Below are 54160 nucleotides of genomic sequence, written 5' to 3' on the forward strand. Positions count from 1 at the left end.
GGAAACTCGTCCTCTGAACAAAGGACTCCGGATCCGTCCGGTATGTGACACCCCGATCAGTGAGGTCGATCACGCTGACGGATGCGCCGGTGCGGCTCCGCATCGGAGGCCCCCGGCGCCGCCGCACTCCTGCCATCGCTGCCGCGCGAGAGTGCCGGCTGCGGCTTCTTGTCCGCCCGGACGGTTGCCCCCGGGTGACCGTCCGGCTCTTCGACCACACTGACCACGGTCTGGATCCCGCTACGGGTCGCCGCTCAGCCGCGTGTGTCGAGCGGGACGTGCAGCGAGAGGTGTGAGGACAGGGCGCGGAGGAAGTCCGGGGCGTCGAAGACCGCGCCCGCGGAGGCGACGCCGGTGGTCCTGGTCCGGCCGGTGAGGATGCGGTCGACGGCCTCCACCGCGAGCGGCGCGCTGATGGCGTAGATGTCCTGGCCCGCGGCGACCGCGCGGCGTTCCTTGTCGCCGGAGCGGACGAGGACGTCCACGACGAAGGTCTGCGCGGAGCGGCCGCGCTCGTCGACGGCCGCCGGTGCCGAGGCGTCAGGAGCGGACAGGTCCGCGGCCGCCTTGGCGGTCATGTAGGTGCGCACCTCCGGGACGGCCAGGTGGCTGGGAATGGTGACGACGTCGGCCATGGTGAACTCTCCGATGACGCTCTGGGGGCCGAGCGGAGCCGGGAAGGGCCACTCCAGGGTCGGCAGAGCGTCATCGTGGTATTCCAGCCGTCCGCCGGTGTAGCGGACACGGCGGCCGCTCCGTCGCTGCCCCGAGACCACGCCCGAAGCGAGCGTCCCGGTGGTGGGGTGCCAGCTGCTCAGGCCGTAGGCGATGTGCGCCTCGTCCGCCGCCGTCCAGTCGCCCATCGCCGTGGTGACCAGCAGGTCGCCGAGGCCGCCGTAGAAGGCCATCGCCGGGACCACCACGGTGCCCGCGGCGCGGGCGCGCTCCGCGAAGTGCGCGAACGTGTCAACGTTCGCCTCGATCTCGGCCGCCACGTCGACATACGGGATGCCGGCGCGCAGCGCCGCCTCGACCAACGGGGCGGCGGTCGTGGCGAAGGGTCCGGCACAGTTGATCACGGCGGCCGCGCCGTTCAGCGCGCGGTCGAGCGAGGCCGGATCGTCGACCGACGCCTGGCGTGCCTCGAGCCCCGGGTGGGCCTCCACCAGCGCCAGCAGCTTGTCCTGGTCGCGACCGAGGAGCAGCGGGACGTAACCGCGCTCGCGCAACTCCGCTACCACGAACCTCCCGGTGTGCCCGTAGGCGCCGAACACCGCCACGTTACGACCCGATCCCATGCCTGCTCCCGTGTGCTCGAAATGATTCAGTGCGGAAATCCTGTCCTCATTGGCGCACCGGTACCAGTGTCCGGAACGACATGACCCGTACAATTCCCGACATGAGTTCTGTCCCACGCTCCGTCGCGGTCGCCGCTACCGACGGGATGCTGCACTTCGAGCTGGCCCTGGCCTACGAGGTCTTCGGCTCCGCCCCGGACGCCCTGCCAGGCCCCTGGTACGACGTCAGCGTGTGCGGCACGCACGCCGTCCGGGCCGGCCGGTTCCTGGTAGAGCCGGACTGCGGGCTCGCCCGGCTGGCGCACGCCGACACCGTGATCGTCCCCGCCTTGGCGGACGTCGACGAGGACCCGCCGGCCGACCTGGTCGAGGCGGTGCGCGCGGCCCACGAGTCAGGCGCGCGGGTGGTCTCCCTGTGCACGGGCGCGTTCGTGCTCGCCGCCGCCGGCCTGCTGGACGGGCTGCGCGCGACCACGCACTGGGCCCACACCGAGGACCTGGCCGCGCGCTATCCCCGGGTGGAGGTCGACCCGGACGTGCTCTACGTCGACAACGGCAGCGTGCTCACGTCTGCCGGCAAGGCCGCGGCGATGGATCTGTGCCTGCATCTGGTCCGCCGCGACCACGGCTCGGCGGTCGCCAACGTGGTCGCCCGCCGCCTGGTCGTGCCGCCTCACCGGGCCGGTGGCCAGGCCCAGTTCGTCACCACGCCGGTGCCCGCCCAGGACGGCCATCCCCTGGCCGAGCTGCTCACCTGGGTGATGCGGCGGCTGGACCAGCCGCTCACCGTGGAGGACCTGGCCCGCCACGCGAACATGAGCTCGCGCCACCTGGCCCGCCACTTCCGCTCGGTGGCCGGCACCACCCCGCTGCAGTGGCTGCTGGCGCAGCGCATCCGCCGCGCCCAGGAGCTGCTGGAGACCACGGACGACAGCATCGACACCATCGCCTCGGCCGCGGGCATGGGCACGGCGACGACATTGCGACGCCACTTCCACCGCACGATCGGCGTGCCGCCGGACGCCTACCGCCGGACGTTCCGCGCGTGAGGCCGCGGTCCTCACCTTGACGGCTCTCGACCGTCTCAGCGGCCGAAGGGCCACCGGCGTTCACGGGCGGGGCCGGCTTGGGCACGGCCGCGCAGCCGCAGCGCCGCGACGAGGACGTCACCCGCCTCTCGGCGGCGTGAAAGGGGTGAACGACAAGTCTGGCCGACCGCCACTCAGGTGGTCCGAGCCTGCACGGACTTCGCGAGCCTCCGCCTTCTGAGGCCCTCGAAGTCCGAGCGTTTTTGTTCAAGCCCACAGAGCAGCGGCCGATCGAGACTGTGCTCATGTCTCAACCAACCTTCACCCCAGCCCTGGGCCGCCTGGGCCGCACACGCCTGTACGACCCGGTGCTCGTCCTGACGCGCGAGCGGCTGTGGCGCAGCCTGGTCGCCATGCACGTGGCACCGCGGCCCGACGACACGATCGTGGACGTCGGCTGCGGCACCGGCTCACAGGCGGTGCTGCTCCACCGCCTCGAACCGCAGGCACGGATCATCGGTGTCGACCCCGACCCGGAAACGCTGGCGCTGGCGCGGCGTAAGAGCGACGCCGACGCGACGGCCCCGCAATGGCGGCTCGGCATGGGCGACGCGCTGATCGAGCTCCTGGGTCCGGGCTCGGCCGACACGGTGGTGTCGAGCCTCGTCCTCCACCAGTGCCCGCTTCCGATGAAGCGTTCGATCCTCACCTCTATGCACGCCGTACTGCGGCCAGGCGGCAAGCTCGTGATCGCTGACTACGGCCTGCAGCGAACCACGCTGATGCGCCTGGCGTTCTGCACTGTGCAACTGGCCGACGGACTGCAGGACACTCAGCCCAACGCGGAGGGTGTTCTGCCCAGGCTGATGACCGCGGCAGGGTTCGGCGACGTACGCGAGGCAGAGGTCATCCCAACGATGACCGGCTCGATCTCCATCTACGTCGCTTCGCGGGGCTGACGAGCGTCCGGGTGATCGACTTCGTTCGGCTTTCCGGCTGCGGTCGTGCTCGCAGCCGGCACGACGCACGTGGGTAGCGGTCGATTCGCGCCCCCTGACGTTCCGCCTCAGCCGTTGAGCAGCCGCCACGCGGCGAGGGCGATCCTGGCCCGTGTCAGTCCGGTGGGCTCGGTCAGGTCGATGCCCAGGGTCTTCTCGAACTGGTCGAGCCGGCGGGCCACGCTGCTGTGGTGCAGGTGGAGAAGGTCGGCGGCCTGTCGCAGGGAGCCGGTGGCGCAGTAGGCGTCGAGGGTCTCCAGATCGTCCGGGTTTCCGGCCATGCGGGCGATCGCGGCCACGTCGGCGTTGTCCCGCACGGCGTCCTGGGGGATCTCGGCCAGGAGCGCCAGCGCGCCCAGGTCGTCGTGGTGGACGACCGGCCGGCGCGGGGTGGTGAAGCGGAGGGCGGTGCGGGCCTGCCGCCAGGATCGGTCAGGGCTTCCGGCGGCGCCGACGCCCGCGCGGACACCCGCTGGAAACCGGGCCAGGTCCACGGTGGTGGCCAGGATGACGCCAACGTCGGCGAGCGGCGCCGCCTTCACCTGCCGGGCCGGGCAGACCAGGCCGCCGATCTGGTCGAGCGGGAGCCGCGACCGTACGGCGAGGACACGGACCGGCAGGTCGGCGGCGAATCCCAGGAGCCGTAGCGCCCTGGCTCTGGCCGCCTCGTCACTGTCGGCGCTGATCACCAGTTCGACCAGGGCGGGATCGGCCATCGTGGTACGAGCAGGGCCGTAACGCTCGACGACCGCCGCGGCGGCGATGGCGAGCCGCTCCAGCAGCACCTCGTCGAGCGGACTCGGCGGGCAGGGCCGTTCCAGCCACACCGTGCCGATCTTCTCCTCATCGAGTGTGATCGGCGCCGTGGTGGACGCGGGTGACGGTGGGGCGGACGCCTCCCGGCCGTCAGGCGCCATGCGGATCACCCGCCCCGTGCCGGACAGCCGGATCCCGGCCACGCACTCGGCCAGACCCGCCGAGGCGCGGGCGAGCGCCGGCAGATCCACCCGTCGGCGCATCAGCGTGTCGTAGAACGCGACGACGCGAATCGCGCCCTCGATGTGCGGATCCAGGTGCGACAGCCGTTCTGCCAGTGCCTCCATGGCAGGAGGATAGGGCCCCGATGGCGTGCGGATGAGCGCCGATCGGTGCGCGCCGCGGGCGGGATGCGCGACGGATGGCGGATGATCTCGAGGGTGACGCCCCTCCGCCACTCGGCGGGATGCCCAGACCTTGGTTTTGAATCGATCGCTTCAAAATGTGCTAACGTCCTGCACGGCGGGGCAGATCGCCACCGCCCATTTTTGAAGCGCATGCTCCAAAAATCGGGGGCGTGCTCGGATGTCAAGCTGGGAGGTAACCCCATGCCGCTCGCGGTGTACATACTGGGGCTGGGCATCTTCACCCAAGGAACCTCGGAGTTCATGCTCTCCGGGTTGCTCCCGGGAATGGCCGCGGACCTGGGGGTCTCCATCCCCCAAGCCGGCCTGCTCATCTCGGCCTTCGCGATCGGCATGGTCGTGGGGGCGCCCCTGCTCGCCGTCGCCACCCTGCGCCTGCCGCACCGCACGGCGCTCGTCTGGCTGCAGGCGGTCTTCGTGGCGGCGCACGTCGCGGGCGCACTCGCCCCCGGCTACACCATGCTCTTCGCGACCCGCGTCATCAGCGCGCTGGCGTACGCGGGGTTCTGGGGCGTGGCCGTGGCCGCCGCCGTCGCGCTTGTGCCGGACAAGGCCAAGAGCCGAGCGGTCGCGGTCGTCGCGGGCGGTCTCACCCTGGCGACGATCGTGGGCGTCCCCGCGGGCACCGTCCTGAGCCAGCACGCCAGTTGGCGCGCCGCGTTCTGGGCGGTGGCCGCCGCGACGGTGGTCAGCCTGGTGTGCACGCTCGTCGCCGTCGCGGCCGACCGGGGAGCCGAGGGCGGCGCTGCGCCCCGCTCGGTCAGGACCGAACTGCGCGGCATGGCGCGACCGGAGCTCTGGCTCTCGTACGCCATCACGGCCTTCACCTTCGGCGCGGTCATCGTGACCTTCAGCTATCTGGCGCCGCTGCTGACCGAGGTGAGCGGGGTGTCCGAGGCCTGGGTGCCCGCACTGCTCGCCCTGTTCGGCGTCGGGGGCCTGATCGGCCTCGTCATCGGCGGGCGTACCGCGCACGCCCACCCCCTGCCCACCCTCGCCTGGGGACTCGGCGCCCTCGCGGGGGTCTCCGTGCTGCTCGCCCTGGCCGCGCACACCACGGCCGCCGTGATCGCCCTGGTCTTCCTGCTCGGCATCGCCGGGTACGTCACCAACCCCGCCCTTCAGTCACGGGTGTTCACGCTCGCGCCCGAAGCCCCCACCCTCGTCGGCGCCACCAACACCGCGGCCTTCAACGTCGGCAACACCCTGGCCCCCTTCCTCGGCGGCCTCGCCATCGACGCGGGGCTCGGCTACGCCTCCGTGGCCTGGGTCGGGGCAGGACTCTCCGCCGCCGGATTCGCGGGCGTCCTGTGGGCGGTAAGGCTGCGGCGGACACACTCCGCGCCTACCGCGCCCCCGACTTCCCGCCCGCGCGCCGCGGTATGACGCCCCCTCCACGACCCGGCCTCCCCCTTCGCACTTCACACGAAGCCTGAAGAAGCACCGAGAAAGAGGACTCCCCCATGTCCCAGCCGGCCACCCCCGCTCCCACCCGCGTCACCGCCGACTCCGACTGGTACGCCCCGACCCGCATCTCGCTCGGCATACGCATCGGCGACCTGGTCTTCACCTCGGGCCAGGCGCCGGTCGACGAGAACGGTGAGACCGTCGCGCCCGGGGACTTCGCGGCACAGGCCCGCCAAGCCATGGCTCATGTCGGCACCGTCCTCAGGCACGCCGGATCCGGCCTCGACCGCCTGGTCAAGGTCACCGTCTTCGTCACGGACATCGCGCACCAGGCCCTCTACGCGGCGGTGCGTGAGGAGTCGTACGCCGCCCCCTTCCCTGCCGAGTCCTTCGTCCAGGTAGCCGCGCTCGCCGACCCCGCATGGCTGATCGAGATCGAGGCGATCGGCGCCGTGGGCTGAACCCGAAGCCGCGACCGAGTTTTGTACGAACGTTCCAAAACCGTTAGATTGGGCTCATGGCCAGGCCACGGCAGTTCGACGAGGACCGCGTCATCGGCGCGGCCATGGACACCTTCTGGCGCCAGGGGTACGAGGGGACCTCCACCCGCGACCTGTGCGAGAGCACCGGCCTCGGGCCGTCCAGCCTCTACAACACCTTCGGCGGCAAGCGACAGATCTATCTACGTGCCCTGGAGCGCTACTACGAGACCGCCACCGCAGAACAACTGGAGCTCCTGTCCGGGCCGGGGTCCTCCGTGGACCGGCTGCGCGCCCTGATGGCGCACGCCATCGACGCCGACGTGGCCGCGGAAGGCAACGACCTCCGCGGGTGCTTCGCGATCAACGCGGCAATCGAGGTGGCGACGCTGGACCCGGACGTCACGAAGGTGGTGCGGCGCACCTTCGACCGCGTCGAGGACGCGATCTGCACGGTCGTGGCCGCGGGCCAGGCCGCGGGCGAGATCCGCACGGACAACGACCCGCGCACCCTCGCCCGCCAGGTGCAGAGCTCTTATTACGGCTTGCAGGTGCTGGGCCGGGTGCACAGGGAGCGGAACGTCCTTCTCGCCACGGCGCACAGCACTCTGGAGTCGCTCCGGTCCCGCTAGGGGCTTTCTTGCGAACCATCGTGCAGCCACTGATGAATCGCGGCGACGTCCAGGCCCGCACGGTAGACGACGGCGCCTTTGACGCCCCCCGGGTGTCAAAGCGGCGGAGGGCAGTGCGCCGGCCTGCACACCGGACGTCGTGATGATCCGAGAGGGCGGTTCGCGAGTTGCTGCCCCCTTTCGTCGAAACCCGGGCCGGTTCACCTGCGGCACCGCTCCTCCGTGCGACACGACGTGATCACGCAGGGGGCGGGGCCACCGGGTAGCGGATGATGGTCTTCATGGCCTCCGGGGCCACGCGGCGCGGGTCGGAGAGGTAGATCTCGTGGTGGGCTCCGGCCGGGGCGACGCCGTGGGTGTGGGCGAAGGCCATCAACCTTCCCACGGTCTCGGGTTCGGTGGCGTACGGACCGACGTGCAGGATCTGGACGCTGCGGCCCTCGTCGAGGAGGTCGAGGCGAACCGAGTCGACCGGGAGGTCCGGCTTCTTCTTGCGGGTGACGGCCAGGGCCTCGGCGACGACAGCGGATGTCGCCTCAGCAGGCTGGAGGAGCATCATCGTCCAGGTCCACGACGAGCGGGGCTCACCGGGGAGGGTGTACCAGAGGCCTTCCAGGGGGGCGACGCTGTAGGCCGTGGTGGGCTTGAGGAGGGCGCGGACGGCGTACGCGACGCCGTAGAGGGCCGCTACGGCGTCGGTGTACGCGTCACCCGCCGGTTCGCCCCGGCCGTCGATCATGAGGTACGGAAGCGGGGCCAGGTCCAGGAAGGCCGGGTTGGACTTGGCGGCATAAAGGTCTTTATGAAGTTTCTTCATCAATGCTCCTCCGTGGATGTGCCACCCACTGTGGGGTCTGCCCCTGGGGGAGAGTCCAGCGACCGCGCGGTCGCCTCGCTTACAGCCGGCACGAGGCGTCGTCGGCGAAGAGGGCGAAGCCTGACACCCCGTGCTCCTCGATCCACCGGCCGGCGAATCCGCCGATCCAGCGGCCGTCTCGGTCACGGGTGGCCCGAAACTTGGTGATGCGGCAGGAAGGTTGAAGACGGTGCGGGTCTCGCGCGGGTCGCGTCCGAAGATCAGCACCTTCACGAAAGGGGCTTCCGCCACGACGATTGAGAGTCATAGACAGACCATCCGGAGGAGGGCGTGGTGTCGCATCGCTGGCGCGGCTGGTGCTTACTCCGCCCCGGTCTCCTGCTGTACGGCGGAACCATCGGTACGAACCAGCTGCACGCCCACCATGCGGTCCACCTGATCGTCTCCCCCGAGCCCTTCACCATGGCCGACGCCCATGGCCGGCGGCTGACCACCCGGATCGCGGTCATTCCCCCCGACACCGGCCACACCATCCTGACGGGAGCTCGCGGGGCCCTGCTGGCTCAGCTCGAACCCGGCAGCTCGCCAGGCCGTTCCCTTCTCGCCAATTCGGGTGCGGGGGTCAACTCCTCGACCTGGGGTCCGCCCTTCCCCCTCCTCCCCCACGCCGGCGTGAGCCCGGGACACCGCGAGGTGGCGGCGCCGCTCACGTTCACGCGACCCCTGGACGGCCATGAACACTCCGCCGAGGCCGCGGCCGCCCTGAAGATCGTCGAAGACTGGACGGGCCACCGTGCCGCCGGAGCAATCTCGATGCACCCGGCGGTGGAGATGGCGCTCGCCGTGGTCCCCACTCTCCTGGTCAGGGGGCCGGTGCGTCTCGGCGAGGTCGCAGCGGCGGTGCACCTGTCTCCAAGCCGGCTGGCGCATCTGTTCAGCGCGCACGTCGGGATTCCGCTGCGGCCCTATGTGCGCTGGCAGCGCATTCAGCATGCGATCAGGCTGGTCGCCGCAGGAGAGACGTTGACGAGCGCAGCCCACAGCGCGGGATTCACCGACGGGTCGCACTTCACCCGAGTCTTCAGGCACAACTTCGGGACCGCGCCCTCCACGCTGGCCGCCGCCATCGACTGGCTGCCTGAAACGACACGTTCGTACAAGCCCTGACCTCATCGGCACCGCATCCTTGGTTCGAACTCCGAGGAAAGGACCGCGATGCTCAATCTGTCGATCATTCTGGAAGACAGCGCCCGCCATGCTCCAGACCGCACGGCGGTGGTCTTCGGCGACCTGCGCCTGCCGTACTCCATGGTGAACTCCGTCGCGAACCAGGTGGCCAACCTCCTGGTGGCCCGAGGGATCGGCAAGGGCGACAAGGTCGCGCTGCTCTGCCCGAACCTGCCCTACTTCCCCTTCGTCTACTTCGGCATCCTCAAGGCCGGAGCGACCGTGGTCCCGCTCAACGTGCTGCTGCAGCCGCGCGAGATCGCCTACCACCTGGCCGACAGCGACGCCAGGGCGTTGTTCTGTTTCGAGGGCTCCCCCGAGGTGCCCATGGGCGCGCGCGGGCGGGAGGCCTTCGACGCCGTCGAGGGCTGCGAGCTCTTCCTCGTCCTGCCCGCCACGCCGCTGGCCACCGAGTCGGCGCACGGCGAGTCGTTCTGGGCGGCGCTGGACGGCATGTCCGGGGAGTTCGAGACGGTGCAGACCGGGCCGGACGACACCGCGGTCATCCTGTACACCTCGGGGACCACCGGTCAGCCCAAGGGCGCCGAGCTGACCCACATGAACATACTGACCAACACCATGGTCAGCGACGAGATGTTCCCCGCCGACCCCGACGGGGATGTCTCACTCGCCGTGCTGCCGCTCTTCCACTCCTTCGGCCAGATCCCGGTCATGTGCGTGAGCGTGCGTCGCCGCGCCACCCTCGTGCTGCAGCCGCGATTCGAGGCCGGCGAGGCGCTGGAGCTCATGCGGAGGGAGAGGGTGACCATGTTCGCCGGGGTGCCGACGATGTTCTGGGCGATGCTGTCGAAGGTCCACGCCGACGTCGCCGAGGTGCCCTCGACGCTGCGGGTGGCGGTGGCGGGCGGGGCCTCCTGCCCGGTCGAGGTGCTCAAGGACTTCCAGGCCACCTTCGGCGTCCCGATCCTGGAGGGCTACGGCCTGTCGGAGACCTCCCCTGTGGCCTGCTTCAACCAGCTCGGGCGGCCCACCAAACCCGGCACCGTCGGCTTCCCCATCTGGGGCGTGCAGATGCGGCTGGTGGACGACGGCTGGAACACCATCGAGGGCGAGGGTCCCGGCGAGATCGCCATCCGCGGGCACAACGTCATGAAGGGCTACCACGGGCGGCCGGAGGCCACCGCGGAGGTCATGCGGGACGGCTGGTTCCGCACCGGCGACATCGCCACGCGCGACGAGGACGGCTACTACGCCATCATCGACCGCACCAAGGACATGATCATCCGTGGCGGCTTCAACGTCTACCCGCGCGAGCTGGAGGAGGTGCTGATGACGCACCCGGCGGTCTCGCTGGTGGCGGTGGTCGGCGTGCCCCACGACTCGCACGGCGAGGAGATCAAGGCCTACATCATCCCGTCGCCCGGCGCGACGGCGAGCGAGGACGAGCTCATCGCCTGGTGCAAGGAGAACATGGCGGCCTACAAGTACCCGCGGATCATCGAGTTCCGCGAGCGCCTGCCGATGACGGCGACCGGCAAGATCCTCAAACGCGAGCTGCGCTAGGTGTGCTCAGCTGTCAAGTGGCGCACCAGGCACTCGATCAGCGAGGCCACGAGCGCCATCGCCCAGGTCATGACCCTTGTACGGCAGAAGCTCTAGCTATCTCGTCGTGTTCGCGAAGCATACGCAGCACGGTGGCCGGGGAGGGGTGCTGGCCCTTCTTCTTGCCCCTGGTGATCACGAGCCGGGCGGCGATGTCGCGCAGGCTGAGGTTCTGGCCGCGCAGGTGCAGGGCCATGGACAGCATGGCCTCGTCGGTGACGGTGGCGCCGCCGATGGTCTTGCCCCGGGTGCGGGCCGACTCGTGGCCTTCCAGGGTGCGGTCGCGGATGTACTCGCGCTCCATCCCCGACAGCGCGGCCAGCACGGTGAAGACGATCCCGGTCGGGTCGTAGCTGCCTTGCAGCTCGCCAGATAGGAACTCCAGGCCGATATCCGCCGCGCGCAGTTGTTCGGCCAAGGCGGCCAGTTCGATGCCGCGCCCCAGCCGCTTGTGCTCGTGCACCACCAGGGTGACCGCCAGACCGGAGGCCCGCATCTCCGCCGCCAGGGCGACGGCCCGCTCGAGTTCGGGGCGGACGACGGCACGGGTGGAGATCTTCTCGGCGAAGACGCGGGCGACGCGTGCGGCCTTGAGCGCATCCAGCTGGGTGTCCAGAGACTGGCGCACGGTGGAGGCGCGGGCGTAGCCGATCCGCATGCGTCCCGCCGGTTCGGCACCAGCCGCAGGGGGGCGGGGCAACTCGACCCAGAGCGAGCCTGGCTTGCGCACGGGTGGAGTGGCCACGCTGAGCGTCTTGGCCAAGGAGGGGACGAGCCGGAAGCGGGCGGTGTGGTACTGGACGGCAACCTTGCCCTTGCCGGTCCGGCAAGGCGATCCGGCTGGGGCGGAGCAGGAGGTCATCGGGCAGTCATGGGCTTCCACGCGCCGGAAGTCGTCGTCGCTCACCTCGGAAGTGTTTCATGGGATCGTTTCAGAAGGCACGCCGTTTGCACCGGCCTATGAAACGGTGTTCCACATGCGCGCGCAGCCGCCCCGCTCGGCGGCCCCGCGCAAGCGCCGTACCCGGTCAGACACCTAGCACGGCCTCGAGGTCGTCGATGGCCGCCAGGGGCTGGGCGAGCTGCTCGCGTTCTGCCTCGGTCAGGGTGAGGGCGCGCGCCTGGGCCAGGGCGTGCCCGGCGGCGGCGTGGTCCTTGGCGCGGACGGCGAGCTCGGCCCGGTAGACCAGCGCCTCCAGCAGCTCGGCCGCCGACGCGGTGTCCTTGTCCCGCTCCAGGGCGCCGTCCAGGATCTCGGCCGCCCGCTCGTGCTTGCCGTGGGAGTCGCCCATCACGACCGCCCGGTTCAGCGAGGCGGTGAGCCTGCTCGTGGCCGCCTCCTTCTCCGGCAGGGGGCGGGCGGCCATGAAGCGGATCCAGTTGCCGCCGGGGTCGATGACAGCGAAGCCGGAGTGGTCGCCGTCGTTCTTCCGCCTGCGTGGCCGGGTCATCCGGGGGATGCCGGAGACCAGGAGCTTGCCGTGCGCCGCGCGCATGCCCGCGGCGAACGCCTCGAACAGCTCTCCGGTGTCCGGCACGACGATCACGCAGGTCCCGTAGGAGTCTTCGGGCTTGAACGCCTCCGGCATGCCGAAGAAGCCCAGCTGGAGATCCTCGCGCTTGAGCAACACGTACGGGTTCGGCCGAACCTGGTAGTAGATCCGGCGGAAACCGAGCATCGTGTAGAAGTCGACCATCTCGTCGATGGAGCGGCAGGGAAGCAGCGGTATGGCGATCTCGTTGGCCATCGGGGGAACTCCTATTCGCCGGCCATGGTGAACGCGCCCTCTTCCAGGCGGCGGATCATCCGGTCGGTCCACTGGGCGCCGGCGTCGGCGGTGCTCAGCCACAGGGACAGCACCTCGCCCACCGGGCCCCAGGTCGCCAGATCCGTGCCCTCGGGCAGGTACGCGGTGATGCTCGCGCGCCACTCGCGCATGGCGCGGGCCCGCTCGCGCAGCAACTCCAGGGCCCGCTCCCGGGGAAGGTCCTCGATGAGGCCGACAGCGGCGCCCAGCACGTCCAGGCTCGGCTCGCGGTCGGCCAGCGCCTGACCCAGCAGGTCGAGGTACTCCCGCTCGCCCTCCTGGGTCAGCTCGTACTCGATCCGCGGCGGCCCCCCGGCCTCGGAGGCGACCGTCTCGTGCGTCACCAGCAGGCCCTGGCCGGCCATGCTCTTGAGCGCGTGATAGACCGAGCCCGAGGTGGCGGTCGACCACTCGTGCGCGCCCCACGACTCCAGATCCGCGCGGACCTGGTAGCCGTGGGCGCGCCCGCGCCTGCGCAGCGCGCCCAGGACCAGCAGCCGTACCGGCTTCATCGAACCCTCCCGAACTTAGCTAGCCAAATTTGGCTAGCTACTACCGGGAGCTTACCGCACCAACGTGGAGGAAATCGGCGTAGCGGCCGCCGCGGCGTACCAGCTCCTCGTGATCGCCCTCCTCGACGACCCGGCCACCGTCCAGGAAGGCGATGCGGTCGGCGCGCTGGACCGTCCGCATCCGGTGGGCCACCATCACCACCGTCCGGCCGGCCATCAGGCGCTCGATCCGCCCTACGGGTGACGCCCCGAAGTGACCGCCTGGTGCGGGATCGCGCCAGGTCGGGGTGGCCGTTCCGGTCAAGCGGCGGGTCATGTCGTCGGTCATCGACCAATAGATCATCGACTCGGAGCCGGCCGATCGGGTCTCGTAGTCGCGGGCCGGCGGTGCGGCATCAGGGTGCCGAAGACCTGCTCGGCCGCCGGGTAGCTTGGCCTGTCAGTAGTAGCGGTACGGCAAACCGGGGTTACTGTCACATCTGCTGACGGTGGGTCTTGAGCAGGCGATTCTTGCCCGGTGGCGGAATCAGAGGATGCGGCGTTCATCCGGGCCGATGTTGAGCGGGTCCTGCGTCAGCGGGCGGCGGCGCGGAGGAACGCCTCGGCGAATGTCCGTGAGACCTCCTCCACCGGCGGCAGCACGTCGTCGCCCAGCGCCTCCCGCAGCGCGGGGCGGAGCAGCATGTGCCCGGCCAGCGGGCCGACCATGAGCTGAATGAGCAGCGGCAGCGGTATCGGCCGCAGCCGTCCGGCCTGGATCTGTGAGGTCAGCAGGGTGCCGAGGCTGGCGAACATCCTCGGCAGGTTGGCCTTCAGCATCCGGGCGGCCGTGCCGTCGGGGCGGCTGAACAGGTCACCGAAGATGGCCGGCAGCACTCGCGGCTCCCGCGAGAACGCCTCGACCAGCGCGCCGTAGACGGCGTGGACGGTCTCCTCGATCGAGTGCGGGGAGCCGGCGGCCAGCATCTCCAGGCTGGGCACCGGCACGTAGCGGTCGAACATGGCGGCCAGCAGGCCGTCGCGGCCGCCGAAGATGGCATGCAGGCTGGTCGGCGAGCACTGCGCGGCCGCCGCGACGGCGTCCATCGTGACCGCGCCGAGTCCGTCGCGCGTGATCAGCACGGCCGCCGCCTCGATCGCCCGCTCGCGGACCGGTGGCCGTCCGCCGGGATCGACGCCGGTCCGCCGGACCGCCTCGTCCAGCAGCGTCCGGGAGCCGCCTAGCCTCCTCAGCAGGGTGCTGCGGGAGATGCCCGCCGCTGCGGCGATCGCACTCAGCGGTACTTCGGCCACGTCCTTGCCGAGCTGTGCGGCGGCCGCCAGCGCGGCATCCACCAGAGCTTTGTCCACGGCGTCCAATGGTACTGCTTCCTATCTGAACCTCATCTGTGTATCGTCTCCAATACAGTTTCATCGAACGGTGAATTTCCAAGGAGCGACCATGATCGATGTGATCGGCGCGGGACTGCCCCGTACCGGCACCACGTCCTTGAAGGCGGCGCTGGAGCGGCTCGGCTTCGCTCCCTGCCACCACATGCAGGACATCGCCGCCCATCCCGAGCGGGCGCAGCGATGGCGCCAGGCCCTGAACGGGCCCGTCGACTGGACCGGCGTGCTGCGGGGCTACCGGGCCGCGGTGGACTGGCCGAGCGCCCACTTCTGGCGCCCGCTCGCGCAGGCCTACCCCGACGCCAAGGTCATCCTCACCGTGCGCGACCCCCACGCCTGGTACGCCAGCCTCCGCGACACTGTCTTCGCGCTGCTGCACGACCCCGGCGCGGCGCCTGCCGAATTCCAGCCCGTGGCCACCGGCATGCGACCGCTGCTGGACCACATCTGGCGCGACGCCTTCGGCACGACACCGGCCGACCCGATGCCTGAGGAGAGCCACGCCGTGGAGATGTTCCGGCGGCACACCGCCGACGTCACCGGGGCGCTCCCCGCGGACCGCGTCCTGATCTACGAGACCGGTCAGGGCTGGGAGCCGTTGTGCGACTTCCTCGGCGTGCCCGTACCGGACGAGCCCTACCCGCGCCTCAACGACCGGCAAGCCGCCCTCAGCCGCCTGCGGGAACCGAGGTGAACCTCCGCATCCTGCTCACCCTCCACGCCTTGGTCACTTTCGCTGCGGGGGTGGTGCTCATCGCCGCGCCCGGCCTGATCCCCGGCGCGGTCGGCGTGCGCGTCACGCCGGATGCCTACCTCGTGTGCTACCTCCTGGGGGCCGCCGAACTGGCCGTGGCGTTCCTGTCGTTAGCCGGCACAAGCCTGCGGGGCCCCGAAGCGGCGCGTCTCCTCACGTGGACCGTGATCGTGTTCCACGCCTGTACTGCCGCGGTCGAGGCGTACGCGTTCGCCCGCGCCGCGGCCGACCCCGCGATCTGGGCCAACGTGGCCCTGCGCCTGGTGGTCATCGCCCTGTTCAGCCAGTACGGACTTCGCCGGAAGGAACGGTCATGACAGTCAATGAGAGCACCGGCGTCTTGGTGTGCGGCGGCGGCCCGGCCGGCATGATGCTGGGCCTGCTGCTGGCCCGAGCCGGCATCGAGGTCACCGTCCTGGAGAAACACGGCGACTTCCTGCGCGACTTCCGCGGGGACACCGTGCATCCCGCCACCGTCCGGCTCATGGACGAGCTCGGCCTCGGCGACGGCTTTCGCGCCCTGCCGCAGAGCCGCCTGGGCAACCTGGCGCTGCCCGCGCCCGACGGGAGCATGGTGACCTTGGGCGACTTCGAGGCGCTGCCGGAGCCGTACAACTACATCGCGATGGTGCCGCAGTGGGATCTGCTGTCCTTCCTCGCCAAGGCGGCCAGCGAGGAGCCCGGGTTCACCCTGCGCATGAACACCGAGGCGACCGCGCTGCTGCGCGACGGCGAGAAGGTCACCGGGGTCCGGTATCGCACGGCGGACGGCCGCGACGGGCGCATCCGCGCCGAGCTGACGATCGCCTGCGACGGCAGGCACTCCACGTTGCGCCGCGACGCGGGCCTGGTGCCCAAGGAGTTCCGCGTGCCGTTCGACGTCTGGTGGTTCCGCCTGCCCAGGCCGGCCGGCGAGCGGGAGGAGCCCGCCACCGTGACACCGGTCGCGCGGGGCCCCGAGGCGCTGATCTCGCTGGCCCGCGACGACTACTACCAGGTGGCGTACTTCACCGCCAAGGGCTCCGACGCGCGGCTGCGGGCCGAGGGGATAGAGCGGTTCCGCGAGCGCATCGCCCACCTGCGCCCGGACTTCGCCGACCGGGTGGGCGGGCTGGCGAGCATGGACGACGTGCATGTGCTCGACGTCCGGCTGAACCGGCTCGACCGCTGGTACCTCGATGGGCTGCTGCTCATCGGCGACGCCGCGCACGCCATGTCCCCGGCCGGCGGGGTGGGCATCAACCTGGCCATCCAGGACGCGGTCGCCGCCGGCACCATCCTGGCCGGGCCGTTACGCCGGCACGCCGTCACCCTCGCGGATCTCGCGGCCGTGCAACGGCGCAGGTACCGGCCCACCGTGATCGTGCAGAACGGTCAGCGGCTGTTGCAGCGGGTCATGTTCGAGAAGCAGTTCGCGGGCAAACGCTCCGGGCCGCCGAAATCCATGCTCTTCCTCAGCCGCGTGATCCCCGGGTTCCGCAAGATCCCCGCCCGCTTCGTCGGCTTCGGGCCCCGCCCCGAGCACGCCCCCGCGTTCGCCCGCCCGGAACGGAAAAGCCCATGATCGAACGAAAGGAGTTCACCATGACGACGGATGTGGTCGTGGCCGGCGGCGGGCCCGCGGGCATGATGCTGGGCCTGATCCTGGCCCGCGCCGGGATCGCCGTCACCGTCTTGGAGAAACACGGCGACTTCCTGCGCGACTTCCGCGGGGACACCGTGCACGCCTCGACCGTCCGGCTGATGGACGAGCTCGGCCTGGGCAAAGAGTTCCGCCGACTGCCGCAGAGCCGGTTGGGCGATCTGCAGGCGCCGCTCCCGGACGGCAGCCGGATCACACTCAGCGACTTCGCCGGTTTGCCCGCGCCGTACAACTACATCGCGATGATCCCGCAGTGGGACCTGCTCAACTTCCTGGCCGCCGCGGCGGCCGGCGAGCCGACCTTCACCTTGCGGATGAACACCGCCGTCACCGGCCTGATACAGGAGAACGGCAAAGTCGCAGGCGTCCGCTACCGCACCCGGGAGGGCGCCGAAGGCGAGATTCGCGCGCAGCTCACCGTGGCCGCCGACGGCCGCCACTCGACCGTCCGCCAGGAGCTGGGCCTGACGCCCAAGGAGTACCCGGTTCCGTTCGACACGTGGTGGTTCCGGCTACCCAGACACGCCAGGGAACAGGACGAGATCGCCAGACTCGTCGGCGAGTTCAAAGGCGACCAGATCGCGCTCAGCTTCACCCGCGAGGACTACTACCAGATCGCCTACTTCACCGCCAAAGGCGCCGACGCTCGCCTGCGTGCCGAAGGCGTCGAACGCTTCCGCGAGCGCGTCGCCGACCTCCTTCCGCAGTACGCCGACCGCGTGGAGCACATCGCCGGTATGGACGACCTGCACCGGCTCGATGTGCGGCTGAACCGGCTGAACCGCTGGTACGCCGACGGCGCCCTGCTCATCGGCGACGCCGCGCACGCCATGTCCCCCGCCGGAGGGATGGGCATCAACCTCGCCATCCAGGACGCCGTGGCGGCCGCGACGATCCTGGCCGAACCCCTACGGCGCCACCAGGTCACCACCGCCGACCTGGCCAAGGTTCAACAGCGCAGATGGCGGCCGACCGCCATCGTCCAGGCCGTCCAACGCATGCTGCACCGCACCATGTTCGTCCCCGCCTTCGCCAGCAAAGGCGCCCGACCGCCCAGGCCGCTGGTCTTCCTGGCACGCCACTTCCCCGCATTCAAGAAACTCCCGTCCCGGCTCATCGCCTACGGCCCGCGCCCGGAGCACGCCCCCGACTACGCTCGCCGATGAACGCACCTACAGGCAGCGTGTCCTGCCCAACGCTGCACGGCTCCGGGACATCAATCAGCCCTCGACCGCCAGCAGCAACCGCTGCCGCTGCTGCTCTCCCAACCCACCGACTCTGCGCTTTTCATCGATGCCACAGATGGGCCATCATCGCCGCGACCTTCGCGGGCCCGTAGCCCGGCAGGGTCTGCCTCATGGACAGCGAGGAATACCAGGCGTACCTCGATGAGGAGGAGTACCAGTACCACGGCGGCTTCTACGACGTCAGCCCCATCGTCCTGCGGGTGCCCTACGACGACTATTGGTACCTGGTCGTCGACAGCTACGACCGGGTCAAGGTCTCCGTCGCCCAGCTCTTCGACGACTGACCGGACGCCAACGGGCCGCGGCCGTTACCAATCAGTAGGAGACTCCACGGGCTCGTCGGCGCCGGGTGGCGGGAACACACGGATACGACGGACCTCGCAGAGCGTAGTAGATCGCTACGGATCGGCACCGGACGCCACGCACTCGACGTCGGGGAGCTGCGGGCCAGCCAGCGGCGCTGTGCGGCGATACTCGCCCACGCCACGGGCACGCCTGGATAATGGAGTCCATGTGGACGGTGGTCGGAGCGGGAGTCAGCGGGCTCACGACGGCGATCTGCCTGGCCGAGGCGGGCGCCGAGGTGCGGGTGTGGGCGGCCGCGCCCCCGGAGGAGACCACGTCGGCGCTGGCGGGCGCGATGTGGGGCCCGTCGTTCCAACCGCCCATGGACAGGACACTGGCCTGGACCGAGCAGTCCCTGCGCGAGTTCACCGAGCTCGCCACTCAGCCGGGCACCGGCGTGCGGATGGCGCAGACCCTCACGGTCGGCCAGTTCCCGCCCGCCGACCGGTTGCCGCCGCAGGCCGCGATGATCCCCGGCCTGCGCCCGGCCACGGACCTGCCCGAGGGTTACCCGGCCGGTTTCCACGGCACGATGCCGGTCATCGACATGCCCGTCTACCTGCGCTACCTCACCAGCAGGCTGGGCATCGAGATCGAGATCCGCGAGGTGACGGCGCTCGAACCCGGGATGATCAACTGCTCCGGCCTCGGCGCCCGCGAGCTGGCCGCTGACGACAGCGTCCGCCCGATGCTGGGCCAGCTCGTGGCTGTGACCAACCCGGGCCTGGAGGAGGTGTTCCTGGAGCTGACCACCGAGCCGGAGTCGACGATCTACGTCCCACACCCCGGCCGCGTGCTCTGCGGCGGCATCGCGATCGCCGACCGCTGGGAGCTCACCCCCGATCCGGACGTGAGCGAGCGCATCCTGGAGCGCTGCCGCCGGGTCCAGCCACTGCTGCGCGAGGCCGAGGTGATCGCCGAGTGGGTGGGCCTGCGTCCCGACCGTCCCTCCGTACGGGTGGAGAGCGAGGACGGGGTGGTGCACAACTACGGCCACGGCGGCCACGGCGTCAGCCTGTCCTGGGGCTGCGCCCGCGAGACCGCGGCGCTGGCCCTGCGGCAGTAGCCGATCTGTCAAGCTGTCCGGGAGTTCCCGGTTACTCAGAGCTACCTTTCCTCTGGTGGTTCCGACCCGAGCGGCGGGCCCAGTAGCGGGCCGGGCGGCCGGTGCGAGCCTGGGCGATCGGCGCGCTGCACACGGGGCAGGCCGGGCTCGTCGTGGCGGCGGCGTTCACCACGGCCATCAGGTGAGTCCGGGGATTTCCGGGGTTGAGGAACCCAGGAACAGTAGATATCACTGAGATTGATCTTGGTTGTGGCTGACGGTGTGAAGGGTTCTGGCGGCAGATCAGCGGCGGTCACGGCGTCGGCGGGCGGCGCGGATTTCGGCGCGGCCCGCCCTTGCCGTTGATGCTGGCGCGGAAGACGGGCCCGAACTTGTAGCCAGCGCGGGCGAGGTAGAGCTTGAGGAGCGCGACGTAGCCGCGGTCGTCGAGCAGGACGGTGCGGACGGTGCCGCCCTTGCCGTGGACGCGGACGTGCTCATCGTCGGTGCGTAGGTCGAAGTCCTCCAGATCCAGGCTGCACGCTTCGGCGGCTCGCGAGCCGCACAGGATATACGCTGGCCGGCCCGCCATCCCCACCGCCCGGCTCATCCTGGATGCACTGGCCGGCATCCGCCTGATCCCAGGCACCGGCCAGTCATCCCCGACCATTCCACAACCTACCGATCTTCAACTTCATCTCCTGGATCTCCTCGATATCGATCCACGAGATCTCCGCTGAAGATCCCTCACGTGCGGAAAACGGGGCTAGCGCTAGGCCGCCCAGCCACGTCGACGAAGGTGACATAGCTGGGCGTCATACTGGCAGCCGCCAGCGGAGATCAGCGTCTGGCCTCAGACAGGCGAGGGAACAGCGGCCGGGTGTTGCAGTGGCCGATGTCGGTGGTGTCCTGGGCGGAATTCTGGAGGTGGCCGTTGAAGTAGGAGACAGCGAGTTCGGGGACGAAGGGCCAGTCGCTGGCGTACAGCACGTGCCCCGGTTTGGCGAAGGCGAGCAGCGAGGGCAGCGCGGCCGGGCTGGCGGACAGGGCGGTGTCGAAGTAGAAGCCGGCGAAATCGTCCAGGATGTGGTCCAGGTCCCGGCCGGTCTCGGCGAAGACGGCCAGGGCCAGGCGGTGCGCCGCGTACGGGAGGAAGCCGCCGGCGTGCGCCAGGATGAACCTGATGTGCGGAAAGCGGCGCGGCACGTCGTGGCGGACCAGGTTGAAGGCGGCGCGGGTGGTGTCGAGCAGGAAGTCGGCGGCGAACGGCGGGATGCCGGGCACGGCCGGTCCTGGCAGGTCGGCGGGGTGCACGAGGACCACGGCAGCGCGGTCGTCCAAGGCCGTCATGAGCGGGTCCAGGGCCGGGTCGCCCAGGTAGAGGCCGCGGCTGTTGGCCAGCACGATCACCCCGTCGGCCGCGAGTTCGTCGAGCGCGTGCGCCGCCTCGGCGACGGCGGCGTCCACGTCGGGCAGGGTGAGCGTGGCGAGCAGCCCGAACCTGCCGGGGTGGGCCTGGGCCAGCTTCGCGCCGTACTCGTTCACGGTGCGCGCCATGGTCGCGGCGTCGGCGCCGTCGCCCAGATGCACGCCGGGCATGCTGACGGACAGGGCGGCGGCGGCGATGCCCTGCCGGTCCATCAGCTCCAGCGCCAGGGCCGGGCTCCACTCGGGCAGCTCGCGCCCGCCGGCAGCGTGGATCCCATGCTCGCGCAGCCAGCGCGCGTAGTCGGCGGGGATCATGTGCTGCTGGACGTCGATGTATCCGGTCATGCGGGGTCCTGTCCTTCTTCCTGTCGATCTTCTTGTCGATGGGGCATGTCGGGGTGCCGCAGCAGCCGGTCGGCCTGGTGGAGGACGGCCTCCAGGTACTGGCGTGTGGCGGTGGGGTCGGCTGGTTCGTCCGGGTCGATGAGCATGCGGTACATCGCCGCGCCGACGACCATGTCGATCACGGTGTCGAGGTCGGCGTCCTCAGCCAGTAGCCCGTCGCGGCGGGCGCGTTCGAGCGCGGTGTGGATCAGCCGGCGGCGGGGCTGGATGTACTGCTCGCGGTAGGTGGCCAGCAGCGACGGCTGGGTGACGCTGGAGCCGATGAGCTGGGCGAGGATCGCGCGGAAGCGGGCGTCGCCGAGGGTGTGCGCCCAGGAGTCCATGAGCCGTTCGTCGACCGGCTGCGCCGCCGCGTCGGCGCCGGCCCAGATGTCGTTCTCGGGGGCGAGGGTGCGGGCCTGCTCGATCGCCTGGGTGAGGAGTTCCTCCTTCGACGACCAGCGCCGGTAGACGGTCACCTTGGCCACGCCGGCGCGCTTGGCGATCTGTTCGACGTTGGCGCCCTCCAGACCGCGTTCCACGAACAGCTCCAGCGCCGCCTTCATGATCGCATCGTCGGCCTCGGGGTCGCGTGGCCTGCCCCGGGTGCGCCGCGTAGAGGTCATCGGAACTCCACCCGCCCCAGTCCGGTGCCGGACGCGGGCGCAACGTAGTGGGGAGTGTGCCCCGGCCGCAACCGCCAGTCCGGGGTGAGGACGGCCTCCATGTGCGTACGCAACTCCCGCAGCCCTTCCTTTCCGAGCACACCCTGGTCGAACGCGGCGGCGACCAGGTCGGACTGGTACCGGGTGTTGTCATGGGCGAACAGCGGCACGGTGCCGGGATCGGAGGCCAGCAGCTTCTGGATGCGCCGGGCCGCCTCGATCTGGTGGATCGTGTCGGCGCCGCCGATGGTCATCTGGCGGACCTGGTCGACAGCCAGGTGGGGCAGCGTGTAGAGGGTGTCGCCCATGAACAGCACACCGCCGACGTCCATGCGCAGCAGCACGCACATGTGGCCGGGCGAGTGGCCGGGTGTGGGCAGCAGGATGAGGCTGCCGTCGCCGAAGTGATCCTGGCCGGTGGGGAAGGCACCGAAGGCGCCGGAGTTGAAGGCGGGAAAGGAGAGCTTGTCCTTGACCAGGTCGAAGGAGTACGGGTAGGACACGCCGTGCTCCCAGTCGCGGCGGTCCATCACCACCGTCGCCTGGGGCAGGTAGCGCAGCCCTCCCGCATGGTCGTCGTGGACATGGGTGAGGAACACGGTGGTGATCTCCTTGGCGTCGTAGCCGAGCCGGGCCAGGTGGACCCGCAGGTCCTGCCCGGGACTCATCCGGTACTCGTCGCGCTCGGTCAGCAGGCGCGAGGTCATGTCGTAATACCCGTCGTGATCGTGGGCCTGTTCCCAGTTGACGCCGGTGTCGACCAGCATGAAGCCGTGTCGCGGGTGGTCGATGAGGTAGGCGTAGACGGGCACCGCGATCTGCGCCTTGTCGACCAGGGTGCGCACGTAGCCGTTCAGCCCTTCCCAGCCGTCCAGACCGCCGTAGAACTGGCCGTAGGTGACGATGGTGTCGCCGGTGTGGATCGGGAACACCCGCACGGCGTCGTCGACGATCCGCCGCCGCGCGCCCGGGGTGCGCACGGCCGCCTGCCGCTCCGGCTCGCCTCGCGCCAGCGCCGCGCGGCGCTGCCGTTCGGCTAGGTCGACGGAGAGTCCGCTCAGCACACCCAGCGCCAGCCCGCCACCGCCCAGCAGGAAGGCGCGTCGGGAAGGCCGGGCGCCCCGGACGCCCGCCGCCCGGCGCCCGCGCAGGAGGGCGGCCGCCGCCCAGACCAGGCAGGCCGCGGCGGCTAGGGCGAGCAGCACCGGCAGGTCCGTAACGTAGTAGACGACCGCGAGGTATAGCCCCAGCGTGCCCAGGCCAGCCGGAACCCCGAGGAACGCCAGCACCCGGCGCCGCGTGGACAGCCGGCCGAGCACATCGGGCCACAGCGACCCGACCACCGATCCGGCCAGCAGCAGCCCATAGACCGTCAGCAGCGGCGCCGGCACGTCCTTCAACCGCAGGACAACCAGCCAGGCAGTGCCCACCGCGAGGGCGGCGACGAGTAACCCGATCTTGCTCAGGGTCTTCAGCATCCGGCCACCTCATTTCGTAAACGCATACGGATGCGTTTGCATAATAGCGTGGCCGAGATCACCTCGCGCCGCAGTCCCGGCGCCCACCGCTAACCCTGACGATGTCCATTCCGCGACGGTTCCTGCGCCCGCGCCCCCAGGCGGGCCGGCCATGTCCCCTCGCACTCTCTTCTCAGAAACGGTCCATTGGCAGATCAAGATCACGAATGTGTCCGGACACTGTAAGCGATCTCCGATTCCTTCTCAGAACTCGTTCTCACGCAAAGAGCACCGTCTTCTGAGAAATGTTTGTGAGAACATTCGGAGGCATGACGGCCCCCGACAAGACCCCCGCCCGCGACGCCGGCGACGACGCCGACGATGTCGAGCGCCACCCCTGCCCCCGCTGCCGGGCCGAACCCGGCTCGCCCTGCCGCTCCCGCGGCGGCGCGGTCGCCGGCACCTACCACACCGGCCGCTTCACCAAGGTGGGCCGCCTGGCCAAACTACTGCGCGTGCCCACCCCCGCCGACCGCGGCCCCGGCCAGCCCTGGCGACCCGGCACGCCCACCCCGGCCGCCTTCGCGCCAGACAATCCGAGCGCCGACATACGCATCGGCTACGCCCGCTGCTCCACCCTCACCCAGGAACTGCAGTCCCAACTCGACGCGCTGGCCGCGCACGGTATCGGCCGAGACAAGATCTTCGCCGAGAAGATCAGCAGCCGGATGCGGGTCCGCCCCCCAGTTCGAGGCTGCCCTCACCCTGGCCCGCCAGATCAAGGCCCACCCCCCGCACCGCCGCGTCATCCTCACCGTCTATGAGATGAAACGCCTGGGCCGCGATGCCGCCGAGCTCACCGCCCTGGCCGACCACCTCACCGCACACGGCCTGGTGCTGGAGATGCTCGCTGGGCCGCTGCCCGGCATCTACGACCCCACCGGCCCTGGCCGCATCCTGTTCGGCTTCTTCGCCGCCATGGCCGAAATCGAACGCGAAAACGGCCGCGAAGCCACCCTCGAAGGCCTCGACGCGGCCGCCCGCAACGGCAGGCACGGCGGCCGCCCGCCCGTCATCACCGACGACATGCTGCACACCGTGCTCCGCCGCCGCGCCGCCGGCGAGTCCGTGGAGTCGATCCAGCCCGATCTGATCATCCCCACCGGCAGCGCAAGGGCCACAACCCCAGCCTGGCCAGCATCTACCGCGCCCTCGCCGAACACGACAAACGCCAGGCATGCCCCGAGGCCGTCGAGGCTGCCCGCGCCGAGTTCGGTGCCCTGGACACGTCCCGGTGATCAGCCGCGGTTCACGGCGCCCGGCGGCCAGCCCGCCCGGTTCGACCACGACAAATAGCGATCCCGAAACCACGTCATCATGCAATCCAAGTCACAGTCTGGTGACCGCGATCGGCGCCACTTTGGCCGGCGCCTGCTGGCAACGGTGTCGTAGCCATTACCTGCGCAACCTTCTGACCTGCGTGAACAAGTCCGCGCAGCCGTTCGTGGCCACCCTGGTGCGCACCCTCTTCGACCAGCCCGACACCGCCTGACACTGTTGGCGAATTCGATAGTCAGGCTGTGGCCGCAGCTTGGAGCTTTTCGAGAACGTGGCGACGGCTGGTGGCCAAGGGAGTGGCGGTGAGCCAGGCATCGACGCGGGCGAGGTTGATCGCCGCTGCTGTCAGGACGTGCTGCAAATGGGTCGTGGCCAGGCCGAGGTAGCGGGATCTGCGCAGGTGGAAGCCGCGGACTGCCTGGGAGATAGTGCCTTCGATGCCGGAGCGGAGGGCGTACTGCTGTTTCCAGCTCCGGTGTGCTGATCGGCCCGGTTGTATTGCAGGGCCTCGTGGACTTCGCGTGCGTGAAGGGTGAGCTGGCGGGGTTCGCGTTTGGAACGGGTGCATTTGGCGCGGACGGGGCAGGGAGTGCAGTCGGTCTTGGAGAAGTCGACATGGATCGCCTCCTCGCCGGCCTTGGTGCGCCAGGGCGCCCAGTGGGTGGAAGTCTTGCCCTGCGGGCAGGTGACTGTCTGATTGTCCCAGTCGATGGTGAACCCGGAGCTGTCGTAGACCTCCCCGGCTTTGTTCCAGTTCGGCGGCGACGCTCTCATCGGGCGCGGCCGTCGCGGACGCCAGGTGCCAGGCACGGCGGTCAGGGTCGACCTGCGCGTCGGTGACCTCCGCCAGCGCGAGATGGACCGCCCGGCGATCCTCCTCCTTCGCCGACCCGTACACGGCCGACCGCACGAGCGGGTGACGGAAGATCACCCGTACGTCGAACGACAGCAGCCCGTCGGTCCCGTTCGCCAGGACCGTCGCAGGGGTGACGCCGAGCCGTTCGGCGGCACGCCACACCAGCGAGGGGTCGCCGACCGGCTCGGCGGCGGCGACCAGCAGGAGCAATCGGGTCTGCTCGGGCAAGGCTTCGATCCGGGCCAGGAAGCTCCGCTCGATCCGGCCCGGCAGCGTGTCGGCGTCCAGGAGGCCGAATCCGCCCGCCATCCGGGTCACGGCCAGCTCACGCGGTAGCTCCAGCAAGGCAAGCGGGTTGCCCCGGGTCTCGGCCACGAACCGATCGCGGATGTGTTGATCGATCCGGACGTGCGTCACCGAGTTCAGCAGGGCGTGTGCGTCCGCGGGCTTCAGCCCGGTGACCTCGAGCTCCGGCAGTCCGAGCAGGTCCTGGGACCGCTCGCGAGAGCCGAAGACGAGGGCGACGGACTCCGCCAGCAGCCGCCGGCCGACGAAGCCGAGGACCTGCGCCGAGGCCCGGTCCATCCACTGCGCGTCGTCGACCACGCAGAGCAGGGGTTCCCCCTCCGAGACGTCCGACAGCAGACTCAGTACCGCCAGCCCGACCAGGAAGCGTTCGGGCGCCGTTCCTCCTCGCATCCCGAACACCGTCTCGAGCGCATCGCGCTGCGGCGTGGGAAGGTTCTCCACCGATCCAGCAGCGGCGCACACAGCTGATGCAGGGTGGCGAAAGCCAGCTCCATCTCGGACTCGACACCGGCCGCGCGCAGTACCCGCATGCCGGTCGCCGCGTTCTCCGCGTACTCCAGCAGCGCCGACTTTCCGACTCCCGGGGCGCCGTGCACCAGGAGCACGCGGCTCTCCCCCATGCGGACGGCCGCGATCATCTGATCGAGGAGAGCACACTCCGGCCCCCGCCCGAGCAGCCCGACGTTCTCACCGTGCCCGGCGCCCCGCTTACGTTGGCCACGGCCCCCCGCCTTTTGTCCCAATTGCACGACTCTGAATACACCCAGGACACACGCCAGGCCAAGTTTCCTGGTGTTCGCCACCCACGACATCGACAGGCGCTCGCCTACCGCCGGCAGGGCCACAGGCGGATCGGGTGGTCATCAAGAGCACAGCGGGGCACACGTGTGCCCCGCTGTGCTCGCTCACGACCTGCGCGGGCGTGCCCCATGCTGGTGTGGGCTCAGGGAGTCAGGCCCGCCAGCCGCATGCGCAGGAGCGCCGTGACGGCCGGTGAGGCCTCCCAACTGCCGTCGAGGGGCGTGATGGTGACGTGCCCGGCGTCGAGCAGCGTGCGGTCGGCGTCGCGGACCGGGTCCGGCTCGGTGGCCACCACCGGCAGGATGCGATAGCAGGCGGCGCAGACCTCAGGCGCGGGAGCGTACCCGGTGGAGACGAACGACGAGGTGCCCAGCCGGGCGAAGCTCACCGTGCCGTTGGGCTTGACGGGGTAGTTGACGTTGAGTGCCGTCCGTGGGGGCAGGACGTGACGCGAGCTCGCCAGCCGGTCGACGACCTTGACGGCGAAGGCGATGGACTGCTGGGCGCTGGGGAAGGACGGCGGGTTCGTGGTGAGGTCAAGGGCTGTGCTGAAGGCGACCGCGGGCACGCCGTTGTCCAGCGCGGCGACGGTGGCGCCGACGGTGCCGGAGTGGTTGACGACGGCCGCGACGTTCTGCCCCGCGTTGGGCCCGGAGACCACGAGGTCCGGCGGGTTCTCGGCGAAGACGACCCGCAGGCCGAACGCCACCGCGTCGCCGGGACTGCCGTTGACCGACCAGACGCCCGGCGACTTCTCCGCCGCCTCGATGGTGGTGCCGAACCTGGCGTTGAACGCGGTGCCGCTCCCGCTGGAATCGCCTGCCGGGGCGACGATGGTCACCTCGTGCCCGGCCGCGGTGAGGGCCCGCCGCAGGCCCTGGATGAACGGGAAGCCGTAGCCGTCGTCGTTGGTGAGGAGGATCCTGAGCGCTTGCCGCGTGTGGGCCTGCGCGGGGGATGATCCGGTGAGGAAGGCTGTCAGGAGTAACAGCAGGGCGATGAGGGCGCGTTGGACCATGGGGTGCTCCCGTCCCACCTTCGCGCCTGAGGTGTGGTTTACGTTACAGTTTGGAACGTAATGGTGAGATCGGACAGTGCTCCTGTCAAGGGGCGGCCGAGGGATCCCGCCGTGGAGGCGCGGGTGCTGGAGGCGACGCTGGAGCTGCTGGCCGAGGTGGGCTACCAGCAGGCCTCGATCGACGCCATCGCGCGGCGGGCGGGCGTGAGCCGGCCCGCGGTGTACCGGCGGTGGCGATCCAAAGCGGATATCGTCGCGCAGGCGCTGTTCGGCCAGTCGGAGCGCGCGGCACCGCGGGTGTCGGGGGATCTGCGACGTGACCTGCGGGCGTGGGTGGACGCCGTGGTAGCCCGCTTCGGCCGGCCCGAGGTGGTCCAGGCGTTCCTGGGGCTCATGGCCGACCTTCCGGACAAGCGGCGCTTCGGCCTCGAGCTGGTGCGGCCCCGCCGTGCGCACCTGGCAGGGACGCTGGCACAGCCCGGCGTGCGGCAGGGAGTGGAGCAGCAGGTCTTCCTCGAGATGCTGGTGGGCGCGGTCTTCCTTCGCGTGGCCACCGGGCGGGACGTGAGCGAGCCCGCATACGCCGACGAGCTGACCGAGCTGCTGTACCACGCCGTCGCGGGCACGTGACTTCCGTCATCCGCAGGCGAGGGGCCCGGTGTTTTCGGGCTCGCGGTACGGCGGCGCGTCGGCCACGCTCACCCTGCTCGGCGAACTGGCCGAGGACGGGCCGGTGGTGGTGCTGGTCGACGACGCACACGGGCTCGACCTCGAGTCGGCCGACGCGTTGCTGTTCGCTGCCCGAGCCGCTCAGGGAGCTCGCCGCCGGGCCGATCGTCGGCCCGGTACTGCACGGCGACGGCCTGCTCGTGGGCGGGCTGCGACACCGCGAAAGCGCGGACCCCGCCGACCCGGAGGTGATCGCCGCCGCGGGACGGCTGGCGTTTCAGGAGTGGCTGGTCCGGCAACGAGCCGACGCGATGATCACCTGGCGCTGGTGAACACCGGGTCCGTGGAGTGTGTCCGGGCCGTTGACAGGGCGTGGCGTGAGCGGGCCGAGCGGCTGCTCTATGTCGATGGGTCCGTGGCGGGTAGAACCTGACCGGTCAGGGCATCGGTGGCCCAGCTCAGCCACTCCTCGGCGCTCCAGCCGCGCTCATGGACGAGCAGGTGGTAGACCTCAGGCGCGAGTACCGCAAGCATGATGTCGGCTGCCCGCAGCGCGTTGATCCCGTTGCGCAATGTCGTCTTGGCCGACAAGGCGCCGGCGAAGGTCGCCATGACGGTGTGCCGCTGCTCGATGTTGATCCGCCAGAGTTCGGCGATCTCAGGATCGACCGTGGCGGCCGAGCGAACCACCTCGAGGATCGGGCCGACGCGGGCAAGGATCTCCGCGGTCTCCGTCACCAGGAGGCGGATCTGTTCGACCGGCGGCGCGGCCATGGCCTGGGCGACCCAGGGCCGGTCGAGGGTGGCCACGGGTGCGTTGTCGCCGGCGACCTCCACGTCGAGGAGCTCTTTGAGAATGGCCCGTTTGGTGGCGAAGGTGAAGTAGAGCGTCTGGACGGCAACGCCCGCCTCCTTCGCGATGGCCTGCATGGTCGTCGCCACGTAGCCCTGCCTCACGAACAGCACACGGGCGGCGGCCAGCATGCGTGCCCGCGTCGCGGCGGCTTTGGCCGCTCGGATTCCGGGCGCGGGCTGCTGCGGCCTCGACGTCGCCATCCCCAACCCCTCATTTGACGAACTGTAGTGTCACTCTAGCCCAGGGGTCGGCCTGGCCGGGCGGAATCCTCCATCACGCTGCCCGGCCAGAGGTGTGGATCAGGCACTGGCGTGGTCGAAAGACGGCACGACCGGCAGTTCCAGCTCGACGCCCAGGGCCTCGTTGGCGTAGTTGGCGAAGATGTTGTGGGCGACGTTGGCGATGGTTTCCACGATTTCCTCGTCGGTCAGGCCGGCGTCGCGAGCCGCGGCGAAGCGATCGTCGTCGACCCGACCACGGTTGAGGGTGATGGCGACGGCCAGCCGTAGCACGGCGGCCGCCTTGGGGTCGGCGCTGTGGCCGAGGCGGGCGGCGTGAATCTCCTCCTAGGAAAGCTTCATGATGCGGGAGACGTAGGTGTGTGCCGACAGACAGTAGGTGCACCGGTTGATCTCGGAGACCGCCAGCGCGATGCGCTCTCGGAGTGCGGCCGGCAGTACGCCGCCCTTCAGCGCGCCGTGCATTCCGAGGAAGCCCTTGAGCACGGCGGGACTGTTGGCCGGCGCTTTGGCGGTGTTCGGGATGGCTCCCATGACCTGCTTGGTGGCGGCGAGCTGCTCACCTGCGGAGCCGTCGGCGGCGGCTGGGTCGATGAGGTGGACACGGGTCATGGTGACTCCTTCGTGATAGGTGATCGATTCACTAGAGTTGAGATTTAGTGATGGGGTTTGCTCTCCGCCTGAGACCAACCTTCGAGCCGCGCCCGTCGGCTGCCGTAGGTCGGCGTGGAGGCATGGGAGCGTCCATCACAGGACAGGCCTGTATGCGTGGCTCCCGCCGGGAGGCTTCTGCGCCCGCGATGCCGCCCAGCGACGGGCCGAGGATGCCGGCAGGCTGCAGGTCCAGCCGCCCGGTCAGGATGCCGCTCGGGGTCTGCCTGGTTCAGGACGGCGAGGTGATCCGATGTGAAGCCGGCGTCCTTCGCGAGACAGGGCACGATGCCGCCTTCTGACGTCTGGCCGCTCAACGTCGGCGCTCTTGGGGTCGGGGTGGGGCTGGGCCGGATCAGGAGCGTCAGATCCGCGCCATCAGCTCGCGACGGTCGTTCGGATTGACGGGGCGGCGCGGAGGTCCACCGCGCGGGATCGCGAAACGATCAACGCCCCGGCGACGGCGATGACGAGCGGATCCCGCAAGGCCTCACCTTCCCTGCTCCACACCGGCCAGATGTCGTTCGCGGGTTCGCGATCGTGCCCGTACGATCGCGCGGGCGATACGCCGCGCCTCGATGGGATGCTGTCGGAGGTTGCCCTCGATCGCGGTGCGGTAACCGATGAACCACAGCCCCGGCGGTGACCCCGCGGCCGGCAGCCCCTCGGCGTTCAGCACACGCAGGTGGCCCACCAGCGGTTCCAGGCCTGGGCGATATCCGGTCGCAGCCAGGACGAGGTCGGGGCGGACGCGGCGATCGTCCCGCAGGACGACGTCCTGGCCTTCGAACCGGCTGATCTCCGGCACGATCTCCAGTCGCCCCGCCTTGAGATGCCCGACGAAGCCCTGGTCGACCGCGACGGTGACGCCGGTGGTCCGCATTCGCGCGTAGGGGCCCAGCGCCGGTGCGGGGAGCCCGTAGCGGGAAAGGTCGCCGAAGGCCAGCCTGGCCACCGATCGGGCCGCCGCGTCACGCAGACGCTCGGGAAGTATCCGCAGCCAGGGGGTCACAGGATGAAGTGGCAGGCCGGCGATTTCGCGGGGGAGGATGTTCGGTGGGGTGCGGACCGATACCCACAAGCAGTCCACACCGGCGTCGACCAGGTGGCCGGCGATCTCCACGCCGGAGTTTCCGGCACCGATCAGCAGGACCCGCAGACCTTCGAGGTCTGCGGCCCGCCGGAGCTCGGCGACGTGGACCACAGGCCCGGCGTACTGCTCCTGGCCGGGCAAGCCAGGCAGCCGGGGTACCCGGTCGTGCCCGCTCGCGATGATGACATGATCGGTCTCGTAGTCGCCCGCGGAGGTCGCCACTCGCCAGCCGGCGGGGAAGCGGTCGACGCGCTGCACCGCCACTCCAGTCCGGACGTCGAGCCGCTGACGCCGGGCGAACTCGTGGAGGTAGGCGACGTAGTCGCCGCGGGCCACCCAACGTCCCGCGGAGCGCGGTATGCGCAGGCCGGGTAGGTCCGACATGCAGCGGACGGTGTTCAGGCGGAGCTCCTCGTGGCGTGACCTCCAGGAACTCGCCACGCTGTCCCCCCGCTCCAGGATCACGGCGTCGACGTCATTCCGCCGAAGCATGGCGGCGGTGGCCAGACCGGCGGATCCGGCACCCACGATCACGACGGGCGGCGGCATCACATCATGCCCCGGACGGTCCAGGCGAGCGCGATGTATCCGGCCGCGTACAGAGCGGCGCCGACGACCTCGAGGCTCTGGATGAGCGGCGAGTGAGGACCGGCGACGAAGACGACCAGTCCGCCTACGGTGTACACGATCGCGCCGAGACCGAGCAGCAGGCCCGGCCACCCCCTTCCATGCCGTCCGAGCAGCACACCCAGCACCGCGTACCCGAGCGGGAACAGCAGCAGCGCCGGCAGTACGAGGAGCGCCCCGCCTGCGTCGAGATCGGCGGGAGTGTGGACGATCTCGGGGGCGTAACGGGCCACCGCCGGATTGTGGGAGCCGTCGAAGACGATGACCCCGAACCACGTCAAGGTCCCGAGTATGGCCGCGTACCATCCCAGCGGCCCGCGCCGCCCCAGCGTGACGACCCCGGACGCGAGGATGCCGACCAGGCTGACCGCCTGTAGCACCAGGCCGAGGGCCTGCAGATCGTGCGTCAATCCGTAGAGCTGACCGACCGCCGCGACGCTCTGCCCATCACGTGCTGGATGCAATGCCGTCCCGAGCAGGAACACCGGCCCGCCGATGAGCGCCGTCGTCCTACCGATCGTGCCGGACAACCGCCGGCCCCTTGCGGGGTCGACAGTCGACTGTGCCGGATGGGCCATCAGGTGCTCCTCAAGTCGAAAAGGTTGATGCCGTGGTGGAACAGGTCCCCAGGGATAGGCGGGATGGCCGTCCCCCTCGTGGGCGCGTGCATCACCGCCGACGCGCGCTCGTGCGAACGCCGCTTGCCAGGAACCGCTGGAAGCGCGAATGCCCGGCGAGGCGGAAGGGGTCGGAGAGCGGTTCGGGTGACGGCCTCGCGCCAGCAGCGAATCCGCCGTTCGCGAGGATGCCTCGGCGCCGCGGTTTCGCTGGAGGCACGCTCCAATGAAACCACTAGAGAGAAACTCTAGTCAAATGACGGCGTCTTCACAGGGTGGTAGCGGCGTTCACTGAAGCTTGACTACGATTATCATGACCCGGTCATGCGACGATCTTCAGGCGCCGAAGCGCATCTTCCATGGCCGCCTCGAAACCGGAATGCCGCCTGGTCATCCCCACAACCCCGGCACGCAGCTTGAACGGCAAGCCTCCCTGGGCCGACTCTTCGTCGTCTTCCGGCCGCGTTCTGGAGAAGCTCGGCATGCGCCGCGAGGCCCGATTCATCGACAGCGGGCAGGTCAAGGGCGAGCGTCGTTTGCGGTGGCGTGGCCCGGCCGGCACCAGACGGCGCTGGGATCTTCGACCTCGCAGCGGAGCAGCCCATCCTCGAAGAACAGCGTGAGCCGGATCATTTCCTGAGTGTGTTGCAGCGAGTTGGCGACCAACTCGCCGACGAGCAACTCCATGACGGCGCCATGGGAGCCGAGCCGCCGGCCGGCAGGCCAGGAAGCCTCGCGCCAGGTCGCATGCTCTGCGCACGGAGGCCGGCTTGCGGGTCAACCACCATGAGGCGATGTGCCCGGAGGCCGGCTTCCGCAGGCGGTTGAGGGCGCAGGCGAGCCTGCGCCAACGGCACGCGTACCCGCCCGCGCCGATCGCCGGCGTCAGGAACGACGGCAGGGCGGCCTAGAGGCGGAACGTGCTCATCCACTCGGTGGCGGAGCCGGAGCGCGAGTTCATGCCGCACGCTCGCACGGGCTGCGGCGGGCGGGGATGCTGCGCCCGTCAGGCAGCAACTCGCCGGTGTCGTCGAAGACGACCACTCCGTTGCAGAGCAGCCACCATCCCTGCTCCGGGTGGAAGGCGATGAGCAGAGCCGCCTCGCGATCGGGTGCGTCGGCGGGCGGGCAATGCGGCTGGTGCTGACACATGACTCCCCCGTTCCATGCTTTGGAATGCGTTTGATTCTGGTGAGTACGCTGATCACTAAGGGCCGTATTCAACGCAATCAAACGTCTTCCTTCAAGTGGAAGTCCGTCTGCGTGGATGTGTCAAGGGACTTGTTGCTTAAAGTTGTTTTTGCTCGTGTACGGGCGAAGGAAGGCCTCGCACAACGGCCGGTCTCCGGCACGCGCCCGCGTGCGTGAGTCCTTCGTGAAGGTCGCAGGCGAAACACCGGGTCGTGAAGCGGATGGCGATCGCGGCATCCGAGGGAGCGGTCGATGACCGTCCCTCACAGCGGGCGGGACTACTCCCGGTGTCGTAGATCGGCGCATTCTTCATCCCGCCGTCGTACGGCGGGAATCTCCCCTGGTGGGACGACCGTGCTCGGCGACCGGACGACGATTGCGGGTCATGAGAACGCCAGTCAGATCTGTCCAAGGGGCCGCGTTGCTGACCACCGGCCTGCTCGCGGGCGCGTTCGGGTACGGGGCCGCCAACGTGGTCCCCACGTTCGCGGCCGTCCCGCTGGATGTGCGCCTGACCTTCCACACCACGATGATGAAGGTCAACGAGCCGGTCATGCGGAGCGCGATGGCGCTGGCGATCCTCACCTCGTTCGGCCTGGCGGTCGTCACCCGCGGCCTGTCACGCCGGCTCGCGATCGGCGCGGGCGCGCTGGCGCTCACCTCACTGCTGGTGACGGTGTTCGGCAACGTTCCCCTGCATGCGCACATCCGGCAGTGGGCCGCCACGTCGGTCACGCCTGGCTACGTCGAGATCCTGCAGAGGTGGGAGCTGTTCCACACCCTGCGCACCCTGACGGCAGTGGCCGCTTTCGTGCTGATAGTCAGCGTCGCCGTCTTCGTCCAGCCCACCATCCGTTCCCTCCGATAAAGGAAGACGCCCATGTTCATGCGTATCGCGATCACCACGCAGACGGTCGCCCTGCTGGTCCAGGCGGTCACCGCTGGTCTGCTGCTGTCCTCGCCCGACGGGCGGACGATGCACAGCGCCTCGGCGATCGCCGTGGCGGCCGCCGTGCTGTTGCACCTGGTCGCCGCGCTGGTGACACGACGGTTGAGCGCCATCCCGCCCGCGGCCGGCATGCTGGTGATGACGCTGGCGCAGATGGCGCTGGGCCTCGCGCACGTCAAGACGCTGCACGTCCCGCTCGGCGTTCTGATGTTCGGGGTGAGCCTGCTGCAACTCGGCCGTGCCTGGTCCGTCCGCCGCTCCACTGCGGTCGCGGCATGACGATGAACCGGCGGCAGGCGCTGCGGCTGCTGGGCTTGGGCGCGGTGCTGAGCGTGTCGGGCTGCTCGCTGCCGGGCCGTACCCCGCTGCCCAGACTTCTGGCGAGCACAGCCCCGCTGCCTGCGCCGTACACAGTGCCCCTGCCGCTGCCCGCGTCAGCGGAACCGTCCAGGACCGATGCCACGACCGACTACTACGATCTGGTCCAGCGCGCGGTCGACGTGGAGATCCTGCCCGGGCTGCGCACCCCGATCTGGGGGTACGGCGGGCAGTTCCCCGGACCGACCATCCGGGCGAACAGCGGCCGCCGGACGGTCGTGCGCGTCACCAACGGTCTCGGCGCGCCCACGGTCACGCACCTGCATGGCGGGCACACACCACCGGAGTCCGACGGGTACCCCACCGATCTGGTTCAGCCGGGTGCTCACCGCGACTACGCCTTCCCCCTGGAGCAGCGGGCGGCCACGCTGTGGTACCACGACCACCGCATGGACTACACCGGACCGCAGGTATGGCGCGGCCTGGCCGGGTTCTTCCTCGTCGCGGACGAGGAAGAGGCGGCGCTGCCGCTGCCGTCGGGCGAACGGGACGTGCCGCTCATGATCTGCGACCGCTCCTTCCATGCCGACGGCACCATGCCCTACCCGGCGCGTCCCGACGGGCCCGGCGCCCAGGAGGCGTTCATGGGCGGCGTGCTGGGTGATGTCATCCTGGTCAACGGCGCACCCTGGCCGCGCCTCGGTGTCGACCGTGCCCGGTACCGGCTGCGGCTGCTCAACGGCTCCAACGCGCGCACCTACGAGCTGGCCCTGTCGCCCGGAGGCACGCTGGTGCGGATCGGCAGCGACGGCGGGCTGCTGGCGGCCCCCCGGACCGTCGATCGGGTACGGCTGGCGCCGGGCGAGCGCACCGATGTGGTCGTCGACTTCGCCGCGTATCGAGTGGGCGATCACATCGAGCTGCACAACCTCCTGGGCGAAGGAGCTCAAGCACGAGTGATGCGCTTCACCGTCGAACGCGACGCTCGCGACGACTCGGCGATCCCGAAGACGTTGTCACGCGTCGAGCACCTCGACCCTGCCAAGGCGGCGGTGACCCGCGACTTCGAGTTCACCAGTGGCGACATGCACGGTCACACCGGCTGGCTGATCAACGGCAAGCCCTTCGACGCCCGGCGCGTCGATGCCCGGCCGAAGCTCGGCCAGGTCGAGATCTGGCGGCTGACCAGCGACGTCGCACATCCGGTGCATCTGCACCTGGCGGGCTTCCAGGTGTTGTCGGCCGGCGGCGAGCGCCCGAGTGGGCCGCCGGAGTGGAAGGACACCGTCGAGCTGCGAGAGGCGCAGACCATGGAGATCATCACCCGCTTCACCGGCTACCGGGGCCGCCACGTCATGCACTGCCACAACCTCGAGCACGAGGACATGGCCATGATGAGCACCTTCGAGGTGGTCTGATGAGAGACGTTCACGCCTTCCTGACGTGCCCACGTCAACGGAGGAGACGGCCGCGACCCGCACAGAGCCGCCGAGGCCGCCCGCGCGGTCATTGTCGCCCGCATCTCAAAGACGCGCGGGTGCCTCGACATCCTCCGGGTCTCCGGGGAGCGCGGTGGCGTTGACGATCGCCCAGAATCGGGCCAGTAGCGGATTGGCATCGTCCTTCCGCCAGACCAGGTACACCACCGTGGTTGTGCCGGCGAGACGACGAGCGACGACGCCTTCGCGGTGGAGTACCCGGTAGGAGTCGGCCATGACCGCACCACCGAATCCTGCGGCGGCGAGGGCGAGGATCGTCTGCACTGTTCGCGCCTCCGCGCCGATTCGCGGCACGACTCCCGCTCGGGTGCACAGCGCCAGGACCTCATCGTAGGCACGAGGTGACGCTTCCCGCGGCCAGAGGATCAGGGGGAGGTCGCCGAGCACGGTCACCGGGGCGGGGTCGCGGCGCTTGGCGAGCGGGTGCGCGGCCGGCAGGAAGAGGGAGAGCGGTTCTCGAATCCAGGCCCTGCCGGCCAGGCGGGTGTCGTGGATCGGCAGCCGCTGCACCGAAACGTCGAAGGTGCCGTCCACAACCCCTGCCGTGAGCTCGACGTCGTCGAACACCTCCACCAGCCGGAGGTCGACGTCGGGCAGTTCGGTGCGGAATCGGCCCAGGACCCTGCCCAGTGCACCGTGGATGGCCGAGGCGGTGAACCCGATCGTCAGCCGGCCGGTCAGGCCCTGGGCGGCCAGTCGTACGTCGTTGAGCAACGCATCGGCCTCGGCCAGCACGCGCGTGGCCCGTTGCAGAAGGGCGGCGCCGGCTGTCGTCGGCGTCAGCCCACGGCCCGAGCGGACGAACAGGTCGACGCCGAGGCGTTGCTCCAGCTCACGCAACTGCCGGCTCACGGTCGGCTGGCTGAGGTTCAACCGCCGGGCGGCGCCGCTGACCGAGCCCTCCTCCGCGATCGCGACCAGGTAGCTGAGCAGGCGAAGGTCATACCTCCAAGGCATGGAGGCCATGCTAATCGATGCCTTGCAGTTACCAGGCGGACCGTTCGTGCCGCAGCATGAAGCCATGCCAAGTCCAGAACGACGTCTGGTGGAACTCGGGCTGCGATTGCCCCCGACCGTGACACCGGCCGGCGCATACGTTCCCGCCGTACGCAGCGGAGACCTCGTCCACACCTCCGGCCAGGTGCCATTGCGCGAGGACACGCTGCTCGCCCAAGGCAAGCTCGGCGAATCGGTGACCACGGCGCGGGGCTACGAGTGCGCACGCCAATGCGCCTTGAACGCCTTGGCCGCGTTGAGGGATGAGATCGGCGATCTCTCGGCTGTGCGGCGGATCGTCAAAGTCGTGGTGTTCGTCGCGTCGTCGCCGACCTTCATCGAGCAGCCACAGGTTGCTGACGGCGCCTCGGATCTGCTTCGCGGCGTCTTCGGACACGCCGGCTCGCATGCTCGCTCCGCCATCGGCGTGGCGGCGTTGCCCCTCGACGCGCCCGTCGAGGTGGAAGTCATCTTCAAGGTCGCCTGAGCGGCGACCAGAGTCACAAAGGAGTTCGAGATGGCCGCGAAGATGGTGGCCGCCATCGTCGGTTCCGGGAACATCGGCACCGACCTGCTGTACAAACTGCGCCGATCCGAGTTCATCGAACCCCGGTACATGATCGGCATCGATCCCGAGAGCGAAGGCCTGCGGCGGGCGGCGGACATGGGGTTGGAGGTATCGGCGGACGGCGTCGATTGGCTGCTCGCCCAAGCTGAGCCTCCCGCGGTGCTGTTCGAGGCCACATCGGCGTACGTACACGCCGAAGCGGCGCCCCGATACGCCGAAGCGGGCATCACCGCGATCGACCTCACGCCGGCGGCGGTAGGCCCGTACGTCGTTCCCACGGTGAATCTGGACCGCCACCTCGACGCGCCGAACCTGAACATGGTGAGCTGCGCGGGTCAGGCCACCATCCCGATCCTGCACGCCATCAATGAGGTCGCCGACGTGTCGTACGGCGAGATCGTCGCCGCGATCGCGAGCGCCGGCGCGGGCCCGGGCACCCGGCGGAACCTGAGCGAGTTCAGCGAGAAGACGGGTCGCGCGCTGATGACCGTCGCAGGAGCCGACGAGGCCAAGGCCATCTCGGTGATCAATCCGGCCGAGCCGCCGATGCTCATGCGCGACACCGTGTACGCCCGTGTGCGCCACAGGAACGCCGCGGCGATCGAGGCGGCCGTCCTGGATGCGGTGGCGCGCGTCCAGCAGTACGTGCCGGGCTACCGGCTGCGTTTCATCGATATCGATGCGGATCTGGTCACCGTGATGCTGGAAGTGGAGGGAGCCGGAGACTTCTTGCCGAAGTACGCGGGCAACCTCGACATCATCACCGCGGCGGCCGTGATGGTCGCCGAGCAGATCGCGGTGACCAGAACCAGAGAGGGAACGACCGCGTGAACACACCCATCACTCTCGTCGACACCAGCCTGCGCGACGGCATGAGCAGCGTCTCGCACCGGTTCACCGCCGACCAGGTCGCGACCGTGGCTCGAGGGCTCGACGCCGCGGGCATCCCCGTGATCGAGGTCGCGCACGGCATCGGCATCGGCGCCTCGTCCATCCAGTACGGCGTCGCCGCCGCCACTGACGAGCAGTACGTGCGTGCGGCGGTCGCGGCGGTACGGGTTTCGGACATCGCGGTGCTGTACGTGCCGGGGATCTCGACGCTCAAGGACCTCGATGCCTGCCGCGAGGCGGGGGCCGGTACGGTACGGGTGGCCACGCACTGCACCGAGGCGGACTGCGCCGAGCAGCCCATCCGTCATGCCCGCGCTCAGGGCATGCGCGTGATGAGTTTCCTGATGATGAGTCACAAGCTGGAGCCGGCCGCGCTCGCCGCGCAGGCGGCGAAGCTGGAATCCTACGGCGCCCAGGTGATCTACGTGGTCGACTCCGCCGGCGCGTTGGTCCCCAGCGCGGCGGGTCGGCGCGTCGCCGCGCTGCGCGAGACGGTGAGCTGCGACCTCGGCTTCCACGCGCACAACAACCTGGGTGTGGGCATCGGAAACGCCCTCGCCGCCGTCGAGAACGGCGCCACCTTTGTCGACGGGTCCCTGTGCGGCCTGGGCGCCAGCGCCGGTAACGCGCAGACGGAAGTCCTCGCGGTGGCCCTCGATCGCGCGGGCCACGATCCGGGGGTCGACGTCTTCACGCTGATCGACGTCGCCGAGCGCATCATGACGCCCTTGATGGCACAGCCACAGATCATCGACGAGACCGCGCTGCTGCTCGGCTACGCCGGTCTCTACTCGACGTTCTTCCACCCGACGAAACGGGCGGCGGAGAAGTACGGCGTGCCCGTCCGCGACATCCTGATCGAACTGGGGCGGCGTAACGTCATCGGCGGGCAGGAAGACATGATCATTGATGTGGCGGCGGAGCTGTCAGGCCGCCTCAGTGCCGTCGAGACATCATGAGCGGCGTCATGAGCGGCGGCAATCTGACCGTCGGAACGATCCGAGCGGCGGCGTCGGCGCTGCTGACCGCCTACGAGAACGGCAGGCCTCTCGTAGCTCTGAGCACGACCTATCCCCGTGCGACGGTGGTCGACGCCTACCGCATCCAGCAGGAACAGGTCCGCGTCTGGACCGCCGCCGGTGACGCGGTGCGCGGCCACAAGATCGGCTTGGCCTCGGCGGCCATGCAACAGCAGATGGGCGTCGCGCAGCCGGACTACGGCCACCTCACCATGAGCATGTTCTACCGGGAGGACCAACCTATCCCCGCGTCGAGATTCCTGCAGCCGAGGATCGAACCGGAGATCGCCTTCGTGCTCAAGGCCCCGTTGCGCGGGCCGGGGGTGACGATCGCCGACGCGCGGCGGGCGGTGGCGTACGTCCTGCCCGCGCTGGAGATCGTCGACTCGCGTATCCAGGACTGGCAGGTCACCATCGTCGACACGATCGCCGACAACGCCTCCACGGGCGCGGTGATCCTCGGTGGCGACGCCACCGCGCTCGCCGAATCCGACCTGCGAACGGCTGACTGCTCACTGCGTCTGAACGGCACGACGGTCGAACGCGGCACGGGTGCCGCCGTTCTCGGGTCGCCGCTCAACGCCTTGGTATGGCTGGCGAATACGATCGGCTTGCTGGGTGTCGCACTCGAGCCTGGACACGTCGTCATGTCCGGCTCGATGACCAGAGCCGTGCCGATCGCGCGTGGAGACAGGGTGACGGCGACGATCGCCGGGATGGGCAGCGTGACAGCCGTACTTGGCTGACCGGCTCCACCCGCTCCCACGCATCTGCCCCTGGACGTCGCATCGCTCGCCGTCGCAGGTGGACCCTTCGAGGAGGAAGCAATGAACCACTTCGGCATTCTGGCCCACAGCACCGAAGGTGCGGCGCTCAGCTTCCTGGCGTACTGCCAGGAAGCATTCCGCCGTACCGGACGTCACGAGCACCCAGACGTGACGCTCGACTACATCGCCTTCGGCTACAGCATGGCCGCGTGGGACGCAGGCGACCATGACGCTGTCAGACGGACGCTGGCCGTGAGCGTCGACCGACTGGCCCGCGCCGGCGCCACCTTCTTCGCCTGCCCGGACAACACCGCCCACATGGCCCTTGAACGCCCCGGCCCCGATCTCCCCCTGCCGGGCCTGCACATCGCCGAGGTGGTCGCCGACCAGGCTGCCCGTGACGGCCGCACCCGTGTCGCCGTGCTCGGCACCAAGTACACGATGAGCGGCCCCATCTACCCTCGCGCGCTCGCGGCCCGCGGGATCGCGACCGAACTGCCGGACCTGGATGACCAAGAGTTGATCAACAGGATCATTTTCGACGAGTTGGTCAACGGCGTGTTCACCGACGCGTCGCGCCAGGAGTACGTGCGCGTCATCTCCGACCTGGCCGATCGAGGATGCGATGCCGTCGCGCTGGTGTGCACGGAGATTCCGCTCCTGGTGACCCCCGATGTATCGCCGCTCCCGACGCTCGACTCCACCCGCCTCCTGGCCGGCGCCGCGTATGAGGTGGCCACCGGCGCACGGCCCCTGCCCTCCTGGCGCGGCGGGCCCTACCGGAGCTCCGACGCGCGGCAGCAGGGCCCGGATGGATCGGCACCACGTCACGACGTCAGTCGATGAAGCCCCTGCCGTCGGGCACCTCGGCCGCCCCGGCAGCGCGGACGACGCGGCCACCCCCGACCGGGGATCGGACCTCGATGCCCGCACGGGGGGCATCGAGGCCGTCCGTGCGGGCGGCCTACGAGGATCGCCGGGCCAGCCGGTCGGCGACGCCGCGGAAGGTGGCCTGCCACTCCCGGTTGTCGACTCCCCAGTCGCCACCGGTGCGAACGACGACGGTGTCGGCGTCGGGTGCCACGTAGATGTACTGCCCGTGGTTGCCCAAGGCGTAGAAGCGGCCGGGCCGCTCGACGTCGACCCACCAGAAGTACTGGTAGAAATCGGCCGGGTCGGTGGTGGTGTCGGCGGCCGTGGCGGCCTCCACCCAGGCCTTCGGGACCACGCGCCTGCCGTTCCATTCGCCGTCGTGCAGGAACAGCAGCCCGAAGCGGGCGAAATCCACGGGGGTCGCATTGAGGCCGCTCTCCATCTTCTCGAACCCCGAACGTCGCGAGTCGAGGCTCCAGGTGGCGTCCCGTTCGGCTCCCAGCGGCTGCCACAGCCTCGAGGACATGTACGCCGAGACCGTCATCCCGGTGGCCCGCTCGAGCACCATGCCGAGGAGCAGCGGGTTGTAGTTGGTGTAGTGCCACTCCTGCCCGGGCGGGCGCTCCACCCGGGTCCCGTTGAGGGCGACGTCCCGCAGGTCGACTCCGTAGTAGGTGAACGTGTCGTCGTCCCATGGCCACGGAAGGTCCGTCTTCCAGAACCGGAGGCCCGACGACATCGTGAGCAGGTCGCGCAGCCTGATCCGGGCGAAGCGCGGATCCCGTCGGGCCAGCTCCGGCAGGTAGTCGGTCACCGGGTCCTCGACGCTCTTGATCCGCCCCTCGGCGATCGCGATCCCGACGAGCGTCGACACGAACGACTTCGCGACCGAGAACGAGGTCTGGCGGGTCCGCCGGTCGGCGCCGCCGAAGTAGCGCTCGTACACCAGCCGGTCCCCGTGGACGACCAGGAACGCGCTGGTGTCGCTCTCGCGGAGGAAGTCGTCGAACGCCGCGCCGCCGGCAGCCGCGATCTCGGTGCCCGAGGGAAGGGGGCCGGCGTCCTTGCCCGCGGGGATCAGCCGGGATGGGAACCTGTACTGGTCTCCCACGTCCGAGTCGTACCACACCAGCGCCCGCGCGATCGTCGACCGGTCGAGTGAGGCCCACGCCCACCCGTAGAGCGCGAGCGCGGCGACGAGCACCACGGCGACGGCCTTGACCAGCCGGCGGCGTCGTGGCCTCGTTCTCCTCTCGTGCCCTCGCGCCGCAGGCTCGATCGTCTCCCGCATGTCATCGCCACCTTCGTCTCGTGTGCGGCCCATGGTCGCGACGGGCGGGTGGCCCCGTCGTCAGCCGAGGGTTTGGAGTCCGCCTCAACCCCAGGGTTGACGTCCGCCGCCGCTGTCCCGCCTAGATTGAGGTCCATGGACTTCCGCACCACGGCCCGCCGGCCGGAACGGCTGAACCCGTGGGCCGTGGACGCCGGCCTGGCCGCGGTGCTCGCGGCGATCACGCTGGCCGAGATCGCCGTCAACGCCGACCGCCCGGACGTGACGGCCTCGGACGCGTGGTGGAGCGCGGCCTTCACGGTGGCCATGACGCTCCCGCTGGTCCTGCGGCGGCGCTACCCGTTCGCCGTCGTGGCCGCCGTGGGCGTCCCCGCCACCGTCTACAACGTGGTCGACATCCCCCCTGACCCGTACACGTTGACGTTCTCCATCCTCGTGGCCGTCTACTCCGTGTCCGCGTACGGCCGGCGGCGCCTCGCCGTGACCGCAGCCGTCATCGCCGCGGTCGCCCTCGTCCTGATCAACCTTCCCGTGATGCCGGACGAGTCCGGCTTCGCCGACGTCGTGAACCAGTTCCTCCTGCTCGGCGGCGGCTGGGTCGCGGGACAGAACAGCCGCTACCGGCGGCGCGAGGCCGAGCTGTTGCGGGAACGCGCCGAGCGGGCCGAGCGGGAGCAGCAGGAGCGCGGGCGCGTCGCCGTCCTGGAGGAGCGCGGACGGCTGGCGCGGGAGATCCACGACGTCATCGCCCACAGCGTCGGCGTCATCGCCGTCCAGGCGGGCGCGGCGCGGGCCGTGGCCGAGCAGCGGCCCGACCTGGCCCGCGAGACCCTCGCCACCATCGAGCAGGTCAGCAAGGACACCCTCGTCGAGCTCCGCAGGGCCCTCGGGGCGTTGCGGGCGGCCGGCCAGGAGACGGACCTGCGGCCGGCGCCGGGACTTGCCGCGCTCGGCGAGCTCGTCGAGAAGGTCGGGGGCGCGGGGGTGCGCGTCTCCGTGAGGGAGCGGGGGCAACGACGTGACGTGCCGCCCGGCGTCGACCTGTCCGCGTACAGGATCGTGCAGGAGGCGCTGACGAACACCGTCAAGCATTCGGGCTCGCCGACCGCCCATGTGACGATCAGCTACGGCCTGTCCTCGCTGGAGGTCCAGGTGATCGACGAGGGAGGCACGTCTCCGGCGCGGGTGTCCGGCGACACCGGTCCGGCCTCGCGGGACGGCGGTCACGGGTTGATCGGCATGCGTGAGCGCGTCACGATGCTGGGAGGCGAGTTCGAGGCGGGCGCGACGGAGACCGGCTTCTCCGTCCACGCCCGCTTCCCCCTGACCTGCGCGAGGGAGGACCGTTGAGCCTGCGGATCCTCCTCGTCGACGACCAGGCGCTCGTCCGCTCGGGCTTCCGGATGCTGATCGAGGCGCAGCCGGGCATGGAGGTCGTCGGCGAGGCGGCGAACGGTGACGAGGCCGTCGCCGAGGCGCGCCGTACCCGGCCGGACGTCGTGCTGATGGACATCCGGATGCCACGCATGGACGGGATCGAGGCGACCTGGCTCATCACCCGGGCGGGGGCGTCCGCCGGGTGCAAGGTGGTGCTGCTCACGACGTACGACCTGGACGAGTACGTCTTCCGCGGCCTCCGCGCGGGGGCGAGCGGTTTCCTGCTCAAGGACGTGGCGCCCGAGGAGCTCGTCAAGGCGATCCACATCGTGGCGGAGGGCGAGTCGCTGCTGTCTCCCTCGGTCACCCGGCGCCTGATCGAGGAGTTCGTGCGGACACCCTCGCAGCCGTCGGCGCCCCGGGCCGAGCTGTCGTCGCTCACGGAGCGCGAGCGCGAGGTCCTCACGCTGATCGGAAGGGGGCTGGCGAACCAGGAGATCGCCGCACTCCTGTCCCTCAGCATGGCCACCGTGAAGACGCACGTGAACCGGGTGTTCTCCAAGCTCAGGCTGCGCGACCGTGCCCAGGCCGTCGTCCTCGCCTACGAGTCCGGCCTCGTCCGCTCCCACGACGCCCGAGCATCGGGGAACGGACAGGGTCGTCGACCGTGGCCGCCTGACGGGTGAAGCCTGAGGGGCGACGACCATGCCCGTCACGGCGAGAACCGTGAAACCGGCGTGAGGGCACCATGAAACCGGCGTCGCGGAACGTCGAGCCATGACTATGACAGAGCTCGACCGTTCCGGTGGCGGACCGATGCCCGCAGGGAACGACCTCGCCGTCCTGGCCGAGGGGCTGGTCAAGACGTTCGGCGAGCATCGTGCCGTCGCCGGGATCGACCTGGCCGTGCGGCCGGGTGAGATCTTCGGCGTCCTCGGCCCGAACGGCGCCGGCAAGACCACCATGCTGCGGATGTTGGCGACCCTGCTGAAGATCGACGCCGGGCGTGCGGAGATCTTCGGCGTCGACGTGGCCGGTCAGCCACACATGATCAGGCAGCTGGTGGGCGTCACCGGGCAGTACGCCTCGGTCGACGAGAACCTGACCGCTCGCGAGAACCTCTGGCTCTTCGGCCGGCTGCAGGGCATCACCTCCCAGCGAGCCAAGCACATCGCCGTGGAGCTGCTGGCCCGGTTCGGCTTGGAGGAGGCCGCCGACAAGCCGATCGCCCAGTTCTCCGGCGGCATGCGGCGGCGTCTCGACCTGGCCGCCAGCCTGATCACCAGGCCACCGCTGATCTTCCTCGACGAGCCGACCACGGGCCTGGACCCGCGCACCCGCGGCCAGATGTGGGAGACGATCCGCGCTCTGGTCGCCGACGGCTGCACGGTGCTGCTGACCACGCAGTACCTGGACGAGGCCGACCAGCTCGCCGACCGGATCGCGGTCATCGACCACGGACGCAAGGTGGCCGAGGGGACTCCCGACGAGCTGAAGACCGCGGTCGGCGACTCCACCCTGCAGCTGCTCCTCGCCGAGCCGGGCGCGGTGCCGATCGCGGTGAAGGTCGTCCGGCGGGTGCTCGGCTCCGACCCGATCCTCAGCCCCGAGCATGGGCGGCTCAACGTCGCGCTGGACCGGGCCGACCTGGCCGCCGACGTGCTGATCGCGCTGCGGACCGCCGGGGTCTCCATCGTCTCGGTGAGCGTGGCCAAGCCCAGCCTGGACGAGGTGTTCCTGGCGCTCACCGGCCACGGGACAGGCAGCGAGAACGACATGGAGGACAACCGATGAGCACCTCTGTCGCACCTGCCCGCGAGACCGTGCGGGCCGCCGACCGGGTGGCGTCCGCGCGGCGGCACGTCTCGGCGAGCGAGACCGTCAGCCAGACGCTGACCATGGCGTGGCGGGCGCTGAAGAAGATGCGCAGGAATCCCGAGCAGTTCTTCGACGTGGCACTGCAGCCCATCCTGTTCACCGCGATGTTCGCCTACGTCTTCGGCGGCGCCATCGCCGGGAACGTGGAGAACTACCTACCGTTGATGATCCCGGGCATTCTCGCCCAGACCGTGCTGACCACGTGCATGGCCACCGGCACGCAGCTGCGTGAGGACATGGAGAAGGGGGTGTTCGACCGGTTCAAGTCGCTGCCCATCGCCAGGATCGCGCCGCTCGCCGGCCCGATGGTGGCCGACCTGCTGCGTTACACGATCGCGGCGGTGCTGACCTTCGGCATGGGCCTGGTGATGGGATACCGCCCTGGCGGGGGAGCTCCCGGCGTGCTCGCCGCGGTCCTGCTGGCGATCTTCACGGGCTGGTCCCTGGCGTGGATCTTCACCTGGGTCGGCACGATCGCCAGAAGCGCCCAAGCGGTGCAGGGCATCTCCATGATGATCCTGTTCCCGCTGACGTTCCTGTCCAATGCGTTCGTCCCGGTGGAGAGCCTGCCGGGCTGGCTAGCCGCGTTCGTCCGGATCAACCCGGTCTCGCACCTGGTCACGGCCGCCCGCGACCTGGCCAACAGCGGCACCATGAGCGGGGACGTGGGCTGGACGCTCCTGGCCGGGCTCGTCGTCATCGCGGTCTTCGCCCCGCTGTCGGTCCGCAGCTACAAGCGGCACATCTGACGTATCCCCTCGACCAGGGCACGGGCCTCGCCGAGCAGGGCGGGACCGCGCCGCTCGCCGTACTCGGCATGGACGGCCGCGACCGCGCCGGGCGCGGCCCGCTCGGCGCGCGGCTCGATCCGCTCGAAGGCCATGCTCGGCATGGTGCGGTTGTAGCCGAACCGTTCGGCCAACACCAGCGACCTGACGGCGTCGCCGGGCGCCATGCCGCCGCGCAGCAGCCCCCAGACACCGAAAGCGAAGAGCATCGTGCCGCACACCGGATAGTCGAGGAAGGGGATCCCTGTGTTCAGCACCGCGTCGATCCGAGTGACGGCGGAACGGAACAGCTCCTTGCCGTACGGCAGGTCGGCGGGTCCGGCGTGGTAGGCGTGCGCCGTCAGTGCGAGGGCCTCCGCGACGACCAGCCACGGCTCGAAGCCCGTGTGAGGTACGTCAGGCAGGCGGAGGTCACGCGCGCGCTGGACGGCCAGGCGGTGCTGCCCCAGGGCGTCGGCCGCGTCGCCGCGGGCGAGGGCGACCTCGGCGGCGCAGAGCGGCACGATGGCCAGCCCGCCGAGCACCGGCTCGTTCTCGTTGATCCGGCTGATCCGCTCGAGCTCGGCCTCGGCCGTCTCCAGGTCGCCTTCAGCGAGAGCGGCGAACAACAGCAGCGAGCGCAGCTGCGTCTGGTCGTCGGTCGCGCCCAGCCTGCTCAGGACAGGAAGGGCGATCCGCGCGTGGCCGACGGCCCGAGGCCGGTCGCCGAGCTGCATGGTCAGCTGAGCCAGCAGGTTGTGCAGGAGCGCCACATTCCACGGGCCGTCGTCCTCCCGCGTCAGTTCCAGAGCCCGCTCGGCAGCCGCGACGGCCGAGGCCCACTCTCCCGCGTTCTCCAGGACGTGGACGTTCATCTGCGCGGCCATCTGCGCCAGGTGACGGTCGGGATCGCGGCTCAGCTCGTCAAGCCGGCGCAGACCGGCCTCGCCGTCGGTGGCGTCGTAGGCGAGCATCACCGTGGCCATCGCGGCGACGCGGGGGTCGCTCGTATCCCGGTCGGGAATGCTGCGCAGCAGGTCGCGTAGCTGATCATCGCCATCGTCGGCGATCATCTTGTTCATGAGCGTGATCATCACAGCCACCCTGGTGGCGTCCTGAAGCTCGGGTGGTGGCAGCCAGCCGGTGAGCGTCTGCGTGATCGCGCCCCTGAGTGCGAGGATCCTGGGGTGGTCGCCACGGATCGACCAGAACGCCCCGAGGCCTGCCAGCACCTGGACCACCGTCGCGGTGTCCGGCTCGCTCAGCGCCTGGCGCAGCAGCTCGGCCAGATTGCCCTCCTCGGCCCGCAGCGCGTCGGCCGCCGCGTACTGGCCGGAGCCGAAGAGCGCCTTCCCCTGCTCCAGAGCATAGGCCACCGCCCAGGCCCGCTGAGCGGCGCGGGCGGGCGCCTCCTCACCGGCCTCCGCCAGCCGCATCCGGCCGAACTCCCTGACGGTCTCCAGCATCCGGTAGCGCACGCCGGCATCGCTCTCCCGGACGCTCAGCAGCGACTGCTCGGCCAGCGCCCGAACAGCGTGCAGCGCGTCGGGCCCCAGCAGGTGCTCGGCCGCGTCCAGCGTGAAGCCGTCGCCGAAGAGCGACAACCAGCGCAGGGCCCGACGCTCCGGTTCGCCCAGCAGGTTCCAGGACCAGTCGATGACCGCCAGCAGCGTCCTGTGCCGATCGGGCGCGCTGCGATCACCGCCGTTCAGCAGGGCGAACCGGTTCGCCAGCCGCCTGCCGATCTCCTCCACCGACATCACCCGCGTCTTGGCCGCGGCCAGCTCGATCGCGAGCGGCAGCCCGTCGAGCCGGGTGACGATCTCGCGGATCACCTCGCCGTCGAGCCGCGCGTCAGGGCGGGCGGCCATGGCACGCCGGCGGAACAGCTCCACCGCGTCCCATGAGCCCAACTCACCGAGCGGGTAGACCTGTTCCGCGGCGATCGACAAGGGGGCGCGGGAGGTGGTGAGCACGCGCAGGTCGCGTGTGGTCGTGACGAGAAAGGCCACCAGGCCGGCGACGGACTCCACCACGTGCTCGCAGTTGTCCAGGATCAGCAGTGCCGGCGCCTGGCCGAGGTGCTGGGCGATCCTGGCGCGAATGTCGGCACGCCGGTCAGGAGACAGGGCGTGGCGCCCGCTGACCGAGTCGCGGACCCCGAGTGCCGAGCCGACCTCGCCGACGACGTCATCGGGCGAGGTGACGCTGACGAGCTCGACGAAATGGACGATCGGCTGCGCGGCGTTCCTGCCGACGACGTGGGCGAGCCGTGTCTTGCCCAGCCCTCCGGAACCAGTGATGGAGACCACCCGGTTGGCGTGCAGCAGGCCCTGCAGCGCACTGATGTCCTCGTCGCGGCCGAGCAGCGAGGAGCCGTCGAACAGGATGCCCTCGCGCACCGGACGGTCGGCCGCCAGCAGCTCGGCGTGCACGCGGGCGAGCTCGGGCCCCGGGTCGGCGCCAAGGTGCTCAGCCAGGGCGGCGCGGTGGCCGTCGTAGCGTTCGAGCGCGGCCGCGCCACCGCGTACCGCGGCCTCGCTGCGCAGTAAACAGGCGAGAAGCTCCTCGTCGTACGGCTGCGCCGCCACGGCCTCCTCCAGCAGCGGCAGCGCATCCTCGTGCGCACCGCTCCTGCTTCGGGCGACGGCCAGCAGGCGGCGTGACTCGGCCAGCTGCCCGGCGGCCCTGGCCCGCAGCTCGGCCAGGGCTCCGGTGGACGTCTCCAGACCGCCCGCAGCGAGGTCGAGCGCCTCATGCGCGTGGCGGGCGGCGGCGGTGACGTCGCCCTCGGCCAGCGCGCCGCGCGCCCGCCCGACGAGCACGGCGACCAGGAGCGCGTCGACCTGCTCGTCCGGCAGCCCGAGCCGGTAGCCGCGCGGCGTACGCACGACGGCGTCGGCCGAGGTCGCGGCCCGCGCCCGGGAGACCACCACCTGCAGCGCCTTCGTCGGGTTGGCCGGCGGTTCGTCACCCCACAGCTCCTCGACCAGCCGCGGGTCGCCCACTCCTGCCCTGCCGTGCCACACGAGGACCGCCAGCAGGGTCTGGGCACGGTCGCCGACCACGCGCGAGCCCTTCCAGCGAACGCCGTCGAGCAAGGTCAGCACCGGAGCCATGAACCCCAGCTTATGGGGACTTGTCGCGCCGGACTCGCGCTTTCTCGCCCGGTCGCGGCGCTCGGTCGCCTGCGGGACCCCTTGCACGGGCAGCTTGTCGGCACATCACGGCGGGATCGCCTCGATCACCGTTCGTCAGTCTGCATTCGGCTGGGTGCGTCGGGCGTAGGCGCGGGCGGCGCGGGCGCGGTCGCCGCAGCGGGTGGAGCACCAGTGGCGGCGGCCGTGGCGCAGCAGGTAGCGGTTGCAGGGGGTGGAACCGCAGCCGGTGAGGCGCTCGGCGTCGGGGCCGGTGAGGAGGTCGGCCGAGTTGGCCGCGAGGGTCGCGAGAGCGCGGTCGAGGATCTCGTTGGTGGGGCACGGGGCGGCGCGGTAGGGGCCGTTCTTCTCGTCCCAGTACAGCAGGGCGGCCGTGGGAGCCCTGCTCAGCGCGTCGTTGACGGCCGACAGTGCCGCGGGCAGGGCGGGCAGCCCGGCGACGCGGGCGGCGAACAACGCTCTGAGGTGTTCGCGCAGGGAGCGTAGCTGCGTCGCGCACATCTCCTGCACCCCGGCGTCGGCCGGCGCGAGGCCGCGTTCGGTGAGCCACCGATTCACGGCCTCGGGGGTGCCGAGGAGATCGATGAAGTGCCCTCCGGGCAGCGCGATGGCGCTGTTGACGAAGTCGAGGGCGAGGTAGTCCCCCGCCCCCGGCGCGGGCGGTGGCACGGATTCGGCGGCCAGGGTCTCGCTCATAGCTGTCATGGTACGGCTTGCACGCATCCGTGAGACACGGCTATCGTCCTTCACGGATAAGCCACTTCCCATCCGTGAGGTTTTGATGGCCAGCACGACCACTGAGCAGATCCCCGTCCGCGTCTTCGGCGGCCCGACCGCCCTTTTCGAATACGGTGGCCTGCGATTCCTGACCGACCCGACCTTCGACGCGCCCCGCGAATACCACGTACCTGGCGGCCGGCTGACCAAGACGGCGCCCTCCTCCGCCGCACCGGCCGACCTCGGCCGTATCGACGTGGTCCTGCTCTCCCATGACGAGCACCCCGACAACCTCGATGACTCCGGCCGGACACTGCTCGCCGACGTCCCGCTGACCTTGACCACGCCTGGGGGCGGCCGGCGCCTGGGGCCGGGGGCCAGGGGGCTGGCCGACTGGGAGTCGATCGAGCTTGACCGCCCCGGCGGCGGCACGATCACCGTCACGGGCGTGCCTGCCGTCCACGGGCCCGGCACGCGCGAGGAGGTCGAACCGATCACCGGCCAGGTCGTCGGATTCGTCCTGACCGGGACGGGCCTGCCCACGGTCTACGTCAGCGGCGACAACGCCTCGCTCGACCTGGTCAAGGAGATCGCCGAACGGTTCGGCCCCGTGGACACCGCCATCCTGTTCGCCGGCGCTCCCCGCTTCGACGTCCTCTTCGACGGCGCGCTGATCGTTCTCGACAGCGCGCAGGCCGCCGACGCCGCCACGATCCTCGGTGCCCGCCGGGTGGTTCCTGTCCACTACGACAGCTGGGCGCACTTCACCGAGGGCCGCGACGAACTGGTCGCCGCTTTCACCGACGCCGGGTTGCTCGACCGCCTCGACCTCGGCGCCCGGGGCTGACCGCGCGGCCGGGCCGGCCAGGCGAAACGACCGGCGCCTTGGCAGGGCCGGCCGGCTCGCGGCCCCCGGGCCGGCCTGCCACGGCGGTGCCCGCACGCCTTCTCCAGAACAACCCGATCCGCCGCTGGGGCCGCCCGGCCGGGTCACGCCTAACGAAAGAACTCTTTTGTGACGACTACCGTGCCTGCTCGAATCGAGGATCTCCCGCAGTCTCAGGCGCAGCGCCGCGTCCTGATCGTCCTGATCGCCGCCCAGGTTCTCAGCGGCGCAGGACTGGCGGCCGGTGTGACCGTGGGCCCCCTGCTCGCGCAGGACATGCTCGGCTCCACCGGCCTTGCCGGCCTGCTCAGCGCCCTGGCCACCGCCGGTTCCGCGCTGGCGGCCGTCGCGGTCGGGCGCATCTCTCAGGCTCGCGGCCGTCGGCCCGGTCTTGCCGCCGGGTACCTGGCCGGTGCCGTCGGCAGCGCGGGCGTCATCGCCGCCGCCGTCGCCGGCAGCTCCGTGCTGCTGTTCGTCGCGATGTTCGTCTACGGCGCAGGCACGGCCACGAACCTGCTGGCCCGCTACGCCGGTGGCGATCTGGCGGCTCCCGAGCGCCGTGCCCGCGCCGTGTCCATCGTGCTGGTCGCCACCACCCTGGGCGGCGTGGTCGGCCCGAACCTCGCCGCGCCCGCCGGCGACCTCGCTCACGCCCTCGGCATCCCCCGCCTGGCCGGGTTGTTCCTTCTCTCAGGCGCCGCCTACGCGACGGCCGCCCTGGTTCTGGCCATCTGGCTGCGTCCCGACCCGCTGCTGCTGGCACGCACGCTGGAGGCCGAGCGCGCCGCCGCGGCGTTCGCACGTTCAGGCGGTGACGGCGGCGAGGTGCGGCCGCCGGTCGGATGGCACCGCTCCGGAGTACTGGTGGGGACGCTGGTCATGGCGCTCACCCAGCTGGTCATGGTCGCGATCATGACGATGACGCCGGTCCACATGCACGACCACGGCCACGGCGCCGCCGCCTCCGGCCTCGTCATCGCCATCCACATCGGAGCGATGTATCTGCCCGCGCCCCTTTCCGGCTGGCTCGTCGACCGGTACGGCCGGCTCACGGTCGCCGCCGTCTCCGCACTGGTCCTGCTGGCCGCCGGGATCGTTGCGGCCTTCGCCCCTGAAGGTTCCGTCGCCGTGTTGGCGGCGGCTCTCGCGTTGCTGGGCGTGGGCTGGAGCCTCGGTCTCGTCAGCGGCACCGCGATCATCACCGACGCCGTCCCTTTGGCCACCCGTGCCAGGACCCAGGGCCTGGTCGATGTCTCCATCGCCATCGCGGGCGCCGTGGGTGGCCTGGCCTCGGGCCTGGTCGTCGCCGCCGCCGGCTATCCACTCCTGGCCGCCGGCGGCGGAATCCTGGCGCTGGCCATCCTGCCGGCGGTCGTCGTCGCGGCGCGCAGCCGCTGAGCGCCGGCCCTTGGCCCGCTTCCTTCGGGGCTCGGCCGGCACGACGCAAAGGACGCACTTCGCGGACGTGGTGTTCGGACAGGTCAGCCGAGACGGCGACGCCCCCGCCCGGCGCCCCGCGGACGCCTGACCCCGCCACGCCCCGCTTCACTGCGGCCAGCCGCTGCGCCCCGTGAGCCGATGACGCCCGCCGGGCGTAGCCGACGCGGGTCGCCCTGGCCGTCGCGGCCGACGCCCCGATCTCAGCAGCGGGCCCGCCCGTGGCCGCGCTCGGCGGCGACCGGCGCACCCGTCACTCCGTTTCCGGATCGCCTACGACCACTCAGCCGCATCGGAACCACCCCTCTGGCGGTCACGGTGGTAGTGGCGTGCGGCGCGGGCGCGGTTTCCGCACGCCACCGAGCACCACTCCTGGCGGGGGTGGCGCTTGACGAAATACAGCACACATCTCGGGGCGGGACACACCCTGACCTGGGGAAGACCGGGTCCTGCGAAGAAGTCGACCGCGGCGTTGGCCAGGGCGGCCGCCAGGCGGTCGCCGTGCACCTCCAGGTGCTGCTCCGGCGCGTCCGACCACACGAGGCGGCGGTGCATGGGAGCGGCGGCGCTGTTGACCAGCGCGAGCGCCTCGGGTAGCGGGGGCAGGGCTCCGGAATCCGCCGGGCTGGGCGGGTGAGGGGAGACGGCCTCGGCGAAGAGGGCGCGCACGGCCTGACGGAGGGCGACCGTACTGACCCTGATCCGCTCATCGGCGGTGAAGGTCGCGGTGTCGAGGTAGGGGGACAGGTCCTGGCCGCGGACCCAGGCGGTCAGGCCGTCGACCGTCGCGAAGGCGTCGGTGAGGCCCCCGCGGCGGGCTCGGATGGTACTGGCCAGCCGGAGCGCCAGCGGGTCGTCGTCCATGCCCTTCATTCTAACGGATATTTGTCGGTAAGGCCGTGATAATCTAACGGAACCATTGGAGTTCTCCGTTAGAAGGAGCTGAAGATGATCAAGCCGGCGCAGGGGGATCCCAAGCTGGACAAGGTGCCGAACATGGTGCGCGTCATGGCGAACTCGCCTGCCGTGCTGGAGGGCTACCAGGGTCTGGCGCGGGCGCTGAAGAAGAGCACGCTGCCGCAGACCACCTTCGAGCGCATCGCGCTGACCGTGGGTGCGGCCAACGCCTGCTCGTACTGCGTCGCCGCGCACACCTACAGCGGCAAGACAGCGGCGGGGCTCAGCGACGCCGACGTGG

61 protein-coding genes and 2 pseudogenes (1 of these 63 cut by a window edge) are annotated in these 54160 nt (G+C 70.4%); 36 read left to right on the forward strand and 27 right to left on the reverse strand.

The features are described 5' to 3' along the window. Positions 1-254 precede the first annotated feature (254 nt). Positions 255-1298: a saccharopine dehydrogenase family protein gene (locus AC3EO4_RS35570; RefSeq protein WP_379573356.1), complete on the reverse strand. Its 1044-nt coding sequence runs from the start codon at positions 1296-1298 to the stop codon at positions 255-257. A 101-nt stretch (positions 1299-1399) separates the two neighbouring features. On the opposite strand from AC3EO4_RS35570, the gene AC3EO4_RS35575 reads away from it, so the two are divergent. Both AC3EO4_RS35575 and AC3EO4_RS35580 read left to right on the forward strand, forming a co-directional pair. Beyond that, positions 1400-2347: a helix-turn-helix domain-containing protein gene (locus AC3EO4_RS35575; RefSeq protein ID WP_431899805.1), complete on the forward strand. Its 948-nt coding sequence runs from the start codon at positions 1400-1402 to the stop codon at positions 2345-2347. Positions 2348-2631: 284 nt separating this feature from the next. Then, positions 2632-3285, forward strand: a complete 654-nt coding sequence (locus tag AC3EO4_RS35580) for a class I SAM-dependent methyltransferase (RefSeq protein ID WP_379573354.1) — start codon at positions 2632-2634, stop codon at positions 3283-3285. A gap of 107 nt (positions 3286-3392) precedes the next feature. Here the strand turns inward: AC3EO4_RS35580 and AC3EO4_RS35585 are convergent, their stop codons facing one another. Continuing rightward, positions 3393-4427: a PucR family transcriptional regulator gene (locus tag AC3EO4_RS35585; RefSeq protein ID WP_379573353.1), complete on the reverse strand. Its 1035-nt coding sequence runs from the start codon at positions 4425-4427 to the stop codon at positions 3393-3395. Positions 4428-4688: 261 nt separating this feature from the next. Between AC3EO4_RS35585 and AC3EO4_RS35590 the strand changes: the two genes are divergently transcribed. The 3 genes from AC3EO4_RS35590 (at position 4689) to AC3EO4_RS35600 (ending at position 7023) form a co-directional block, all read left to right on the forward strand. Continuing rightward, positions 4689-5891, forward strand: a complete 1203-nt coding sequence (locus tag AC3EO4_RS35590) for a Cmx/CmrA family chloramphenicol efflux MFS transporter (RefSeq protein ID WP_379573352.1) — start codon at positions 4689-4691, stop codon at positions 5889-5891. Between the two features lie 77 nt (positions 5892-5968). Beyond that, positions 5969-6373, forward strand: a complete 405-nt coding sequence (locus tag AC3EO4_RS35595) for a RidA family protein (RefSeq protein ID WP_379573351.1) — start codon at positions 5969-5971, stop codon at positions 6371-6373. A gap of 56 nt (positions 6374-6429) precedes the next feature. Next, complete coding sequence (locus AC3EO4_RS35600; RefSeq protein WP_379573350.1) at positions 6430-7023, forward strand: TetR/AcrR family transcriptional regulator; 594 nt, start codon at positions 6430-6432, stop codon at positions 7021-7023. A gap of 238 nt (positions 7024-7261) precedes the next feature. Here the strand turns inward: AC3EO4_RS35600 and AC3EO4_RS35605 are convergent, their stop codons facing one another. Then, the gene (locus AC3EO4_RS35605; protein ID WP_379573349.1) at positions 7262-7840 is read right to left on the reverse strand and encodes a GyrI-like domain-containing protein; all 579 of its coding nucleotides are present in this window, start codon (positions 7838-7840) and stop codon (positions 7262-7264) included. 333 nt (positions 7841-8173) lie between these two features. Between AC3EO4_RS35605 and AC3EO4_RS35610 the strand changes: the two genes are divergently transcribed. After that, positions 8174-9007, forward strand: coding sequence for a helix-turn-helix transcriptional regulator (locus tag AC3EO4_RS35610; protein WP_431899808.1), 834 nt, complete (start codon positions 8174-8176; stop codon positions 9005-9007). Between the two features lie 48 nt (positions 9008-9055). Further along, positions 9056-10591 (forward strand): long-chain-fatty-acid--CoA ligase, encoded by a 1536-nt coding sequence (locus tag AC3EO4_RS35615; RefSeq protein ID WP_379573347.1) that lies wholly within the window; start codon positions 9056-9058, stop codon positions 10589-10591. Between the two features lie 67 nt (positions 10592-10658). Here the strand turns inward: AC3EO4_RS35615 and AC3EO4_RS35620 are convergent, their stop codons facing one another. From AC3EO4_RS35620 to AC3EO4_RS35630, 3 genes are all read right to left on the reverse strand, one after another. Next, a complete protein-coding gene (locus tag AC3EO4_RS35620) occupies positions 10659-11537 on the reverse strand; it encodes a recombinase family protein (protein ID WP_431899810.1) in 879 nt (292 codons plus the stop codon). Positions 11538-11658: 121 nt separating this feature from the next. Then, entirely contained in the window at positions 11659-12378 is a 720-nt protein-coding gene (locus AC3EO4_RS35625) for a VOC family protein (protein WP_379573345.1), read from the reverse strand. Positions 12379-12389: 11 nt separating this feature from the next. Beyond that, positions 12390-12950 (reverse strand): PadR family transcriptional regulator, encoded by a 561-nt coding sequence (locus tag AC3EO4_RS35630; RefSeq protein ID WP_090947018.1) that lies wholly within the window; start codon positions 12948-12950, stop codon positions 12390-12392. 64 nt (positions 12951-13014) lie between these two features. Here AC3EO4_RS35630 and AC3EO4_RS35635 point away from each other — a divergent pair, with 64 nt between their 5' ends. Continuing rightward, the gene (locus tag AC3EO4_RS35635; RefSeq protein ID WP_431899811.1) at positions 13015-13194 is read left to right on the forward strand and encodes a hypothetical protein; all 180 of its coding nucleotides are present in this window, start codon (positions 13015-13017) and stop codon (positions 13192-13194) included. Positions 13195-13523: 329 nt separating this feature from the next. Here the strand turns inward: AC3EO4_RS35635 and AC3EO4_RS35640 are convergent, their stop codons facing one another. Further along, a complete protein-coding gene (locus tag AC3EO4_RS35640; RefSeq protein ID WP_431899813.1) occupies positions 13524-14300 on the reverse strand; it encodes a TetR/AcrR family transcriptional regulator in 777 nt (258 codons plus the stop codon). 91 nt (positions 14301-14391) lie between these two features. Between AC3EO4_RS35640 and AC3EO4_RS35645 the strand changes: the two genes are divergently transcribed. The 6 genes from AC3EO4_RS35645 to AC3EO4_RS35670 all read left to right on the forward strand — a co-directional run bounded on the left by AC3EO4_RS35645 (position 14392) and on the right by AC3EO4_RS35670 (position 19393). After that, positions 14392-15033, forward strand: a complete 642-nt coding sequence (locus AC3EO4_RS35645; protein ID WP_431899815.1) for a sulfotransferase family protein — start codon at positions 14392-14394, stop codon at positions 15031-15033. Then, positions 15030-15410 carry a hypothetical protein gene (locus tag AC3EO4_RS35650; protein WP_379573341.1) on the forward strand — a complete coding sequence of 127 codons (381 nt, stop codon included), beginning with the start codon at positions 15030-15032 and terminating at the stop codon, positions 15408-15410. Before AC3EO4_RS35645 ends, AC3EO4_RS35650 begins: the two co-directional genes overlap by 4 nt. Further along, positions 15407-16657: an FAD-dependent oxidoreductase gene (locus tag AC3EO4_RS35655; protein ID WP_379573340.1), complete on the forward strand. Its 1251-nt coding sequence runs from the start codon at positions 15407-15409 to the stop codon at positions 16655-16657. The genes AC3EO4_RS35650 and AC3EO4_RS35655 overlap by 4 nt, the downstream gene beginning before the upstream one ends. Further along, positions 16654-17901 (forward strand): FAD-dependent oxidoreductase, encoded by a 1248-nt coding sequence (locus AC3EO4_RS35660; protein ID WP_431899816.1) that lies wholly within the window; start codon positions 16654-16656, stop codon positions 17899-17901. The genes AC3EO4_RS35655 and AC3EO4_RS35660 overlap by 4 nt, the downstream gene beginning before the upstream one ends. 191 nt (positions 17902-18092) lie before the next feature. Beyond that, positions 18093-18266 (forward strand): DUF1883 domain-containing protein, encoded by a 174-nt coding sequence (locus AC3EO4_RS35665; RefSeq protein WP_379573339.1) that lies wholly within the window; start codon positions 18093-18095, stop codon positions 18264-18266. A 227-nt stretch (positions 18267-18493) separates the two neighbouring features. Then, a complete protein-coding gene (locus tag AC3EO4_RS35670; RefSeq protein ID WP_431899818.1) occupies positions 18494-19393 on the forward strand; it encodes an FAD-dependent oxidoreductase in 900 nt (299 codons plus the stop codon). A 292-nt stretch (positions 19394-19685) separates the two neighbouring features. Here the strand turns inward: AC3EO4_RS35670 and AC3EO4_RS35675 are convergent, their stop codons facing one another. From AC3EO4_RS35675 to AC3EO4_RS35690, 4 genes are all read right to left on the reverse strand, one after another. After that, positions 19686-20003 (reverse strand): hypothetical protein, encoded by a 318-nt coding sequence (locus tag AC3EO4_RS35675; RefSeq protein ID WP_431899820.1) that lies wholly within the window; start codon positions 20001-20003, stop codon positions 19686-19688. Between the two features lie 209 nt (positions 20004-20212). Beyond that, positions 20213-21145: an amidohydrolase family protein gene (locus AC3EO4_RS35680; RefSeq protein ID WP_431899821.1), complete on the reverse strand. Its 933-nt coding sequence runs from the start codon at positions 21143-21145 to the stop codon at positions 20213-20215. Then, on the reverse strand, positions 21142-21810 hold the full coding sequence (locus tag AC3EO4_RS35685; RefSeq protein ID WP_431899823.1) for a TetR/AcrR family transcriptional regulator: 669 nt from the start codon (positions 21808-21810) through the stop codon (positions 21142-21144). The genes AC3EO4_RS35680 and AC3EO4_RS35685 overlap by 4 nt, the downstream gene beginning before the upstream one ends. Continuing rightward, positions 21807-23327 (reverse strand): N-acyl homoserine lactonase family protein, encoded by a 1521-nt coding sequence (locus AC3EO4_RS35690; RefSeq protein ID WP_431899825.1) that lies wholly within the window; start codon positions 23325-23327, stop codon positions 21807-21809. The genes AC3EO4_RS35685 and AC3EO4_RS35690 overlap by 4 nt, the downstream gene beginning before the upstream one ends. Positions 23328-23617: 290 nt before the next feature. Between AC3EO4_RS35690 and AC3EO4_RS35695 the strand changes: the two genes are divergently transcribed. From AC3EO4_RS35695 to AC3EO4_RS35705, 3 genes and pseudogenes are all read left to right on the forward strand, one after another. Further along, a complete protein-coding gene (locus tag AC3EO4_RS35695; protein WP_431899826.1) occupies positions 23618-24130 on the forward strand; it encodes a zinc finger domain-containing protein in 513 nt (170 codons plus the stop codon). 1 nt (position 24131) lies between these two features. Continuing rightward, positions 24132-24662 carry a recombinase family protein gene (locus tag AC3EO4_RS35700; RefSeq protein ID WP_488186369.1) on the forward strand — a complete coding sequence of 177 codons (531 nt, stop codon included), beginning with the start codon at positions 24132-24134 and terminating at the stop codon, positions 24660-24662. 40 nt (positions 24663-24702) lie between these two features. Continuing rightward, a pseudogene (locus AC3EO4_RS35705) lies at positions 24703-24846 on the forward strand (transposase); the annotation flags it as partial. Positions 24847-24879: 33 nt separating this feature from the next. On the opposite strand, the pseudogene AC3EO4_RS35710 reads toward AC3EO4_RS35705, so the two are convergent. Then, positions 24880-25418: pseudogene (locus AC3EO4_RS35710) on the reverse strand (transposase). Positions 25419-25443: 25 nt separating this feature from the next. Between AC3EO4_RS35710 and AC3EO4_RS35715 the strand changes: the two are divergent. Then, the gene (locus AC3EO4_RS35715) at positions 25444-25836 is read left to right on the forward strand and encodes a hypothetical protein (protein ID WP_431899827.1); all 393 of its coding nucleotides are present in this window, start codon (positions 25444-25446) and stop codon (positions 25834-25836) included. A 311-nt stretch (positions 25837-26147) separates the two neighbouring features. On the opposite strand, the gene AC3EO4_RS35720 is transcribed toward AC3EO4_RS35715, so the two are convergent. Both AC3EO4_RS35720 and surE read right to left on the reverse strand, forming a co-directional pair. Then, a complete protein-coding gene (locus AC3EO4_RS35720) occupies positions 26148-26447 on the reverse strand; it encodes an ATP-binding protein (RefSeq protein WP_431899828.1) in 300 nt (99 codons plus the stop codon). 305 nt (positions 26448-26752) lie between these two features. Further along, complete coding sequence (gene surE, locus AC3EO4_RS35725) at positions 26753-27628, reverse strand: 5'/3'-nucleotidase SurE (protein ID WP_379573332.1); 876 nt, start codon at positions 27626-27628, stop codon at positions 26753-26755. A 111-nt stretch (positions 27629-27739) separates the two neighbouring features. Between surE and AC3EO4_RS35730 the strand changes: the two genes are divergently transcribed. Both AC3EO4_RS35730 and AC3EO4_RS35735 read left to right on the forward strand, forming a co-directional pair. Further along, a complete protein-coding gene (locus AC3EO4_RS35730) occupies positions 27740-28258 on the forward strand; it encodes a TetR/AcrR family transcriptional regulator (protein WP_379573331.1) in 519 nt (172 codons plus the stop codon). A 239-nt stretch (positions 28259-28497) separates the two neighbouring features. Continuing rightward, positions 28498-28629 (forward strand): hypothetical protein, encoded by a 132-nt coding sequence (locus tag AC3EO4_RS35735; RefSeq protein ID WP_431899830.1) that lies wholly within the window; start codon positions 28498-28500, stop codon positions 28627-28629. Positions 28630-28696: 67 nt separating this feature from the next. Here the strand turns inward: AC3EO4_RS35735 and AC3EO4_RS35740 are convergent, their stop codons facing one another. From AC3EO4_RS35740 to AC3EO4_RS35770, 7 genes are all read right to left on the reverse strand, one after another. Beyond that, on the reverse strand, positions 28697-29281 hold the full coding sequence (locus AC3EO4_RS35740) for a TetR/AcrR family transcriptional regulator (protein WP_431899831.1): 585 nt from the start codon (positions 29279-29281) through the stop codon (positions 28697-28699). A gap of 171 nt (positions 29282-29452) precedes the next feature. Continuing rightward, on the reverse strand, positions 29453-29665 hold the full coding sequence (locus AC3EO4_RS35745; RefSeq protein WP_431899833.1) for a carboxymuconolactone decarboxylase family protein: 213 nt from the start codon (positions 29663-29665) through the stop codon (positions 29453-29455). 54 nt (positions 29666-29719) lie between these two features. After that, positions 29720-30004, reverse strand: coding sequence for a carboxymuconolactone decarboxylase family protein (locus tag AC3EO4_RS35750; protein ID WP_431899835.1), 285 nt, complete (start codon positions 30002-30004; stop codon positions 29720-29722). Between the two features lie 529 nt (positions 30005-30533). Next, positions 30534-31685 carry a flavin-containing monooxygenase gene (locus tag AC3EO4_RS35755; RefSeq protein WP_431899836.1) on the reverse strand — a complete coding sequence of 384 codons (1152 nt, stop codon included), beginning with the start codon at positions 31683-31685 and terminating at the stop codon, positions 30534-30536. Continuing rightward, positions 31685-32341: a hypothetical protein gene (locus tag AC3EO4_RS35760; protein ID WP_431899838.1), complete on the reverse strand. Its 657-nt coding sequence runs from the start codon at positions 32339-32341 to the stop codon at positions 31685-31687. Before AC3EO4_RS35760 ends, AC3EO4_RS35755 begins: the two co-directional genes overlap by 1 nt. Positions 32342-32702: 361 nt before the next feature. Continuing rightward, entirely contained in the window at positions 32703-32903 is a 201-nt protein-coding gene (locus AC3EO4_RS35765) for a hypothetical protein (RefSeq protein WP_379573325.1), read from the reverse strand. After that, on the reverse strand, positions 32900-33067 hold the full coding sequence (locus tag AC3EO4_RS35770; RefSeq protein ID WP_379573324.1) for an ATP-binding protein: 168 nt from the start codon (positions 33065-33067) through the stop codon (positions 32900-32902). The genes AC3EO4_RS35765 and AC3EO4_RS35770 overlap by 4 nt, the downstream gene beginning before the upstream one ends. An 83-nt stretch (positions 33068-33150) precedes the next feature. On the opposite strand from AC3EO4_RS35770, the gene AC3EO4_RS35775 reads away from it, so the two are divergent. Further along, the gene (locus tag AC3EO4_RS35775) at positions 33151-33291 is read left to right on the forward strand and encodes a hypothetical protein (protein WP_431899840.1); all 141 of its coding nucleotides are present in this window, start codon (positions 33151-33153) and stop codon (positions 33289-33291) included. Positions 33292-33337: 46 nt separating this feature from the next. Here the strand turns inward: AC3EO4_RS35775 and AC3EO4_RS35780 are convergent, their stop codons facing one another. Beyond that, the gene (locus tag AC3EO4_RS35780) at positions 33338-33532 is read right to left on the reverse strand and encodes a DUF5999 family protein (protein ID WP_431899841.1); all 195 of its coding nucleotides are present in this window, start codon (positions 33530-33532) and stop codon (positions 33338-33340) included. Between the two features lie 424 nt (positions 33533-33956). Between AC3EO4_RS35780 and AC3EO4_RS35785 the strand changes: the two genes are divergently transcribed. Genes AC3EO4_RS35785 through AC3EO4_RS35795 form a run of 3 tightly spaced genes read left to right on the forward strand, consistent with a single transcriptional unit; the run spans position 33957 to position 36256 of the window. Further along, positions 33957-34439, forward strand: coding sequence for an anthrone oxygenase family protein (locus AC3EO4_RS35785; RefSeq protein WP_431899842.1), 483 nt, complete (start codon positions 33957-33959; stop codon positions 34437-34439). 12 nt (positions 34440-34451) lie between these two features. Then, on the forward strand, positions 34452-34799 hold the full coding sequence (locus AC3EO4_RS35790; protein ID WP_379573321.1) for a hypothetical protein: 348 nt from the start codon (positions 34452-34454) through the stop codon (positions 34797-34799). Next, the gene (locus AC3EO4_RS35795; RefSeq protein WP_431899844.1) at positions 34796-36256 is read left to right on the forward strand and encodes a multicopper oxidase family protein; all 1461 of its coding nucleotides are present in this window, start codon (positions 34796-34798) and stop codon (positions 36254-36256) included. Before AC3EO4_RS35790 ends, AC3EO4_RS35795 begins: the two co-directional genes overlap by 4 nt. A gap of 105 nt (positions 36257-36361) precedes the next feature. On the opposite strand, the gene AC3EO4_RS35800 is transcribed toward AC3EO4_RS35795, so the two are convergent. Next, positions 36362-37294, reverse strand: a complete 933-nt coding sequence (locus AC3EO4_RS35800) for a LysR family transcriptional regulator (protein ID WP_431899845.1) — start codon at positions 37292-37294, stop codon at positions 36362-36364. A gap of 64 nt (positions 37295-37358) precedes the next feature. Between AC3EO4_RS35800 and AC3EO4_RS35805 the strand changes: the two genes are divergently transcribed. From AC3EO4_RS35805 to AC3EO4_RS35825, 5 genes are all read left to right on the forward strand, one after another. Continuing rightward, positions 37359-37820 carry a RidA family protein gene (locus AC3EO4_RS35805; RefSeq protein WP_379573359.1) on the forward strand — a complete coding sequence of 154 codons (462 nt, stop codon included), beginning with the start codon at positions 37359-37361 and terminating at the stop codon, positions 37818-37820. Positions 37821-37850: 30 nt separating this feature from the next. Continuing rightward, the gene (locus AC3EO4_RS35810; protein ID WP_379573318.1) at positions 37851-38732 is read left to right on the forward strand and encodes an acetaldehyde dehydrogenase (acetylating); all 882 of its coding nucleotides are present in this window, start codon (positions 37851-37853) and stop codon (positions 38730-38732) included. Continuing rightward, entirely contained in the window at positions 38729-39751 is a 1023-nt protein-coding gene (gene dmpG / locus AC3EO4_RS35815) for a 4-hydroxy-2-oxovalerate aldolase (RefSeq protein ID WP_379573317.1), read from the forward strand. Before AC3EO4_RS35810 ends, dmpG begins: the two co-directional genes overlap by 4 nt. Further along, a complete protein-coding gene (locus tag AC3EO4_RS35820) occupies positions 39748-40557 on the forward strand; it encodes a 2-keto-4-pentenoate hydratase (protein WP_431899846.1) in 810 nt (269 codons plus the stop codon). The genes dmpG and AC3EO4_RS35820 overlap by 4 nt, the downstream gene beginning before the upstream one ends. Positions 40558-40638: 81 nt before the next feature. Further along, positions 40639-41424 (forward strand): aspartate/glutamate racemase family protein, encoded by a 786-nt coding sequence (locus AC3EO4_RS35825; protein ID WP_431899848.1) that lies wholly within the window; start codon positions 40639-40641, stop codon positions 41422-41424. Positions 41425-41542: 118 nt separating this feature from the next. On the opposite strand, the gene AC3EO4_RS35830 is transcribed toward AC3EO4_RS35825, so the two are convergent. Next, the gene (locus tag AC3EO4_RS35830) at positions 41543-42742 is read right to left on the reverse strand and encodes a serine hydrolase domain-containing protein (RefSeq protein ID WP_431899850.1); all 1200 of its coding nucleotides are present in this window, start codon (positions 42740-42742) and stop codon (positions 41543-41545) included. A gap of 135 nt (positions 42743-42877) precedes the next feature. Here AC3EO4_RS35830 and AC3EO4_RS35835 point away from each other — a divergent pair, with 135 nt between their 5' ends. The 4 genes from AC3EO4_RS35835 (at position 42878) to AC3EO4_RS35850 (ending at position 46746) form a co-directional block, all read left to right on the forward strand. Then, on the forward strand, positions 42878-44092 hold the full coding sequence (locus AC3EO4_RS35835) for a sensor histidine kinase (RefSeq protein ID WP_431899852.1): 1215 nt from the start codon (positions 42878-42880) through the stop codon (positions 44090-44092). Further along, a complete protein-coding gene (locus tag AC3EO4_RS35840; RefSeq protein WP_379573312.1) occupies positions 44089-44805 on the forward strand; it encodes a response regulator in 717 nt (238 codons plus the stop codon). The genes AC3EO4_RS35835 and AC3EO4_RS35840 overlap by 4 nt, the downstream gene beginning before the upstream one ends. A gap of 91 nt (positions 44806-44896) precedes the next feature. After that, on the forward strand, positions 44897-45913 hold the full coding sequence (locus tag AC3EO4_RS35845) for an ATP-binding cassette domain-containing protein (protein ID WP_431899854.1): 1017 nt from the start codon (positions 44897-44899) through the stop codon (positions 45911-45913). Continuing rightward, positions 45910-46746, forward strand: coding sequence for an ABC transporter permease (locus AC3EO4_RS35850; RefSeq protein ID WP_431899855.1), 837 nt, complete (start codon positions 45910-45912; stop codon positions 46744-46746). Before AC3EO4_RS35845 ends, AC3EO4_RS35850 begins: the two co-directional genes overlap by 4 nt. Here the strand turns inward: AC3EO4_RS35850 and AC3EO4_RS35855 are convergent. Both AC3EO4_RS35855 and AC3EO4_RS35860 read right to left on the reverse strand, forming a co-directional pair. Next, positions 46728-49883, reverse strand: coding sequence for an ATP-binding protein (locus tag AC3EO4_RS35855; protein WP_431899857.1), 3156 nt, complete (start codon positions 49881-49883; stop codon positions 46728-46730). The two genes, AC3EO4_RS35850 and AC3EO4_RS35855, sit on opposite strands and share 19 nt — an antisense overlap. A 135-nt stretch (positions 49884-50018) precedes the next feature. Continuing rightward, positions 50019-50618: a CGNR zinc finger domain-containing protein gene (locus tag AC3EO4_RS35860; RefSeq protein ID WP_431899859.1), complete on the reverse strand. Its 600-nt coding sequence runs from the start codon at positions 50616-50618 to the stop codon at positions 50019-50021. Positions 50619-50703: 85 nt separating this feature from the next. On the opposite strand from AC3EO4_RS35860, the gene AC3EO4_RS35865 reads away from it, so the two are divergent. Next, positions 50704-51486, forward strand: a complete 783-nt coding sequence (locus AC3EO4_RS35865; RefSeq protein WP_431899860.1) for an MBL fold metallo-hydrolase — start codon at positions 50704-50706, stop codon at positions 51484-51486. A gap of 168 nt (positions 51487-51654) precedes the next feature. After that, positions 51655-52923 (forward strand): MFS transporter, encoded by a 1269-nt coding sequence (locus tag AC3EO4_RS35870; RefSeq protein WP_431899861.1) that lies wholly within the window; start codon positions 51655-51657, stop codon positions 52921-52923. A gap of 312 nt (positions 52924-53235) precedes the next feature. On the opposite strand, the gene AC3EO4_RS35875 is transcribed toward AC3EO4_RS35870, so the two are convergent. Continuing rightward, the gene (locus AC3EO4_RS35875) at positions 53236-53826 is read right to left on the reverse strand and encodes a CGNR zinc finger domain-containing protein (protein ID WP_379573305.1); all 591 of its coding nucleotides are present in this window, start codon (positions 53824-53826) and stop codon (positions 53236-53238) included. 84 nt (positions 53827-53910) lie between these two features. On the opposite strand from AC3EO4_RS35875, the gene AC3EO4_RS35880 reads away from it, so the two are divergent. After that, a protein-coding gene (locus AC3EO4_RS35880) for a carboxymuconolactone decarboxylase family protein (RefSeq protein ID WP_431899864.1) crosses the window boundary here: on the forward strand, positions 53911-54160 show its 5' portion. The gene runs 224 nt beyond the window's last position; 250 of the gene's 474 nt are visible here — the first part of the coding sequence; its start codon is at positions 53911-53913; the stop codon falls past the right edge of the window.

It is taken from the genome of Nonomuraea sp. bgisy101 (genome assembly GCF_057708945.1).

Coding starts and splice junctions, on each gene's coding strand:
- AC3EO4_RS35570 (WP_379573356.1), bottom strand. CDS start 1,298: ATGGGATCGGGTCGTAACGTGGCGGTGTTCGGCGCCTACGGGCACACC.
- AC3EO4_RS35575 (WP_431899805.1), top strand. CDS start 1,400: ATGAGTTCTGTCCCACGCTCCGTCGCGGTCGCCGCTACCGACGGGATG.
- AC3EO4_RS35580 (WP_379573354.1), top strand. CDS start 2,632: ATGTCTCAACCAACCTTCACCCCAGCCCTGGGCCGCCTGGGCCGCACA.
- AC3EO4_RS35585 (WP_379573353.1), bottom strand. CDS start 4,427: ATGGAGGCACTGGCAGAACGGCTGTCGCACCTGGATCCGCACATCGAG.
- AC3EO4_RS35590 (WP_379573352.1), top strand. CDS start 4,689: ATGCCGCTCGCGGTGTACATACTGGGGCTGGGCATCTTCACCCAAGGA.
- AC3EO4_RS35595 (WP_379573351.1), top strand. CDS start 5,969: ATGTCCCAGCCGGCCACCCCCGCTCCCACCCGCGTCACCGCCGACTCC.
- AC3EO4_RS35600 (WP_379573350.1), top strand. CDS start 6,430: ATGGCCAGGCCACGGCAGTTCGACGAGGACCGCGTCATCGGCGCGGCC.
- AC3EO4_RS35605 (WP_379573349.1), bottom strand. CDS start 7,840: ATGAAGAAACTTCATAAAGACCTTTATGCCGCCAAGTCCAACCCGGCC.
- AC3EO4_RS35615 (WP_379573347.1), top strand. CDS start 9,056: ATGCTCAATCTGTCGATCATTCTGGAAGACAGCGCCCGCCATGCTCCA.
- AC3EO4_RS35625 (WP_379573345.1), bottom strand. CDS start 12,378: ATGGCCAACGAGATCGCCATACCGCTGCTTCCCTGCCGCTCCATCGAC.
- AC3EO4_RS35630 (WP_090947018.1), bottom strand. CDS start 12,950: ATGAAGCCGGTACGGCTGCTGGTCCTGGGCGCGCTGCGCAGGCGCGGG.
- AC3EO4_RS35645 (WP_431899815.1), top strand. CDS start 14,392: ATGATCGATGTGATCGGCGCGGGACTGCCCCGTACCGGCACCACGTCC.
- AC3EO4_RS35655 (WP_379573340.1), top strand. CDS start 15,407: ATGACAGTCAATGAGAGCACCGGCGTCTTGGTGTGCGGCGGCGGCCCG.
- AC3EO4_RS35660 (WP_431899816.1), top strand. CDS start 16,654: ATGATCGAACGAAAGGAGTTCACCATGACGACGGATGTGGTCGTGGCC.
- AC3EO4_RS35665 (WP_379573339.1), top strand. CDS start 18,093: ATGGACAGCGAGGAATACCAGGCGTACCTCGATGAGGAGGAGTACCAG.
- AC3EO4_RS35670 (WP_431899818.1), top strand. CDS start 18,494: ATGTGGACGGTGGTCGGAGCGGGAGTCAGCGGGCTCACGACGGCGATC.
- AC3EO4_RS35675 (WP_431899820.1), bottom strand. CDS start 20,003: ATGCCGGCCAGTGCATCCAGGATGAGCCGGGCGGTGGGGATGGCGGGC.
- AC3EO4_RS35680 (WP_431899821.1), bottom strand. CDS start 21,145: ATGACCGGATACATCGACGTCCAGCAGCACATGATCCCCGCCGACTAC.
- AC3EO4_RS35685 (WP_431899823.1), bottom strand. CDS start 21,810: ATGACCTCTACGCGGCGCACCCGGGGCAGGCCACGCGACCCCGAGGCC.
- AC3EO4_RS35690 (WP_431899825.1), bottom strand. CDS start 23,327: ATGCTGAAGACCCTGAGCAAGATCGGGTTACTCGTCGCCGCCCTCGCG.
- AC3EO4_RS35700 (WP_488186369.1), top strand. CDS start 24,132: ATGAAACGCCTGGGCCGCGATGCCGCCGAGCTCACCGCCCTGGCCGAC.
- AC3EO4_RS35720 (WP_431899828.1), bottom strand. CDS start 26,447: ATGATCGCGGCCGTCCGCATGGGGGAGAGCCGCGTGCTCCTGGTGCAC.
- surE (WP_379573332.1), bottom strand. CDS start 27,628: ATGGTCCAACGCGCCCTCATCGCCCTGCTGTTACTCCTGACAGCCTTC.
- AC3EO4_RS35740 (WP_431899831.1), bottom strand. CDS start 29,281: ATGCTGGCCGCCGCCCGTGTGCTGTTCGTGAGGCAGGGCTACGTGGCG.
- AC3EO4_RS35750 (WP_431899835.1), bottom strand. CDS start 30,004: ATGACCCGTGTCCACCTCATCGACCCAGCCGCCGCCGACGGCTCCGCA.
- AC3EO4_RS35755 (WP_431899836.1), bottom strand. CDS start 31,685: ATGCCGCCGCCCGTCGTGATCGTGGGTGCCGGATCCGCCGGTCTGGCC.
- AC3EO4_RS35760 (WP_431899838.1), bottom strand. CDS start 32,341: ATGGCCCATCCGGCACAGTCGACTGTCGACCCCGCAAGGGGCCGGCGG.
- AC3EO4_RS35770 (WP_379573324.1), bottom strand. CDS start 33,067: ATGGAGTTGCTCGTCGGCGAGTTGGTCGCCAACTCGCTGCAACACACT.
- AC3EO4_RS35780 (WP_431899841.1), bottom strand. CDS start 33,532: ATGTGTCAGCACCAGCCGCATTGCCCGCCCGCCGACGCACCCGATCGC.
- AC3EO4_RS35785 (WP_431899842.1), top strand. CDS start 33,957: ATGAGAACGCCAGTCAGATCTGTCCAAGGGGCCGCGTTGCTGACCACC.
- AC3EO4_RS35790 (WP_379573321.1), top strand. CDS start 34,452: ATGTTCATGCGTATCGCGATCACCACGCAGACGGTCGCCCTGCTGGTC.
- AC3EO4_RS35795 (WP_431899844.1), top strand. CDS start 34,796: ATGACGATGAACCGGCGGCAGGCGCTGCGGCTGCTGGGCTTGGGCGCG.
- AC3EO4_RS35800 (WP_431899845.1), bottom strand. CDS start 37,294: ATGCCTTGGAGGTATGACCTTCGCCTGCTCAGCTACCTGGTCGCGATC.
- AC3EO4_RS35805 (WP_379573359.1), top strand. CDS start 37,359: ATGCCAAGTCCAGAACGACGTCTGGTGGAACTCGGGCTGCGATTGCCC.
- AC3EO4_RS35810 (WP_379573318.1), top strand. CDS start 37,851: ATGGCCGCGAAGATGGTGGCCGCCATCGTCGGTTCCGGGAACATCGGC.
- AC3EO4_RS35820 (WP_431899846.1), top strand. CDS start 39,748: ATGAGCGGCGTCATGAGCGGCGGCAATCTGACCGTCGGAACGATCCGA.
- AC3EO4_RS35825 (WP_431899848.1), top strand. CDS start 40,639: ATGAACCACTTCGGCATTCTGGCCCACAGCACCGAAGGTGCGGCGCTC.
- AC3EO4_RS35830 (WP_431899850.1), bottom strand. CDS start 42,742: ATGCGGGAGACGATCGAGCCTGCGGCGCGAGGGCACGAGAGGAGAACG.
- AC3EO4_RS35835 (WP_431899852.1), top strand. CDS start 42,878: ATGGACTTCCGCACCACGGCCCGCCGGCCGGAACGGCTGAACCCGTGG.
- AC3EO4_RS35845 (WP_431899854.1), top strand. CDS start 44,897: ATGACTATGACAGAGCTCGACCGTTCCGGTGGCGGACCGATGCCCGCA.
- AC3EO4_RS35850 (WP_431899855.1), top strand. CDS start 45,910: ATGAGCACCTCTGTCGCACCTGCCCGCGAGACCGTGCGGGCCGCCGAC.
- AC3EO4_RS35855 (WP_431899857.1), bottom strand. CDS start 49,883: ATGGCTCCGGTGCTGACCTTGCTCGACGGCGTTCGCTGGAAGGGCTCG.
- AC3EO4_RS35860 (WP_431899859.1), bottom strand. CDS start 50,618: ATGAGCGAGACCCTGGCCGCCGAATCCGTGCCACCGCCCGCGCCGGGG.
- AC3EO4_RS35865 (WP_431899860.1), top strand. CDS start 50,704: ATGGCCAGCACGACCACTGAGCAGATCCCCGTCCGCGTCTTCGGCGGC.
- AC3EO4_RS35875 (WP_379573305.1), bottom strand. CDS start 53,826: ATGGACGACGACCCGCTGGCGCTCCGGCTGGCCAGTACCATCCGAGCC.